The sequence below is a fragment of the Sphaerisporangium rufum genome (assembly GCF_016863395.1).
Taxonomy (GTDB): Bacteria; Actinomycetota; Actinomycetes; order Streptosporangiales; family Streptosporangiaceae; genus Sphaerisporangium; species Sphaerisporangium rufum.
Genome location: NZ_BOOU01000014.1, coordinates 1 through 55,464, shown reverse-complemented (window position 1 = coordinate 55,464; position 55,464 = coordinate 1). Strand labels below are relative to the sequence as shown.

Here is a 55,464-nt window from a genome sequence, read left to right as displayed (position 1 = left end):
TTTCAGCTCTCCAGCGACCACCCGGTAGGTGAGCCGGGTGATGTCGGTCGAGTAGAGGTCATCGGAGTCGTAGTCGAAGCCGAGGTAGTACGTCACCGGACTGCACCGCACCGACACCCCGGCCCCGCTGAACTCGATCGCCGGACCGGCGAGTGACAGGTATCCCATCCACAGGAACAGCCCGCCCGCCGCCACCCTTGAGATGACCTTGGTTACCGCCATGCGCGGCATGCTAGACGTTTCTCTGCGATCCGTGACTAATGCCGATCAACGTGGGCGGAAGCCGTCGAACATTATGGCCAGGGCGCGGGTGCGCAGGGACTCGTCCCACTGGTTGCGTTCGGCGGCCAGGCAGGCGGCGGCGAGCAGGGCCAGCAGCTCCGGCATGGCCAGGTCACCCCGGACCGCACCGGCCCGCCGGGCCCGGTCCAGCAGCGTCTCGATGGCGTCGACCATGGCGCGCTGGAGGTCGCCCATCCGCGCCTTGACGTCCACCCCGGCGTCGGCGAGCGCGTCGACCAGCACCTTCTTGTGGGTGGCGTCGGCCACGATGCTGGTGAAGAACCCGAAGAAGGCCGCGCCGGCGTCCTCGGCGGCCGACAGCGCGGCGGCCTGGTCGACCAGCCGGCGCACCCGGCCGATCACGATCTCCTCGTACAGCGCCTCCTTGGTGGGGAACTGCCGGTAGATCGTGGCCAGCCCGACGCCGGCCTGACGGGCGATCTCGCGCAGCGACGCCGACATGCCGTCCCGGGCCAGCACTACCTCCGCCGCCGCCAGCACCCGTTCCCGGTTGCGCCGGGCATCGGCGCGCAGCGGGCGAGAGGGATCGGGCATGCGGCCTCCTTGCTAACCGGAACAGTTGATCCGTATAGTCTTCCAGGTAACCGGATCGCCTGATCCGGTTAGTTTAGAGGAGCACGCATGGACTACGCGACGATGGGCCGTTCCGGGCTGCGGGTCTCCCGGGCCTGCCTGGGCGCGATGAACTTCGGCACCGGTCACGCGTTCGCCGGCTGCGACGAGGCCGAAGCGACCCGGATCATCGGCGCCTTCCTGGACGCGGGGCACAACTTCATCGACACCGCCGACGCCTACACCGGCGGCCAGTCCGAGGAGATCGTGGGCCGGGCGGTGCGGGGCAGGCGCGAATCGGTGGTGCTGGCCACCAAGGCGTTCATGCCGCAGGGCGACGGCCCGAACCACCGAGGGCTGTCCCGGCTGCACCTGACCCGGGCGCTGGAGGCCAGCCTGCGCCGGCTGGGCACCGACCACCTCGACCTCTACCAGTGCCACGGCTGGGACGACGGCACCCCGATCGAGGAGACCATGGCCACCCTGGACGGGTTCGTCCGGTCCGGCAAGGTCCGCTACCTGGGCTGCTCCAACTTCACCGCCGCCCAGATCGTCGAAGCGCAATGGGCGGCCGACCGGATCGGCGGCACACCATTCGTGAGCCTCCAACCGCAGTACTCACTGGTGGCCCGCAGCATCGAGGCGGAGATCCTGCCCGCCTGCCGCCGGCACGGCCTCGGCACCGCCGTGTGGTCCCCGCTCGGCGGCGGCGTGCTGACCGGCCGCTACCGCCGGGACGAGGCCCCAGAACCGGAGAGCCGGCTGCGGAGGCTGCTGGACTCCCCACTACCGGCCGCCCGCACCTGGGCCGGCACCCTGCTCAACGACCGGAACCTGGACATCGCCGACGAGGTGCGCAAGGTCGCCGCCGGCCTCGGCGCCACCCCGGCCGCGGTGGCCCTCGCCTGGGTGGCCGGCCGTCCCGGTGTGACCTCCGTCATCATCGGCCCGCGCACCCTCGACCAACTGCACGCCAACCTGACCGGCCTCACCCTCGACCTCCCCGCCGACGCCGCCGACCACCTGGACCAGATCTCCCGCTCCACGACCATCACCCCGGTCAACGGCATGACCGCCCCCCGCGCCGCATGACCGCCCGCTAGATGGCCAGGCCACCCGGCGCCAGCGAGGTCGACACTCCAAAAGCGCCCACCCCGGCCGCCACGACATCCGTCATGGCCGGCTCGCACCCGGTACGGGCGCCGGGCTATGCGGAGTGGGTGGGGAGGGGGCGGGCGGGGTGGGTTATGCGGCCGGTCTCGTCGAAGCCGTCGTTGTAGACGAACGAGGTCGGTAGCCGGTCATGGAACTGGTAGTCGGCCTGGATGCGCCCGTAGGCGTCCAGCACGACGATGTCCTGGCCGGCCATCTCCATCTCGCCGGTCGCGGCGATGACCATCACCCAGTTGAGCCGGATGATGTTGTGGTGGCCGACCGCGTTGTGCGCCGAGCGGAAGGCGTAGCCCATCGGGGCGTACAGCTCCTTGGTGTAGGTCATCTGCGCCAGGATGGCCTCCCGGCCGACCACGGGGTCGCGGCGGTAGAAGACGTAGCAGGCGTCCGGCGCGTACAACTCCTCCACGCCGCGGCGGCGCTCGTCGGGGTCCTCCTCGTTCCACAGCTTGACGTAGCGGTCGGCGAACTCATTGGGCTTGGGCAGCATGCGTCCTCCTGGGTGGGTCACCGCGCCGCGTGCCGGCGCAGCAGCGAGACGAGGTCGGCCGTGACGGCTTGGCCGTGGTCGTGCAGGAAGAAGTGGCCGCCGGGGAAGATCCGGGTGCCGAGCGGGCGGCCGGTGCGCGCCGCCCACTCCCGAAGGGCCCCGGCGGGGACCAGCGGGTCGTCCCGGCCGCCGTAGACGACGATCGGGCAGCCGAGCCGGGCACCGTCGTCGCGGTGGCTCTCGCACACCGCCAGGTCGGCCCGCATCGTCCGGACCGCGGCGGCCAGCGCGTCGGGGTCGGCGTCCACCTCGCGGGGCAGCGCGCCGAGCGCGCGCATCCAGCCGGCCACCTCGGCGTCGGTCATCGCGGCGGCCGGCGGGCGGTCCGGGGCGCCGGCCGGGGCCCAGCCGGACACCGCGAGCAGCGCCGGGCCGGGCCGGCCGGCGCGTTCCAGGGCCACGGCGGTCCGGTAGGCGAGCAGCGCGCCCATGGAGTGGCCGAAGAACGCGTACGGGCGGCCGTCCGGCTCGGCGGCCAGCAGCGCGGTGAGCGCCGCGACCAGCGGGTCGAGCCGGTCGTAGGGCGCCTCGCGGCGGCGTTCCTGGCGGCCGGGCAGCTGGACGCGCTGGACGGCCAGGTCGCTGGGCAGCAGTCCCGGCCACTCCCGGTACGCCGACGCGCCGCCGCCGGCGTGGTGGAACAGCAGCAGCCGCGCGGCGGCGGCCGGGTCGGCGGCGGCCGGCAGCAGCCAGTCGCGGGCGGCCGGCAGGCTACCCACCGGTGCTCACCGGTGCCGCCGGAGCGGCCGGAGCGGGGGCGTGCTGGTCGCGCAGGACGCGGCGCAGGAGCTTTCCGGTGGGGTTGCGGGGCAGCCGGTCCACGAACAGGTAGCCGGTAGGGATCTTGAAGCCGGCCAGCCGGCCCTGGAGGAACTTCATCAGCTCGCGCGGGGTGGCCCGCCGCCCGGGGTGCAGCACCACCGCGGCGCGCACCGCCTCGCCCCAGCGCGGGTCCGGGACGCCGAACACCGCGACCTCGGCCACCGCCGGGTGGTCGCGGACCGCGTTCTCCACCTCGACCGGGTAGATGTTCTGCCCGGCCACGATGATGGTGTCGTTGATCCGGTCCAGCAGGTACAGGTACCCGTCACGGTCCAGGTAACCGGTGTCGCCCATGTGCAGCCAGCCGTCCTTCAGCACGGCGGTGGTCTCCTCCGGGCGGCGCCAGTAGCCGAGGAAGCGGCCGGGGCTGCGCACCGCGACCCGGCCGATCTCGCCGGGCGGCAGCGGCGAGCCGTCCTCGTCCATAATCTTGATTTCGTTGCCCGGGCAGATCCGGCCGGCCGAGCCGAGCACCGTGCTGTCGGGGGTGTGGTCGGACGGCGCCAGGCAGGTGACGAAGCTGCCCGCCTCGGCCGAGGAGTAGCCCTGCGCGAGGTCGCAGCCGAGCATGTCGATGCAGGTCAGCAGCAGCTCCCGGTCGATGGGCGAGCCGCTGTAGACCACCTTGCGCAGGGTGCGGAACGTCTCCCGGGTGACGCCCCGCTCGGTCAGCAGCATGCGCAGCATCGCCGGGGCCGCCCACATGGTGGTGATGGCGTGCCGCTCGATCAGCCGGGCCGCCTCGTCCGGGACGAACGACCGCATCATGACGGTGGTCGCCCCGGCGTTGAACGAGTGCATGAACCACCCGAAACCGGCGGTGTGCAGGCCGGGGAAGCAGCAGAGGCCGCGGTCGTCCGGCCGCCAGTCGATCCAGTCCACGCCCTCGCGCCGGGTGTCGGCGATGAAGGTGAAGAAGGTGCGGTGCGGCAGCACCACGCCCTTGGGCAGGCCGGTGGTGCCGCTGGTGTAGAGCTGGGCCACCGGATCGCCGGGACGCGCGGTGATCGGCAGGTCGGTGTCCGGCAGGCCGGCCTTCCAGGCCAGGAAACCCTCGGCCAGGTGCCCGGGGCCGTCCATCCGGACCACGTGCCGCAGGCCGGGCAGGTCGCCGCGCAGCGCCGCGACCTTGTCCAGGTACTCCCCCTCGGCGAACAGCAGCTCGGCGCCGGAGTCGCGCAGCACGTGGTCCACCTCGGGCGCGGTGAGCCGCCAGTTCACCGGCACCAGCACGGTGCCGGCCTTGGCGCAGCCGAGCGCCAGATCGTAGTAGTACTCCGACTCGCGGCCGAGATAGCCGACCCGGGCGCCGGGGCGCAGGCCGGCGGCGAGCAGCGCGCGGGCGGTCCGGTTGCTCTCCCGGTGCAGCCGCGCGTAGGTCAGCGCGCGGTCCTCGCAGACCACCGCGACGTGGTCGGGCCGGGTACGGGCGTGCCAGGCCGCCCGGGCGGGCAGGGTCCACTCCTCGTCCGGCGCACCGGGCCCGGCGGGGGCGGCGTGCTCGACGCGGGTGTTCGCGGCCGGCCGGGGGTGCTCTCCCGCCGAAGTACCGGGCCAGGCGCTCGTGGTCTGCCGGGCCGCGTCCGGGCCGGTGGATGCGGTGCGTGTGGCGTGGTCGGTGCGGTCGTCCATTGCCGTCCCCTGATCGGCGTACCGGCGCCTGCCGGTCCGCTACCTGGTGGTCGCCTCGGCCGGTTCGGGGGTGAGCCGCCGGTCGAGGTGGTCGGTGAGCTCGTCCACCGACGGGTGGTCGAACACGATGGACGAGGAGAGCGGCAGCCCGAGCGCGGTCTCCAGCTCGTCCTTGAGCCTGATGGCCACCAGCGAGTCCACGCCCAGCTCCAGGAACGTGGCGGTGGTCTCGACGCTTTCGGCGTCGTCGATGTGCAACAGCCCGGCGACGGCGCCCCGGACCAGGGCGCGCACCGCGGTGCGACGGGCCGGGCCGGGGGCGCCGCGCAGTGCCACCGGGTCAGCGGCGGCGGGTGCCGGGCGGGTACGGCCGCCGGGCCGCGCCGCCCCGCGCGGCGCGGCCGGCGGGCGGCGGGCCAGCCGGGTGAAGGCCATGCCGGTCAGCTCGGCGACCGGTTCGCCCTCCTCGGCCAGCACCGCGTCCAGGGTGAACGCCACCCGCGGGTCGTCGCTCGCCGGGACGAGCCGCAGGACGGTGTCCAGCACGGCGGCCCGCGGCTTGCGGAACGCGCGCACCTCGCCGATGGCGATCGCGATGTAGTCGTGGCCGTCGTCGGCCAGCGCGGCCAGGCCGTGGGTGGCGCCGTCCAGCAGCGGCGGCGGCAGGTGCTCGGCGGGGTCGGCGCCGTCACCGCGCAGCCGGCCGGTGACCAGGTCGCCGCCGTGCCGTGCGAGCGTGAGCACCCGGCTGAACCGCGGGCCGTAGTCCAGCCCGGCCCGGGCGTAGGCGGCGTACACCTCGGGGGCGTCCAGCACGCGCTCCGGCGGCCCGGCGGCGGCCGCCCGGTCCAGCAGCTCGCGCGCGGTACCGGGCGTCCGGCTGATAGCGGTCGGCCCTGGCCCGGTCGGCCCGTCACCTGCCGGTCCGGCGCCCGCCGAGCCGGTGCCCGGCGAACTGGTGATCACCGGGTCGACGCCCGCCGGACCGGTGGTCGCGGGGGCGATGGTGGCGGTGACGTGGCGGCGTTCCTCGCCGGTCGGGGTGACGCTGACGATCTCGGCGTCCGCCCGGCCGCCGGGGCCGGGGCGGACCCGGGTGCGCAGCTCCACCGGGCGGTCATCCAGGAACAGCGCCTCGTTCAGGCGGATGTCCCGGACCGGCCGCCGGGCGTCGCCGTAGACCGCGTCGGCGGCCTGCAGCAGCATCTCGACGTAGGCGGCGGCCGGCATGAACGCCCGGCCCCGCGAGGTGTGGTCGGCCAGGTAGGGCGGGGTGCCGGTGCCGATACGGGTACGGAACTCGCGAACGCCGCTCGGGGCGGCCTCCCGGGTGCCGTTCCGGACGACGACCTTCCGGGTGCCATGCGGGGCCGTCGCTTCCCGGATGCCGTCCGGGACGGCCACCTCCCTGGCGCCGTTCGGGGCCGTGGCCTCTTGCGTGCCGTTCGGGCCGGCGGCTTTTCGGGTGCCGTTCGGGCCGGCGGCTTCCCGGGTGCCGTTCGAAGCCGTGGCCTCCCGGGTGCCGTTGGCGGGGGTGTGTTCGCGGCCGAGCAGGCCGCCGGCCGGGCCCGCCGGGGGTCGGGCGGCGGGGAGGCGATAGGCGGCACGGTCGAAGGCGTAGGCCGGCAGTGCGATCCGGCGCCCCGGCCCGCCTTCGTGCACCGCCGGCCAGTCCAGGTCCAGCCCGGCGCCGTACAGCCCGGCGAGCGCGTGCTGGAGTCTCGTTCCCTCGGGGTCGCGGCGGTCCAGGCTGCTCAGCCAGCGGTGGCCGCCGCCGGGCAGGCAGCGCCGGCCCAGCGAGGCGAGCGCGCCGGACGGGCCGACCTCCAGGAAGGCGTGCGGCCCGCGGTCGCCGGCGGCCTGGACGGCGCCGGTGTAGTTCACCGTCTCGTTGAGGTGGCGCACCCAGTACTCGGCCGAGGCCATCTCGCCGGGCGCGGCGGGGGCGCCGGTGAGGGTGGAGACGATGGTGTACTCGGGCTCGCCGAACCGGACGCCGGCCAGCGCGGCGCGCAGCCGGTCCGACAGCGGCGCCATCAGCGGCGAGTGGAACGCGGCGGCGACCGGCAGCGAGGTGACGGCCAGGCCGCGCCCGGCCAGTTCCTTGGTGGCGGCGGCGAGCGAGGCGGCGCCGCCGGAGATGACGCACTGGCCGGGCGAGTTGTCGGCGGCGACGCCCAGGTCGGGCCAGGCTTCGATGAGCGGGCGGATCTCGGCGGGCGGGGCGTCCACCGCGGCCATGCCGCCCGGCTCGGTGACCGACTCGATCAGCGCGGCCCGGGCGGCCAGGAAGGCGGCCCCGTCCGGCAGGGTGAACAGCCCGGCGACGGTCGCGGCGGCGATCTCGCCGACGCTGTGCCCGATGAGCAGCGCCGGCCGGACGCCGAACGACAGCCACAGCCGGGCCAGGGCGTACTCCAGGGTGAACAGCGCGGCGTGGGTGAACCGGGTGCCGGCCAGCACCTGGCCGGCGTCGGCGTCCCGGCCGAACATGACGCCGGTGATCGACCGGCCCAGGTGCGCGGCGAACAGCTCGTCACAGGCGTCGACGTCGGCGCGGAACCGCGGGTACCGCCGGTACAGCGCGGCGCCCATGCCCGGGTACTGCGCGCCGGACCCGGTGAACAGCAGCGCCACCCGGGTGGCGGCCTCCGCCGGGTCGCCGGGGTCCACCGGGGCGGCCAGCAGCCGGTCCAGCTCGGCGCGGTCGCGGACCACGCCGGCCAGCCGGTGCCGGAAGTGGGTGCGGCCGGTGTTACGGGTGCGGCACACGTCGGCGACCGACACCTCCGGATGCGCGGCCAGGTGCGCGCGCAGCGCCTCGGCCTGCCGGGCCAGCGCCGGACGGCTCCGGGCCGAGAGGGTCACCACGTGCGCCTCCCGCTCCGAACCGGTACCCGCGGGGGCCGTGGGGGTGGGGGGTGGTTGTTCCAGGACGGCGACGCCGATGGCGCCGGCGACGCCGAAGCCGTTGACGGTGGCCCGGCGGACCGGGGCCGTCCACGGCCGGCACTCGCGCGGCACGGTCACCGGGTAGGCGTCCCAGGGGATGCGGCCGCTCGGGGTGTCCATCAGGTGCGGGAAGAAGGCGCCCTCGCGCATCTGCAGCAGCACCTTGATGATCCCGCCCATCCCGGCGGCCGGTTCCATGTGGCCGAGGTTCGACTTCAGCGAGCCCACGGTCAGCGGCGCGGCCGGGTCGCGGCCGGGGCCGAACACCCCGTCGATGGAGCCCATCTCGATGGGGTCACCGAGCGGGGTGCCGGTGCCGTGCGCCTCGACGTACTGGATGTCGGCGGGGGTGAGCCGGGCGTCGGCGAGGGCGGCGCGCATGACGGCCTCCTGGGCGGTGCCGTTCGGCGCGGTGAGGCCGGCGCTCTCGCCGTCCTGGCCGATGGCGGTGCCGCGGACCAGGGCGAGGATGGTGTCGCCGTCGCGCCGGGCGTCGGTGAACCGCTTGAGCACCAGCACGCCGCAGCCCTCGGCGCGGGCGTAGCCGTCGGCGGCCTCGTCGAAGGTCTTGCAGTGTCCGTCCGGGGCGAGCATCTTCCCGGCGGTCAGGATGGCGAAGGTGCGCGGGTGCTGCAGCACGTTGACCGCGCCGCACAGCGCTACGTCGGTCTCCCGGCGGCGCAGCCCGGCGACGGCCAGGTGCAGCGCGGTGAGCGAGGCGGCGCAGGCGGTGTCGGTGGTCAGGCTCGGCCCGCGCCAGCCGAGGAAGTACGACAGCCGGCCGGACAGCGAGTAGGCGCCCATGCCGGTGGCCAGGTCGCCGGCCAGGTCGGCGTCGGCCAGCCCGGCCAGCTCCAGCGTGAAGTCCACCGGGGAGGCGCCGACGTAGACGCCGCCGTTGCCGTGCCGCAGCCGCGCCGCGTCCAGGCCGGCGCTCTCCAGCGCCTCCCAGGCGGTCTCCAGCAGCAGCCGCTGCTGCGGGTCGATGGAGGGGGCCTGGCGTGGCGAGATGTTGAAGAAGCGGGCGTCGAACTCGTCGACCCGGTCCAGGAAGCCGCCGCCGGTCGCGATGATGCCGCCCGGTTCGGCCGGGTCGTCCGGCGGGGTCGCGGCGGGGTCCCAGCGGTCGCGGGGCAGCGGGCCGATGCCGGAGCGGCCGGCGCGCAGGAACGCGGCGAACCCGTCCAGGGTGTCGTTGCCGCCGGGGAACCGCAGGCCGGCCCCGATGATCGCGATGGGTTCGTGCTTTTCCAGCAGGAACCGGCCGAGCGCCTCGCGCTGGCCGCGGATGGTCTCCCGCGCCGCGCGCAGCTCTTCCTCGCCGGTCCGGGCGGCAGGGTCGGCCATGGCCGCGCCTCCTTGTCGTCGTCTGGGTGCCGGTGCCGCGGCCGGTGTCGCCGGCCGCGCGGTCACGTCCGGTAGAGCGAGCCGAGCACGTCGTCCCACAGCTCGTCGCCGGCCGGGGCGGCCGGGGCCGGGACGCCGGACGTCTCGGGCCGCGGTTCGTGGAAGAGCGCGGCCAGCACCTCGCCGGTGAGATACGCCATCAGCCGTTCGACGGTGGGGCTGTTGAACATGACGGTGCTGCTTATCCCGTGGCCGATCAGCGTCTCCAGGCGCTGTTTCACGTCGGCCAGTCCGAGCGAGGTCAATCCCAGGTCGAAATAGCTCGCCGCCGTCGGGAGTTCCTCGTCGGGGGTCATGAGAAGCGCGGCCCTGAACTGTTCCGTCACGACGGATTCCAGCGCGGCCCGCCGTTCCGACCTGGGCAGCGATTCCAGACGTTCGATCATCGACGCCATTTTGTCATTCCCTCCCGATGCCGGGCTCAGTACATCACCGCGCGCGTGACGACCGGCTGACGAGAAACTGACGTCCGGCCGTTTTCCGATGCCGGCCGCCGGCCCGGTCATTTATCGGCGGACCCGCCGTCAGTTAGATATCAGCGCGGCCGTGCCATTGTCGGGTCGAGCGTTCATGGAAAATGCCGGTGACCTGTCAGGAGGATGGCGATGCCAGTCCGCGACGACCTGCGCGCCCAGGGCTATTCGCTGCTGCGCGAGCACGAGCTGAAGATCGACCCGGCGATGCGCCGGCACGCGGCGGCGCTGGCCGGCGAGTGGGACCATCTGGAGACCGACCGGTACCTGAAGGACGGGGCGACCTTCCGGGAGCGCCGCTACGACCGGTTCTACTACCTGCCGGCCACCGGGACGATCCGGCTGCGCCCGCACCGGCCGTACTTCCAGTCGATGTCGGCCAACGAGTACGCCGGCGGCATCGACCGCGACGTGGCCGGGCTGACCCCGTCCACGCTGGCCAACCCGCTGCTGGCCGAGCTGCTGGAGTTCGACTTCGCGCAGTTCCCGGTGTCGGACCGGGAGCGCCACCTGCCGTGGGACGTGCAGTGCCACCAGTTCCGGATCATCACCACCCCGAACGAGCTCGGCGACCCGACGCCGGAGGGCCCGCACCGTGACGAGGTGGATTTCGGGGCCATCCACCTGATGTCGCGCACCAACGCCGACGGCGGGCACTCCCAGGTGTACGACGCGGGCAAGGAGCTGGTCACCGAGTTCTGCCTGGAGAACCGGATGGACACCATGTTCTGGGCGGACCGCCAGGTGCTGCACGCGGTCACCCCGGTCACCGCGCGGGACGCCTCCCGGCCGGCGGTGCGGGACGTGCTGATCCTGGGCTACAAGTGCTCCCCCGGCCTGCGCGCGGGCGAATGAACCCGGCCGGCGCCCGCTGATCGCGTTTCCGCTCCCGTCTCCCGCACGCAGGAGGCGGGACGGGAGCGGCGAGGCGGCGCGTCATCGTGACCGGCGGCCGGCACCCGGAGAGTCGGGTGCCGGCCGCTTCGGCGCGCGCGCCCGCCGCATGGGCCCGCGGCTTCGGCGGCCGCCGGGTGGCCGGCCCGGCGGCCGTGCTCTTCATCGACCGGGTGCCGGCGGGTCCCGTCCGGACCGGCCGGCATCCGCTCAGGTGGCGGTGTGCAGGCCGCACTCGGTCTTGTCGAACATGGCCCACCGGCCGCCGCGCGGGTCCTCGCCCGGCGCGGTGGGCCGGGTGCACGGGCGGCAGCCCACCGAGGCGTAGCCCCGGCCGATCAGCGGATTGACCGGCACGCCGTGCCGTTCGATGTAGGCGGCGACGTCGGCGGCGGTCCACCGGGCCAGCGGGTTGACCTTGACCTTGCCCCGCGCCTGCTCGAAGTGCACGACCGGGGTGCCCGCCCGGCTCGGCGACTCCTCGCGTCGCAGGCCGGCCGCCCAGGCGTCGTACCCGGCCAGCGCCTGCTCCAGCGGCTCGACCTTGCGCAGGTGGCAGCACAGGTCGGGTTCGCGGGCGTACAGCCGCGGCCCGTGGTCGCGGTCCTGCTCGGCGAGCGTCCGCGCGGGCCGGACCGACCGCACCCGCACCGGCAGCGTGGCACGCACCTGGTCGCGGACGGCGAGCGTCTCGGGGAAGTGCAGCCCGGTGTCGAGGAACACCACGTCCACGCCCGGGGCGACCCGGGAGGCCAGGTGCGCCAGCACCGCGTCGGCGAACGAGCTGGTCACGCAGAACCGCGCGCCGAACTCGCCGGCCGCCCAGGCCACGATCTCCTCGGCCGGGGCGTCCTCCAGCTCCCGGCCGGCGGCGGCGGCCAGCGCCGCCAGGTTGGCCCCGTCCCGGGTGGCGCCCGTGGTCACCGTCATCTCAGCTCCTCCTCGTCGGCCCGGGCGACCCACCGGGCGAAGGTCTCCGCCGGGCCGGTGCGGCCGGCGTGGTAGCGCCGTGCCAGGCGCTCGACATAGTCCGGCAGGTCGGCGGCGGTGGTCTTCAGGCCGCGCAGCTTGCGGCCGAACCCGCCCTCCTGCCCGGCGGCCATGGTGAGCCCGCCGCCCAGGTGCACCTGGAAGCCCTCGACCCGCCGCCCGCTCTCGTCCACGACCAGCTGGCCCTTCAGGCCGATGTCGGCGACCTGGGTGCGGGCGCAGGCGTTGGGGCAGCCGTTGAGGTTGACGCTGATCTCGACCGGCAGGCCGGCCAGCCGCCGCTCCAGCTCGGCGACCAGGGTGACCGCCCGCCCCTTGGTCTCGACGATGGCGAGCTTGCAGTACTCGATGCCGGTGCAGGCCATCGTGGCGCGGCGGAACGGCGACGGCTCGGCCTCCAGCCCGATGCCGCGCAGGTCGGCGACCAGCGGCGCGGGGTCGGCGACGTCCAGCACCAGCAGTTTCTGGTACGGGGTGAGCCGGATCCGGCCCGACCCGTGCCGCTCGGCGATCGTGGCCAGCTCGGCCAGCGCCGTGCCGGACACCCGGCCGACCACCGGCGCGGCGCCGACGTAGTACCGGCCGTCCCGCTGCCGGTGCACGCCGATGTGGTCGATCGGCGCGGGCGGCAGCTCGGGGGCCGGGCCGTCGGCCAGCGGGCGGCCGAGGTACTCCTCCTCCAGCACCCGGCGGAACCGCTCGGACCCCCAGTCGGCGACCAGGAACTTCAGCCGGGCCCGGTGCCGCAGCCGCCGGTAGCCGTAGTCGCGGAACAGCCGGATGACGCCGAGCCACACGTCCGGCACGTCGGCGAGCGGCACGAACGTGCCGAGCCGCTGCGCCAGCATGGGCGAGGTGGACAGGCCGCCGCCGACGCGCAGGTCGAACCCCGGGCCGTGCTCGGGGTGCACGACGCCGACGAAGGCGATGTCGTTGGCCTCGTAGGGGACGTCGGCCAGCCAGGAGATGGTCGACTTGAACTTGCGCGGCAGGTTGGACAGCGAGGGGTCGCCGATCCAGCGGGCGGTGATCTCCTCGATCGCCGGGGTGGCGTCCAGTACCTCGGCGGCGCTCACCCCGGCCACCGGGCTGCCGAGGACGACCCGCGGGCAGTCGCCGCACGCCTCGGTGGTGGACAGGCCGGCCGCCTCCAGGATGCGCCAGATATCCGGCATGTCCTCCACGCGGATCCAGTGGAACTGGATGTTCTGCCGGTCGGTGATGTCGGCGGTGTCGCGGGCGTACCGGGTGGACACCTCGGCGATCGCGCGCAGCTGGGCCAGGTCGAGCCGGCCGCCGTCCACCCGGACGCGGAGCATGAAGTACTCGTCGTCCAGCTCCTCGGGCGGCAGCACCGCGGTGCCGCCGCCGTCGATCCCGGGGCGGCGCTGGGTGTACAGGCCCCACCAGCGGAACCGGTTGCGCAGGTCGTCGGGGTCGATGCCGGCGAAGCCGGTGCGCACGTACACGCGTTCGATCCGCTCGCGGACCAGCAGCGGATCCTCGACGTGCTTGACGCGCTCGTTGGCGTTGAGCGGCTCGCGGGAGCCGAGCGCCCACTGGCCTTCGTCGCGCGCGGCCGGCGCGGGGGCGGTTGTCGCTGTTCTCGCCATCTGCGGCGACCTTTCCGGGACGGGACGGAGACGTGGGGGGGACGGTGACGGGGGACGGCGCCGGGGCGGACGGCGGCTCAGCCGGCGGTGACCGCGGCGAGCGCGTCCTTGACGACCTCGAGGGAGCGGTCCACGTCCTGCTCGGTGGTCCGCCAGTTGACCAGCGAGATCCGCATGGCGGCCCGGCCGTACCAGGTGGTGCCGCCGAACCAGCACACCCCGCTGCGCTGGATGCGGGCGATCACCTCGCGGGTGACCGCGTCGTCGTCGCCGAACCGGACCATGAGCTGGTTCAGCACGACGTCGTTGAGCAGCTCGACGCCGGGGACGCCGGCCAGGCCGTCGCGGAAGCGGCGCACCAAGGCGCAGCAGCGGTCGACCAGCTCGGCCACGCCGGACCGGCCGAGCGTGCGCAGCGCCGCGTAGACCGGCAGGCTGCGGGCGCGGCGCGAGAAGTCCGGCACCCATTCGATGGCGTCCCGCTCGCCGTCGGCCGGGGCGGGCAGGTAGCCGGCCCGCTCGTTCAGCATCGCCGCGCGGTGCGCCTCGGGGTGGGCGACCATGACGATGCCGCAGTCGTAGGGCACGTTGAGCCACTTGTGCGCGTCGCTGGCCCAGGAGTCGGCCTTCTCCACCCCGGCGACCAGCGGGCGCAGCGCCGGGCTGGCCTTGGCCCACAGCCCGAACGCGCCGTCCACGTGCACCCAGGCGTCGTCCCGGCGGTGCACGATGTCGCAGATCTCGCCCACCGGGTCGATGGCCCCGGAGTTCACGTCGCCCACCTGGGTGCAGACGATCACCGGGCCGTCGCAGCCGGCCAGGGTCTCGGCCAGCGCGTCCGGGCGCATCCGGCCGGCCCCGTCCACCGGGACCACCTTGACGTTCCCGGAGCCGAAGCCGAGGTAGCGCAGCGCCATGTCGATGGTCATGTGGCGCTGGGCGCCGCCCACCAGGTGCACCTCCGGCGCGCCGCGCAGCCCGTCGTTCTCCACGTCCCAGCCGAGCCGGCCGAGCAGGTGGTGCCGGGCGGCGGCCAGCGCGGTCATGTGCGCCATGGTGCAGCCCGTGGGGAAGCCCACCGAGGTGCCGGCCGGCAGGTCGAACAGCTCCACCACCCACCGGGCGGCGACGTGCTCGGCGACCGCGATGGCCGGCGACAGGTTGTACAGGCTGGCGGTCTGGTCCCAGGCCGCGACCAGCCAGTCGGCGGCGACCGCGACCGGCAGGGTGCCGCCGGTGACATAGCCGAAGAACCGCGGCCCGGACGCGGCGGGGATGCCGCCCTCGGCGGCGGCCCGGCCGAGCAGCTCGACGGTGTCCTCCGCCGGGACCGGCCCGGGCGGCAGCGGGCCGCCGAACAGCTTCAGCAGGTGACCGAGGTCGGCCGTGGCGCCCGCCGGACGGTTTCCGATACCGGCCAGATAATCGACCGCCTGGCGATAGGCAAGGTCCAGAGGAGCACTATCGAGGTGAGTCATGGATAAAACGGTAAGGTCCGGGCGCTGACATTCCGCTGACCGTATTCCGTCCGTGGAATTCCCGGGATTGCGCGTGGTGCGCCGGTAATTCTAGGGTGGGTTCAGCGGATACGCCGTAGGGTGTTCCCCGGCTCTCCGCCCGGCCGGCGGCGGCTCGTCCCGGCCCGGTGTGTTGTTCCCCTCTCGTTCTATGGAAAGGTGGCGGACCTGTCATGTCCGAAGAAAAGACGCTGGCCGTGATCAACCAATTCAACGACGCCTTCCTGAAGCACGACCCGGCGTTGCTGGACGGGCTGATCGCCGACGACTGCGTGCTGGAGAACTCCGGGCCGGCGCCGGACGGCTCGCGGCACGTGGGCGGGGCCGCCTGCCGGGAGTTCTGGTCGGGCATCGCGGCCGGCGCGGGCAGCTTCGAGCCCGAGGAGATCTGGGTGGCCGGCGAGCGGGCCGTCATCCGCTGGCGGCTGCGCTGGGGCCCGACCGACGCCGACTCGGTGCGCGGGGTGAACCTGATGCGGCTGCGCGACGGGCAGATCGTCGAGGGCATGGGCTACGTCAAGGGCTGACCCGCGGCGTACCCGGCGCCCCGGCCGACCACCGGCCGGGGCGCCTTTCGCCTGTCCACCCCGCCGGGGCGCCGGTCCAGGACCGGCGCCCCGGCGGCGGGACGGAGTCCGATGCGCCGGGTCAGCGGTCGTCCAGCGGACCGCTGACCGGGATGATCATGCCGTTGGGCAGCCAGCCGCCGGTCCCGTGATGCGCCGTCGCGTTCCCGGCCGTCGCGTTCCCGGCCGCCGCTCTTCCGGCGGCCGTGTTCCCGGCCGCCGTGTTCCCGGCCGCCGTGTTCCTGGGTGCCGCGTTCCCCGCCGCCGCGTTCTGGGCCGCCGCTCCCCCGGCCGCGCCGGCGCCGGGTACCGCCAGGCCACCCGAGCCCGGAACGTACAGGCGGGCGGCGGCATACAGCGTGGCCGGGCCGGTGCGCACCTCGCCGCGGGCGCGCCGCCAGGCGGCGTACCCGGAGGAGGTGGCCGGCTCGCCGGGCCGCAGCTCGGCCAGCGCGGCGAGGTAGGCGGCCGGGCCGGCGTCGCCGGGAGCGTACCGGAGCGGGATGAGCTGCCCGGCGCTCGGGGCGAGCAGCGGCGCGGCCAGCAGCCAGGGCGCCAGGTAGGTGCCCTGCGCGACCAGCCGGCCGGCGGCGACCGCGCGGACCGCCTCGCCGGCGGCGGTCCAGCCGCCCACCACGATCAGCGGCCGCCGGACCGCACCGGACGCGGTACCAGGCGCGGCGCCGGACGCGGAGCCAGGTACGGCGCCGGCGGTGGAGCCGGACGCGGTACCAGGCGGGGCGCCGGCGGTGGAGCCAGGTGCGGTGACGGATGCGGAGCCAGGTGCCGCGCCGGCCGCGGTACCAGGTGCGGTATCAGGCGCGGTGACGGTGATCCGGGCGCGGGCGGCGGCGGCGCGGACCTCGGCGGCGGCCGCGGCGCCGCGCGGGGAGCCGTCGGCGGCCAGTGCCACCGCCCGCTCGCCGCGGCCGGCCAGGAACCGCACGATGGACCGCAGCGCGGCGGCGTCCGGCGCGGCCAGCCGGTCGGCCGGGCAGCCGGCCGGCGCCCGCCCGCCGGCGGCCAGCGCGCCGAGTTCGGCGCTGGCGCACTCGGCGGCGTCGGCGCCGCCGCGGCGCCCGGTGGCCGGGGCGGGGCCACCGGGCGTCGCGGCCGTGGCCGGGACGACCAGGAAGGGGACGGCCAGCGCGACGGCGCACAGCCACGCCGCGTGCCTGCGGGGCAACAGGCCACGGCGGGCCAGCAGCCGTCCGGCCGCGACGCCGGCCAGGGCGGCGGCCCCGGCCAGCAGCAGCGGCCCGGTCATCCCGGGCGGGGCCAGGCGCCCGTGGCCGTGGCCGCCGGCCACGTCCGCGAGCGCCTGGAGTGCGGGTGCGGCGTTCATCGCAGCACGCCGTCGCTCACCGCGAACAGCACGCCGTGCGGCTGGCTGTCGCCGTAGTCGCCGTGCGGCCAGGACGCCCGGTCGAAGGCGACGCACGGCCGCCCGGTGTTCTCGTCGCGGAAGGTGGTGTCCAGCGACACCCGGCCGGCCGGGGTCAGGTCGAACATGCAGACCCGGTGGTCGCCGCCGCCGCCGAACGAGCCGGCCACGAAGTAGTTCGCCACCGCGAGCCGGCGTACCTGGTCGGTCTCCCGGTAGACGCCGCCCGGGCCGCGCCGGAAGGTGTCCATGGTGCCCCAGTGCGGCCCGCCCGCGGTGGTGTCGCGGATCGGCACCACGCCGGCCAGTTCCGGGCAGTCCCGCTCGTCGCCGCCGGCGTACACCTCGGCGAGGCGGTCCACCGAGCAGCGCGCCTTGCCGCCGGCGGCCAGCAGCTTGCGGATGTCCAGCACGTAGACCATGCCGGTCGTCCGGTCCATCGGGGTGCCGTAGGGCACCGACTGGCCCATGACCGCGTGGAACAGGAAGCGGTCGTCCGGGCTGACCGCGAGCCAGCTGGAGTTGTCGCCGCCGCCGCGCACCGACCCGTCGGGGTGGAAGCGCCGGTAGGCGGCGGTGTCGTCCATCACCTCGCGCCACTTCGGCTCGGCCGCGGTGATGTCGGGGGTGTAGAAGATCGCGCCACCGGCCATCGAGGAGACGAACGCGCCCCGGTGCTCGCGCCGGTTGGTGGTGGCGACCTCCATGACCACCCGGGACTCGCGGAAGAAGGCGTGCTGCTCCAGCGGCCCGCGCGGCCCGTCGCTCACCTTGGTGACCGACTTCAGCTTCGGGTCGTTCCGGTCGGCTATGTCGAAGACGCGCACCGTCTGCCGGGCCAGGTTCTCCTGCAGCGGCGAGTCGGGGGTCATGAAGTTGCGCGCCTCGGCGAAGTCGCTGACCACCATCACGCCGAGGTCCTCGCGCACGGCCAGGCCGTGCGGGTTGGCGCAGGTGGCCGCGGGCAGCGCCGGGATGTTCCCGCACTGCTCGGGGTCCTCGCCCTCGGCGGTGGCCGCCGGGATCTCGGCCAGCGTGCGGCCGTCCGGGCCGATCCGCACGATCTCGCCGGGCGAGCCGGCCGCACCGTTGCCGACGCGCGTCTCGCCGTTGGTGTAGGTGCACGGCCCGGTGACGTCCGGCCCGCCCATGTAGGTGCCGTAGGCGGTGCCGTCGCTGAGCACGTGGAAGGCGTCCGGCAGGGTGCCGCACGGCGTGTCGGCCGGGCTGTTCACCCCGACCAGGCGCAGCGCCGGCAGCTCCTTGGCGTCGAAGACCAGGGTGGTGTCGGAGATGATGCCGCCCGCGTAGAGCCGGTCGCCCTTGTGCCAGACGTACTGCAGGTGGTGCGGCTCGTTCCCGGTCTTCGGGCCGATGGTGACGGTGTTGACCACCTTGCCGTACGACGGGGAGCCGGGGGTGGCGTCGATGACGGCCAGGAAGTCGGGGGCGGGCTGGACGGCCGGGCCGGCCCAGGCCAGCAGCCACTGCCGGCCCGGGCCGGCGGCCGCCGCGGTGAGGTGGTTGGTCGCGGTGTAGGTGACGCCGTCGGTGCCGGTGACGCCGGTGGACCAGACGGAGGTGGCGCCGGCCGGCGGGCCGGCGGCGGTCAGGAGGCCCGTGGCCAGGGCGGCCGCCGAGACGAAGGCGGCCGCCCTGCGGGCGAGCGTGGTGGGTCGCATGCCGGTGACCTTCCGGGGTTACGCTGCGGGCGCCGGTCAGTCCAGCTGGGAGACGACCATGACGCAGTCCGCGAGGGCCCGCGTCGAGTGGCCGGGCCCGGAGGTGTCCTCGACCAGCATGGTGTTGCCCGGGCTGAACCGCCGGGTCTCGCCGTCGCTCACCGTCGACTCCAGCGAGCCGCTGATCAGCGTCATGATCTGCCGGCGCGGCGCGGGGTGGAAGTCCCCGGTGTACCCGGCGGGCAGGAACAGGTAGACCACCTGCTTGGCCGGCACGCCGTCCGACACGTAGATGGGCGGCGCGGGCGGCGCGAAGTTCATCGCGGTGACCTCCATGGTCTCGTCGATGAAATGCGACTCGCCCGACTCGTCGTTGTAGAGACGCTGCACGTCAATCTTGGTGGATTCTCCGGCCATTTTCCCGTTCCTTCCGCCGACCCCGCGATAAGCAACCGTCACGGGATTTCGAATATCACTCACCTGACTATGGCAGAGCGCTCTGACTTTGTGCTGATACCGGCCTTACCGGCCGCTGACACCGGGCGGCGGGCCCGGCCGGGCCGTATTACCCCGATCCGGTCAGCGGCCGGTCAGCCGGGTATGCGCCGCCCCTGTTACGCTGCCAATGCCCCGGTCGAGCCACCGGCAGGCGATAGCCGCCGGCGCGACCGCGAGAATGCGTTTCAATAATCGAGATGGCAGGTGAGCCGATTGGACGCCGACACATTACCGGGGACCGGGATTTCCCATCTGGACGCGCTGGAGGCCGAAGGCGTCTTTCTGATGCGCGAGGTGGCGGCCGAGTTCGAGCGCCCGGTGCTCCTGTTCTCGGCCGGTAAGGATTCCATCGTGATGCTGCGGCTGGCCGAGAAGGCGTTCGCGCCGGCCCGCATCCCCTTTCCCGTCATGCACGTCGACACCGGTCACAACTTCCCCGAGGTCATCGAATTCCGGGACCACCGGGTCGCCGAGCTCGGCGTGGGGCTGGTGGTGGCGAGCGTGCCCGAGGCGCTGGCGTCCGGGCTGGTGCGCGAGCCGGCCGACGGGTCGCGCAACCGCATCCAGACCCCGGTGCTGCTCGCCGCCGCGCAGCGGCACCGGTTCGACGCGTTGTTCGGCGGCGCGCGGCGCGACGAGGAGAAGGCGCGGGCCAAGGAGCGGGTCTTCAGCTTCCGCGACGAGTTCGGCCAGTGGGACCCGCGCAGCCAGCGGCCGGAGATCTGGTCGCTGTACAACGCGCGGGTGCATCCGGGGCAGTCCATCCGGGTCTTCCCGCTGTCGAACTGGACCGAGCTCGACATCTGGCAGTACATCGCCCGGGAGCGGCTGGAGATCCCGGCCATCTACTACGCGCACGAGCGCGAGGTGGTGGCGCGGGACGGGCTGCTGTTCGGCGTCGGCGAGCATCTGCGGCCGCGCCCGGGCGAGCGCCCGTTCGTCGCCCGGGTCCGCTACCGGACGGTCGGCGACGCCTCCTGCACCGCGGCGGTGCGCTCGGCGGCGGCCAGCGTGCAGCAGGTGATCGAGGAGGTCGCGGCCACCCGGATCACCGAGCGGGGCGCCACCCGGGCCGACGACCGGGTCAGCGAGACCGCCATGGAGGACCGCAAGCGAGAGGGGTACTTCTGATGTCCAGCGGAGTCCTGGAACCGGTGGCCGCGCCCGCCCCGCCCACCGCGCCGGTAGCGCCGGCGCCGGCGGTCAGTCGGCTGCGCTTCGCCACCGCGGGCAGCGTCGACGACGGGAAGTCCACCCTGCTCGGCCGGCTGCTGTACGACACCAAGGCGCTGTTCGAGGACCAGCTCGCCGCGGTGGAGGCGGTCAGCGCCGCCCGCGGCCACGCCTACCCCGACCTGGCGCTGGTCACCGACGGGCTGCGCGCCGAGCGCGAGCAGGGCATCACCATCGACGTGGCCTACCGCTACTTCGCCACCCCGCGCCGCCGGTTCATCATCGCCGACACCCCCGGGCACGTGCAGTACACCCGCAACATGGTGACCGGCGCCTCCACCGCGGACGTGGCGCTGATCCTGGTGGACGCGCGCAAGGGCCTGGTGGAGCAGTCCCGGCGGCACGCCTCGCTGTGCGCGCTGCTGCGGGTGCCGCACCTGGTGCTGTGCGTCAACAAGATGGACCTGGTCGGCTGGTCGGCCGAGGTGTTCCACCGGATCCGCGCGGAGTTCGCCGCGTTCGCCGGCGGGCTGGGGGTGGCCGAACCGGCCGCCATCCCGATCTCGGCGCTGCTCGGCGACAACATCACCGCGCGCTCGGCGAGCATGCCGTGGTACCAGGGCCCGCCGCTGCTGCACCACCTGGAGCGGGTGCCGGCCGCCGCCGGGCCCGAGGCGGCCGCGGCCCGGTTCCCGGTGCAGTACGTGATCCGGCCGCGCTCGGCGCGCCACCCCGACTACCGCGGCTACGCCGGGCAGCTGGTCTCGGGCGTGCTGCGCCCGGGGGACGAGGTGACGGTGCTGCCGTCCGGGGTGACCAGCGTGATCGCCGCGATCGAGACGGCCGACGGCCCGGTCACCGAGGCGCGCCCGCCGATGTCGGTGACCGTCCGGCTGGCCGGCGAGGTGGACGTGTCGCGCGGCGACATGATCTGCCTGACCCGCCGGCCGGCCACGGTGACCCGGAACCTCACCGCGACGGTGTGCTGGATGGACGAGACCCGGCCGCTGGTCCCCGGCGGCCGGTACCTCGTCAAGCACACCACCCGCACCGCGCGGGCGCTGGTGGACGGGCTGTCCTACCGGCTGGACGTCAACACCCTGGCCCGGGACGCCACGGCCGGGTCGCTGGCCCTCAACGAGATCGGCGAGGTGCGGCTGCGCACCACGACGCCGCTGGCGTGCGACACCTACCAGGCCGACCGGAGCACCGGCGGGCTGATCCTGATCGACGAGGCCAGCAACGCGACGGTGGCGGCCGGCATGATCACCTCCACCGGCTGACCCGGGTGCCGGCGGCCCGCCCCGCCGCCGGCACCACCCGCACGGCGGACGGCCGCCCGCCCCCGATCGGGGCGGGCGGCCGTCTCGTGCCGCTCGTCTCGCACCGGCCCGCCGGCCGGGTCCGCCGGCGGGATCCGCCGCTCAGCCGGCCGCCGCGGCCCGCGGGTCCGGCTGGGCGACCAGCATGGCCTCCAGCACGCGCAGCGCCTCGTCGGCCGCCGCGGCGGCGCCGAGGTCGTCCGGCGCCGCCGCGCAGGCCTCGAACATCGCCACCACGTGGCGACCCTGCTCCGTCACCCGGTCCTGCACGATGACCACCCCTTCCGTCCCCGACCCGTCCGGGCCGTGCGTGTGTGCCCTGGCATGCCGGCGCGGGCCCGTCCGGGCCCGCCGGTCACCGCCCGCCGCCGGCCCGGCGGCCCGGTGGCGGGAAGTGGAACGGCCCGGCCGGCGGCGTCCGGCCGGGCCGCGTCGAAGGGTCCTCCACGCGCTAGATGGCGTTGCAGGCGCGGAAGACGTGCACCAGCGCGGGCAGGCTCGCCGGCCCGCGGAAGGCGATGTACTCGGGCAGCACCAGGGTGGGCGCCCACTTCTCCTTGTAGGCGAGCTGGGTGCGCGCCGGGTAGATGTGCGCGCCGTTCTCCCACAGGTAGGTCATGAACCAGTGGAACGCCCGGCTGTACCCCGGCAGGTGCGGGCCGTGCAGCGAGGTGAACGGGGTGAACCCGAAGTGCAGCCACGGCACCTGCTCGGCGCGGAACACGTCGATGGCGGCCTTGTTGATCGCCTCCATCACGCCCGGCGGCGAGTCGGGGACCCGGCGGCTCAGGTCGTGCATCCACCCCGGGCGCGAGCCGAAGACCGGCGAGTAGGACACGTACCCGATCAGCCGGCCGTCGCGTTCGGCGACGAACAGCCGCCGCAGGTTCTGGTGGCGCCCGCCGAGCTGGCCGACCAGGAACTCCAGCGCCTTGACGTCCTCGCCCTTGGTGCGCAGCCACGCCGCGTCCAGCTCCTCGATGGCCGGGCGCCACTCGTCGTAGGAGGCCTCGCGGATGCGCAGCCCGGTCCGCAGCGCCCGGGAGATCTTGTTGCGCAGCTGCATGAACTTCGTGCCGCGCAGCGTGAAGTCCTCAAGGTCCACCGCGTAGGAGGCGCCCATCTGGTTCACGGTGAAGCCCTGCTCCAGGTACGGCGGCGCGTCGGCCCCCTGCAGCTGCACCGCCACGATGTCGCGGTGCTGCGCGGCGGCGAAGTCGACGAAGGCGCGCAGCAGCCGCGACCGGTTGTGCCGCGGCGCGAACGGCCCGCCGAACTGCACCAGATAACGCCCGGCCGGGCGGAACACCACCACGCCGGCCTCGCCCGGCAGCCGGAAATAACTGTTGCCCTCGCTGAACGCGAAATAGGCGCTCGGATTCCCGGCGTCCGGATATCTCTGGATCGCGTCGAGCGCGATTTCGGACTCCACCATCATGCTGGTCAAGGTCGCCACCCCTCTCCTTCGCCCCGACGGGCCTGCCCCACGAGTTATCCACGGCCGGCGCGTGGCCGCAAGACCCAGAAAAGCGCCGGTCAGATGCCGGTCAGCCGACCGTCAGCCCGGCCGGCTCCAGGGCCGGTAACCGTCAGAACAGTGTCAGGTGAAAGTCAGGCGGCGCCGCCCATACTGAATTCGAATACGCGGGGAACGCCGGACACCAAAAAATTCGCGGCCGCCCCGCCCTGTCTGCGAGGAGAACCGCGATGCGTTCGCTGAAAGCCGCGCGCGAGGTCTGCGAGAAATTCCATCCCGGGCTGCTGGCGGAACTCGAAGCACTGCCCCGCGCCGAACGGGAGGCCGCGGGCAGCCCGGTGGTGGAGATCTACCGCCGGCACGGCGGCCCCGGGCTGCTGGTCCCCGCCGAACACGGCGGCCACGCGGCCGGGCCGCTGGCGGCGGTGCGGGTGCAGCGCGCGCTCGGCGCGGCCTCGCCGTCGCTCGGCGTCGCCACCGTGATGCACCACTTCACCGTCGCCATGCTGTTCAGCCTGGCCGGCACCGCCGAGCGGCTCACCCCGGCCCAGCGCAAGGTGCTGGGCGCGGTGGCCGGCGACGGCCTGCTGCTGGCGTCCGGCTGGGCGGAGGGCCGCACCGAGCAGAACATCCTGGCGCCGGCGGTGGTGGCCGAGCGCGTCCCGGGCGGCTACCGGGTGAACGGCACCAAGAAGCCGTGCAGCCTGTCCCGGTCGATGGACGTGCTGACCGCCAGCGTGGCCGTCACCGATCCCGACGGCCGGACCTCGCTGGCGCTGCTGCTGATCCCGGCCGGCTCTCCCGGCATCAGCGTCGAGCCGTTCTGGCGGGCGCCGGTGCTGGCCGCCGCGCAGAGCGAGACCGTGCGCCTGGCGGACGTGGACGTCCCGGAGGACCTGGTCATCCGCAGCACCCCCGAGGACCACGACCGGCTGGACGACCTGCAGACCGCCGGGTTCACCTGGTTCGAGCTGCTCACCACCGCCTGCTACACCGGGGCCGCCTCGGCGCTGGTGGAGCGGGTGCTGACGGCCGGCCGCGGCACCGCCGCCGAGCGGGCCGAGCTGGCCGTCCGGGCCGAGGCCGCGGTCGCCCTGGTGGAGGGCGCCGCCCGCGCGATCGCCGGCGGCGTGTCGGGGGACGAGGCGGTGGCGGCGGTGCTCGTCGCCCGCTACCAGGTCCAGGACCTGCTCGGCCGGGCCGTGGACCAGGCGGTGGAGATGCTCGGCGGCATCGCCTTCATCGGCTCCCCCGACGTGGTCCAGCTCGCCGCCTCGGTGCGCGCGCTGGCCTTCCACCCCCCGTCCCGATCCAGCGCCGCCGCCGGGCTGGCCGGCTACTTCGCCGGCGAGCCGCTGCGGCTGTCCTGACTCGCACCGACGAACCGACGAACCGAGCAAGGAGTCCGGCATGGACATCATGAACCCCTACGAGACCCCCGCCACCTTCAAGCTGCACCGGGCGGAGTACCTGGTGGGCTTCGCCATCACGATCGTGCTGATCTTGACGCACCTGGGCGAGATCCGGTGGATCCCGGCGCTGGCGCTGTTCGCCTACATCGACCTGTTCGGCTACATCCCGGGGGCCATCGCCTACCGGCGCAGCCGCGACGGCCGCATCCCGCGGTTCTACTACGTGCTCTACAACACCATGCACAGCCTGATCACCTGCACCGTGGTGGTGGCGCTGTGGCTGTGGCTGGTCGGGCCGGAGTGGGCGCTGCTCGCGGTGCCGTTCCACGTCTTCGGCGACCGCGGCGTGTTCGGCAACTTCCTCAAGCCGTTCGGCCTGCCGTTCGAGCCGGTCGCCAGCCCGCTGTACGACCAGCTGGCCGCCGCGCTGCGCCGCCGCTCGGCCGGGCCCGGGCCGGTGCCGACCCCGGTGGACGACCTGGCCGTCGCCTCCCCCGAAGCGGCCCGGTGACCGGGGTCGCCGCGGGCCCGGCGGCGGCGGACATCACCCGCCGGGCGCTGCGCCAGGTGACGGGAGGCGTGTCGGTGCTCACCGTCGACCGGGACGGGCTGCGGCACGGCACCACGGTGAGCGCGCTGGTCACCATCTCCCGGCAGCCGCTGATCCTGGGCGCCTGCCTGCGCCCGTCGTCCAAGTTCGCCGCGCTGGTGCCGGCCGGCGGGCTGTTCTCGGTGAACGTGCTGGCCACCGGCCAGGAGGTGCTGGCCAGGAGGTTCGCCGACCCCGCCCGGCGGGTGGGCGACGAGCAGTTCGCCGGCCTGTCCTGGACCGCCGACGAGACCACCGGGGCGCCGCTGATCGGCGGCTGCCTGGCCCATCTGGCCTGCCGGGTGACCGAGCGGCAGCGGATCGGCGACCACGAGCTGCTGCTCGCCGAGGTGGTCGGCGGCACGCCGGGCACCGGCCTGCCGCTGGTCAGCTTCGCCGGCCGCCTGCACCACGGCGTCCCGCACCACAACGATCCGACCCTGAGCGAGGTGTCATGAGCACGAGCATCGAGGTGCCGCTGGAGGCGGACTGGGACCGCGCGCCCAACCTGCTGGACGGCGCGCAGGAGCTGGTCCTGACCGCCGAGCGGTGCGACCTTTCGTACTGGTTGTCGGCGGTGGCCCAGGGCACGCTGCGCGGCCGGGCCGAGCGCGGGCACGCCGCCGTCACCCCCGAGCACATGCGCCGGCCCGGGCCGCTGCGCGAGGCGCTGGTCCTGGAGCTCGGCAACCGGGCGATCGCCGAGGCGCGGGCGGTCCGGGTGCTGTCGCACTACGTGGTGGCCGCGCCGGGCATCCCGGAGCTGGAGTTCTTCACCACCCAGGTGGTGGACGAGGCCCGGCACGCCATGATCTTCCGCAACCACCTGGTGGAGCTGGGCGTGCCGGCCGAGGGGCTGCTTGGGTTCATCGACGCGCAGGGCGCCGACTACACCGAGCGGGTGCTGAATCCGATCGCCGAGTTCGCCACCCGGGTCGTCGCCGAGGAGGGCGACTTCATCGGCGCGGTGGCGGTGTTCACCATCGTCATCGAGGGGGTGCTGGCGCCGGCCGCCGAGCTGAGCGAGCGCAAGTGGACGCTGCTCGACCCGGCCGCCGCCGAGATCGCCCGCGGCGCGTCGATCGACGAGATCCGGCACCTGGCGGTGGGCAGCTCCATCGTCCGCGAGCACCTGGCCGCCCATCCGGAGTACCGGCCGCGGCTGATCGAGCTGATCCGGCGCGGCCGGGCGCTGTGGGACGAACTGCCGGTGGAGGAGTTCGTGCTGCACCGCGAGGAGCTGTTCCAGGAGGGCATGTTCGAGCACGCCGGGCTGCTGCGGGACTACGAGGTCTTCCCCGGCCGCCGGCTGCTGGAGACCACGCCCAAGGAGCGGTACGACCTGGCCGAGCGGTGGACCGACGACATGGCCGAGGTGCGGCTGCCGTACATGGGCATCCCCGAGGCGGTCGACCTGATCCGCACCTTCCCCCGGTGATCGGGCCGTGGACCCGACACCCGCGCCGGGCGGGGCGCCGCTGCGGCGCACGCTGACCACCGGCAAGATCGTGTTCCTGGTCGTCGCGGCGGCGGCGCCGATGTCCGGCATGGTGGGGTCGGTGCCGCTGGCCTTCGCGCTGGGCAACGGCGCCGGGGTCCCGGCGGCGTTCGTGCTGGCCGGGCTGACCCTGCTGTGCTTCTCGGTGGGCTACGCGGCGATGAGCCGCCGGATCGTCAGCACCGGCGGCTTCTACGCCTACATCGCGCACGGCCTGGGCCGCCCGGCCGCGGTCGGCGCCGGGCTGGTCGCGGTGATCGCCTACAACGCGGCGGTCGTCGGGGTGGCCGGCGCGTTCGGCTACTTCGCCGAGCTGGTGGCCTCCTCCTACGGGCTGCGGCTGCCCTGGACGGTGTGGGCGGCACTCGGCGTCGCGCTCATGGGGTTCATGGGCTACCGGCGGATCGACCTCAGCGCCCGGCTGCTGGCGGTGCTGATGATCGCCGAGGTGGCGGTGCTGGTGCTGCTGGCCGCCGCGGTGGTCTGGCGGCACGGCGCCGCCGCCTTCCCGGCGGCCGCCGCCGAGCCCGGCGTGGTGTTCGCGCCGGGGCTGGGCGTGGCGCTGATGTTCTCGCTCATCTCCTACGTCGGGTTCGAGGCGGCCGCGCTGTACGGCGAGGAGACGCCGAACCCGCGGCGCAGCGTGCCGCTGGCGACCTACCTGTCGGTCGTGCTGATCACGGTGTTCTTCGCCGCGGTGAGCTGGGCCGCGGTCGGCGCCGTCGGCGTGGACCGGCTGACGAAGGTGGCCGGCGCCCGGCTGGGCGACCTGTTCTTCGACCTGGCCAAGGGCTACGTGGGCGGGTGGATGACCGGCGCCATGCAGGTGCTGCTGTGCACCAGCCTGTTCGGCGCGATGCTCGGCCTGCACAACGCGGCCAACCGCTACCTGTACGTGCTCGGCCGCGAGCGGGTGCTGCCCGCCCGGCTGGGCGCGGTGCACCCCCGGCACGGCTCGCCGCACCTGGCCGGGCTGGTGCAGACGGCGGTCACCGCCGTGGTGTGCGCCGCGTTCGCGCTGGCCGGGCTGCACCCGTACGTCAACCTGGCGACCAGCATGCTCGGCCTGGGCACGGTCGGCATCGTCGTGCTGCAGGGCGCGGTCACCGTGTCGGTGGCCGCCTTCTTCCGCCGCCGGCCGGACCGGCACTGGTGGCGGTCGGCGGTGGCGCCGCTGCTGGCGCTGATCGGGCTTTCGGCGGCGCTGGTGCTGCTGCTCGGCAACTTCCCCATCGTCACCGGCACCACCTCGCCGCTGGTGAACCTGCTGCCCTGGCTGCTGGTCCCGGCCGCGGCGGCCGGCGCCGGCCAGGCGCTGTGGCTGCGCGCCCGCCGGCCCGCCCGGTACGCGGCGCTGGCCCGCAACGCGGAGACCGCGGGCCAGGTCCGGCCCGCCGTCCCCGAGCCCGCCACCGAACCCGTCCCCGAGCCCGTCGCCGAGCCCGACACCCGGCCCATCACCGGGCCCATCACCGGGCCCATCACCGGGCCCGTCCCCGAGCCCGTCCACGAGTCCGTCCACGCCGTCGAGGCGTGACCCGTCCGCCGGCCGTGCCCGGCACGGCCGGCCCGCTTCGCAGGAGCTTCTCGTGCACGATCCACGGCCCCTTCTCGAACCCGCCGCCACGGCGGCACTGGCCCGGCGCGGGCACGCGCTGGACGTCCCGCGGCTGCGCGCCCTGCACGACCTGCGCACCGGACTCGTCCGGGAGCGGGACACGCTGCGCGGCGAGCAGCGCCGGCTGGGCCGCCGCGACGGCCCGGGCGGCGACGACCCGCGCGAGGCGGCGCGCGAGCTCCGCGACCGGCTGCGCAAGCTGGAGGACGAGCTGCGCCGGGTCGAGGGCGACCTGCGCGACGCGCTGCTCGCCGTCCCCAACCTGCCCGCGCCGGAGGCGCCGGACGGCGGCCCGGCGGACCCGCCGGTGGTGCGCCGGGTGTGGGGCCAGCCGCCGGAACTCGGCTTCCCGGCCCGCGACCACGTTGACGTCGGCACCTCGCTCGGCCTGCTGGACCCGGTGCGGGCCGCCAAGCTGTCGGGGTCGCGCTTCGCGGTGACCCGGGGCGCGATCGCCCGGCTGGAGCGGGCGCTGGCGTCCTTCCTGCTGGACCTGCACACCGGCGAGCACGGCTACGTCGAGCACGGCGTGCCGCACCTGGTCACCCCCGAGGTGATGACCGGTACCGGCCAGCTGCCGAAGTTCGCCGAGGACCTGTTCCGCACCCGGGTGGCCGACCGCGACCTGCTGCTGGTCCCGACGGCCGAGGTCCCGCTGGTCAACCTGTACCGCGAGGAGGTGCTGCTCGCCGACGCGCTGCCGCTGGCGCTGGTGGCGCGCACGCCGTGCTACCGGGCCGAGGCCGGCTCCTACGGCCGCGACACCCGCGGCCTGGTGCGGCTGCACCAGTTCGAGAAGGTTGAGCTGGTGCGGCTGTGCCACCCGGATCGGGCGGCCGCCGAGCTGGAGCTGCTGGTCGGGCACGCCGAGGAGTGCCTGCGCCGGCTGGGCCTGCACCACCGCGTGGTGGAGCTGCGCGCCGGGGACCTCGGCTTCGCCGCCCGCCGCACCTTCGACATCGAGGTGTGGCTGCCCGGCCAGAACGCCTACCGGGAGATCTCCTCCTGCTCGGACTGCGGCGACTTCCAGGCCCGGCGGGCGGGCATCCGGGTGCGGCAGCGCGACGGCCGCAAGGTGCCCGCGGCGACGCTGAACGGGTCGGGCCTGCCGATCGGGCGGACCCTGGTGGCGATCCTGGAGCAGTACCAGCGGGCCGACGGGTCCGTGACGGTCCCGCCGGCCCTGGTGCCCTACGCCGGTTTCGCGATGATCGACCCCACCGGCGCCCCGGCCGGCTGAGCCGCCCGGGCCGGCGCCGGCCAGCGGGTCAGCGCCACGACCAGCACCTCCTCGCTGCCCGGGCCGGCCGGTCCGGGCAGCGGGTCGTCCTGCTCGCAGACGACCAGCCGCCGGTCGACGACCAGCATCCGGCCCTCGGCCAGCACGCCGGTCCAGCAGGGCTCCGGCTCGCCGATCCGGCGCAGCCGCAGCGGGCCGGGGAGCAGTCCCCGGCGGCGCAGCACGGCGGTCAGCTCGTACTCCGGCCCGCCGTCCGGCGGCGCCGTGACCGCCGGACGTGGCCGGCGGGCGGGCCGCGGGGCCGGACCGGCGCCGAAGGTGCGGCGCAGCCGCCGCACCTCCAGCAGCCAGTCGGTGGACACGTCCAGCCACATCCCGGCCAGCCCCCGGCGGACCAGCGGGGCCAGGTCGGTCTCCGGCGGCGTGGGGCCGCCGGGCGGCGGCCCGCCGGGGCGGGCCGCCGCCGCGGGGGCCAGATACCAGTCGTCGTCGGCCGTCCAGGACATCCGGTAGCGGGCGGGCCGTCCGGCCCGCGCCGGCCCGCCGGGATGCCCGGCGGGCCGGCGGTCCCGGTGGGGGTCCGGGACCGCCGGCCGGACCGGCGGCAGGTCGGCGAAGGCGAATCCCCGGCCGGGGCGCGTCATGGCCGTCCTCCCGTCGCCGGCGCCGTCAGGCGGTGCGGCCGGTGGCCGCCCAGGTGTTGGCCAGGCGCTCGTCCAGGTGCCGCGCCGAGGAGTTGACCCGCCACAGCGCGCCCCGGGCGATGCCGCGCCGCATCCGGTCGGAGGTGGCGGCCGGCAGCACCACGTTATGGAACCACCCGGCGGCGTGCTGGGAGTCGATGGTGATGTGCAGGCGATGGTAGGTGATACCCGCGTCCGGCAGGCCGAGCCGCTCCCAGGCCCGCACGACGTTGCGGAACCGGTCGGGCACCAGCCACTCGGTCATGCCGAGGAAGCCGACCGCCTCGGGGTAGGTGTGGCGGTACCGGCACAGCAGCACGGCGAGGTTGCCCGACAGCAGGTCGCTGGCGGTCATCGCGCTCTCCAGGTCCTGCGGGCGGATGTCGAACACGTCGTAGATCATGTTGAACAGGTGGGTGTGCACCTCGCCGGGGTCGCCGTTGCCCATCTCGTCCCAGAAGTTGCCGGCGATCTCCATCTTGCTGGCACCCGACGTGCCGATCTGCATCATGGCCAGGAAGTCGTCGAAGCGGCCGTCGACCACCGACTCCTGGATCACGTAGGTGCGCAGGTCCTCCGGCCGGGCGTCCCGGTTGATGAACTCGGTGTAGTACGGGTGCTTGAAGGCCCGGTGCCGGCGCACCAGGTCCTTCAGCCAGGACAGGTACCGCTTGGGGTCGGCGGGCGCGCCCTCCAGCGTGCCGGGCTCGATCCACCGGTCCTCGGCGGCGGTGGTGGCCGTCTCCAGCATCCGGGTGACCTCGTGCACCAGCACCGAGCCCTCCGCGGTCGGCGTCTCGGGGATCTGCATGATGGTCTGGTAGATGCGCGAGAGGAGCAGCTGCTGCTGGTAGAAGGCCTCGCCGTCCCCGGCGAGCGCCGCCTCGTTGAGGTCACCGATGGCGGCGGTGACGCGCTCCCGCTCGGGCAGGAACGCGCGGTCGACCTCGTCGGCGGGCAGGGCGAGCCAGGACGACACCTCTTCCACGACGGCGGCCGCCGGGCCGGCAACGGACATGGTGGGCCTGTCGATGATGGACACGGTTTCTCCAATTCCTTTTGTGAATTGGCACCGCGCTCGCGCGCGCGGGAGGCGGCACCGTTTCTCAAACATCCACACGCGGCCGGCCGGACACCATTTCCGCCGTTCTGGTGGACCTCGTACGCCGCAGCACTGGACCTGTCAGTTGTTTACTATCGCAGAGAACGCTGACATCGCCCTGATCGGGAACTTACCGGCCGCCGGAGCGCCCGCCACGATAAGCCCGCGCAGGAGAATCGGGCCGCGGTGACATACGCATGAGGGGGTGCGTCATCGATGACCCGGACGCGAGGCCGGGCACCGGTTTACAAGAAATGCGGATGCTCGGGACGGTCTGACCCGTTCACCGCGGCGGGCCGTGCCGGCCCGGCCGGAAGGCCGCGTCCACCAGCGGCCCGAAGCGGAGACGCCGGAAACACCGGAAACACCGGAAACGCGGTATGGGCACCCGGCCGCATCGGGTGCCCATACCGCGTTTTCCGGCAGGTGCGGAGAGGGCAGGATTCGAACCTGCGCGGGCATCGCCCGACCGGTGGAACCGGTCCCCGTTAGGCCGCTTCGGGAACCTCTCCTGGATTCTCGTGGTGCGGTGTCTCCTGCTTTTCTTCGTTTCCTGCGGTCCGTTCTGATTACAAGTATGCCCACCGCCGCTGATCTCGCCCTGATATCACGCTGAGCGCCGCCGCCCGGCGGATCGGCCGGGCGATACGGCCGCACCCGGCCCGGGATGGGCGTGGTGAGCGGTGGGGCGTCAGCCGGTCCAGCCGGCGACCCGCCAGCCGTCCGGGACGGCCTCCGGCTCGCATCGGGGCCGGCCGGGGCGCATCCGGCCGATCCAGGCGGGCAGCCGGGCGTCGGACTCCGGCGCGGCCTCGGCGGCCGGGGCGGCGGAGGCGGCGCGGGCGTTCAGCACCATGATGAGCGCGGCCAGCTCCTCGGGAGTGGGCCGGCCGCGGACCACCCGCAGGAAAGGCTCTTCCGGCATGGCGCACCTCCCGGTCGCGAACGCCTTCGCCTCCGAGCATCGCCGCGCCGGGCGGCCGCCGCCAACTTCCAGAATGCGCACCGGCCACGGCGTCGATCGGACGACCGAAACCCGTTTTCTTTTAGGGGGGTCATTCCGAAACCCGGCGGACAACCGGGAAAAGGCGGCCCGGGCCTGGTACCGGCATTTCTGTCAAGCCGGGCCGATGGCAGGAAGCGGCTCCGCTCCGGCAGTTTGCTGGCCGCCATCGCGCTTCCCGGCGAACGCGCCGACCGGCACATTTGTCGGTGTGGCCGGGAAACCGGCGACGAGCGGTCGGGAAACGAGCGGAGGACGGAAATGACGAACGCAACGCTGACGCGGGACCGGGTCGACGCCGTGACGCTGGAGGTCGCCGGGGAGACCGGTGGCGCCACCTGCGGGCTGGACTGGCCGCTGCGCCCGCCGGCGGTGGACGTCGGCGAGGAGCGGACCTGCGGCCCGCACATCGCGCTGGACTCCGGCGAGCCGGGCATCCGCGGGCTCTTCCGGTTCCGGCCGGAGACCGCGCAGCCGCTGAACGCGCTGTCGGAGGTACTGCTGTGCGGAAAGAGCACGATGTCCCGCGGCGAGCGCGAGTTGATCGCGGCGTACGTGTCGGCGCTGAACGAGTGCCGGTTCTGCTTCTTCACCCACGCCGCCTTCGCCGCGGTGCGGGCTCCGGAGGGGATGGGCCTGGTCGAGCAGGTGTGCGCCGACCTGGATGCCGCCCCGGTCTCCGGCAAGATGCGCGCGCTGCTGCGCATCGCCGGCGCGGTGCAGCAGGGCGGCAAGCGGGTGACCGCCGAGCAGGTGGCGGCGGCCCGGACGGCCGGCGCGACCGAGGTGGAGATCCACGACACCGTGCTGATCGCCGCCGCGTTCTGCATGTACAACCGGTACGTCGACGGGCTGGCCACGCTCGCGCCCGCCGACCCCTCGGTGTACGCCGACCGGGCGAAGATGACCGGCGGTTACCTCGCGACCGACTACCGGCGGCCGGCGTGACCGGCCGCGCCGGGACGGGCTCCCCCGGCGCGGCCCGGCGGGCGTCAGGAGAAGAAGTCGTCGATGACGTAGGAGTCGTAGGGATAGCTCCAGCGCTCGGCGATCCGGCCGTCCACCAGGCGGAAGACGTGCACGCCGCGCTCGTCGAGCACCTCGCCGTCCCGGTCGCCGCGGATGCGGATCATCGCCGCGACGTGCTGGTCGTTGACCAGGAAGGTCTCCGGCTCGTACCGCAGGGAGTTCCCGGTCGTCTCGGCGAGCCGTTCGACGTAGCGCAGCACCGCGTCCTTGCCGCGGTGGTCGCCGGCCAGCGAGCCCCGGCCGGGCACGTGGAAGACGACGTCATCGGTGAGCAGGGTGTCCCGGAGGAGTTCCAGGTCGCCCTTGGCGATGGCGTCGTAGCTTTCCCGGGCGGGGTTGACATTAGGGTGGTCGGACATTACGGCCTCCTCATTGACGGTGCGGATCTTTTGGGGGGGCGCCGACGGTGACGCTACGCCCGACATTCCGGACAAACAAGGGAGTGAGAAGAGACTTACCGAATGGCCACCCACCGGTCACGGGCCGAGTCAAAAACCCGCTCACCTGCGCCGACCCCAGTATCCGCGGCCCGCCGTTGACAGGCCGCCGTCCCATGACAAAACATGTGCATTTGTCAGCTGGACCCGGCCGGCCCGGCGACAAACCCGCCCGATATCCCGATTTCCGTACGCCCGTATCACCATGCCCAGGAGCGCCCATGCCCCACATCACCCTCGACTCCGCCGAGCCGGGGATCCGCGGCCTGTTCCGGTTCCGGCCGGAGACCGCGGGCCCGCTGAACGCGCTGGCCGAGGTGCTCCTGCGCGGGGACAGCACGCTGTCCCGCGGCGAGCGTGAACTGATCGCCGCGTACGTCTCCTCGCTGAACCGCTGCACGTTCTGCTACTCCTCGCACGCCGCGTTCGCCGCCGCCCAGCTCACCGAGGGCATGGACCTGGTCGAGCAGGTGCGCGACGACCTGGACGCCGCCCCGGTGTCCGAAAAGACGCGCGCCCTGCTGCGCATCGCCGGCGCGGTGCAGCGCGGCGGCCGGGAGGTCGGCGCCGCCGACGTGGCCGCGGCCCGGGAGGCCGGCGCGACCGACGTGGAGATCCACGACACCGTGCTGATCGCCGCCGCGTTCTGCATGTACAACCGGTACGTGGACGGGCTGGCGACCCTGGCCCCGGACGACCCGGCGGCCTACGCCGAGCACGCCAAGTTCATCGTCGAGCACGGCTACGCGGCGCCGCGGCCCTGATGTCCCCGATCCACCACCGCTACCTGATCATCGGCGCCGGGCCCGGCGGCCTCCAGCTCGGCTACTTCCTGCACCGCGCCAGTGCCGACTACCTCGTCCTGGAGCGCGAACCCGCCCCCGGCGGGTTCTTCCGCCGCTACCCCCGGCACCGCCGGCTGATCTCGCTGAACAAGGTGAACACCGGGGAGAAGGACCCGGAGATCAACCTGCGCTGGGACTGGAACTCCCTGCTCAACGACTCGCTGCTGTTCCCGCGCTACTCGCGGCAGTACTTCCCGCGCGCCGAGGACCTGGTCCGCTACCTGGCCGACTTCCAGCGCGAGCACGGGCTGAACGTCCGGCACTCCACCGAGGTGCACCGGGTGGACAAGGACGGCGACCACTTCACCGTGCACGCCGGCGACCAGGTGTACCGCGCCGAGTGCGTGATCGTGGCGGCCGGCTGGGGCGGGCCGTACGTCCCCGACATCCCCGGCATCGAGCACGCCATGGGGTATGAGGACGTGCCCATCGCCGGCGAGGAGTTCACCGGCAAGCGGGTGCTCATCATCGGCAAGGGCAACTCCGCGTTCGAGACCGCGCACGCCATGCTGGACCACGCCGCGGTGATCCACCTGGCCAGCCCGAGCCCGGTGCGGCTGGCCTGGAACAGCAAGCATCCCGGCCACGTGCGAGGGCAGTACGGCGCGCTGCTGGACAGCTACTGGTTCAAGACGCTGCACGCCGTGCTGGAGTGCGACATCGACCGCATCCGGCGGGAGGGCGACCGCTACCTGGTGGACATCACCTACACCCTGGCCGACGGCGAGCGGGCCGAGCTGGAGTACGACGCGGTGGTGCGCTGCACCGGCTTCACCATGGACACCGGCGTCTTCGGCGACTCCTGCCGGCCCGAGCTCACCCCGAACGGCCGGCTGCCCGCCATCCGCGCCGACTTCCGGTCCGCCAACGTCGACGGCCTGTACTTCGCCGGCACGCTGATGCAGGCGCGCGACTTCAAGCGGGCCTCCTCGGCGTTCATCGACGGGTTCCGCTACAACCTGCGCACGCTGGCCGCGCTGCTCGCCGAGCGGTACGACGGCGTCCCGCTCGCCGCCCGGCCGGTGCCGGCCGACCCCGGACGGCTGGCCGACACCATGCTGGAGCGGCTGAACCACAGCTCCGCGCTGTGGACCCAGTTCGAGTACCTGTGCGACGCGTTCGTGCTGGACGAGGCGACCGGCGAGTTCTGCCACCACACCGACCTGCCGGAGGACTACGCGGTCCAGCGGTTCGCCGGCCACCCGCTGTGCCTGACCGCCACGCTGCGCTGGGGCCCGCGCGACCGGCCGGACGTGTTCGCCATCCAGCGGCACCCGACGCCGGAGCGGGCCGAGGAGTGCGCGTTCCTGCACCCGGTGGTGCGCGCGCACCGCCACGGCGAGCAGGTGGCCGAACAGCACCTGCTGGAGGACCTGCTCGCCCGGTGGCAGGACCCGGTCCGCCACGTCCGCCCGCTGCGCGACTTCCTGGCCACCCTTCTCGACCGGTGACGGGCGGTCAGCCGGCGTCCGGCGGGCCGAAGGGCGCGGTGAAGGCGGCGATCAGATGGTCGACCACCCCGGCCGGGCCGCCGCGCGCGAAGGCGGCCCGCTGGCGGGCCGCGCCGGTACCGTGCTCGCGCAGCAGGGCGAGCCCCCGGGTCACCAGGTCGAGGTCGCCGGTGCCCGCCAGCGCCGGGCGGACGTGCTCGGCCAGCTCGGCGGCCAGCTCCACCGCCGGGCGCAGCGCCCCGGTCACCGGGTGCACGCCGTGCCCGGCCAGCCCGTCGCGGGCGGCCCGCCAGTAGGCGGCCCGCAGCAGCGCCTCCGGCGGGCGCGGCCCGGGGTCGCCGCCGCCGACCCGGTCCAGCGACACCACGACCAGCGCCCGGACCAGCGCGGCCAGCAGCGCCGACTCCCCCGCCGTGGCGGGCACGTCGGTCACCCGCACCTCCAGGGTGGGCAGCCGCGCCGACGGGCGGACGTCCCAGAAGATGGTGCCCGGATCCACCAGGGCGCCCGTCCCGGTGAGCGCCGCGACCAGTTGCTCGTGCTCGGCGAGGGAGGCGAAGTACGGCGGCGGGCCGGCCACCGGCCACTTGCCCCAGGACAGCGTCCGCCAGCCGGCGTACCCGGTGTCCCGGCCCAGCCAGTACGGGGAGTTGGCCGTCAGCGAGATGAGCACCGGCAGCCACGGCCGCAGGTGGTTGCCCACCAGCACCGCCTGCTCGCGGTCGGGCAGGTGCACGTGGACGTGCCCGGCACAGATGCTCTGCTCGTCGTGCAGCGCACCGTAGGTGGCGATGCCCGCCTCGTACCGCGGGCCGTCGTGGATCGGCGGCGGCACCGCCTCGCCCAGCACCGGCGTGCCGGTGGCCACCACGGCCAGCCCTTCCTCCCGCGCGGCTTCGGCCACCCCGGCGCGCAGCCGGGCCAGTTGCCCGGCCAGCTCGGCCGGCCCGCCGCACGGGTCGGTCCTGGTCTCGACCTGGAACCTGGTTATCTCGGTGCCGACCAGCGGGCCGAGCCCGGCCGCGGCGCGCCGCGCCACGTCGGCGCCGCGCGGCGCCACCTCCCGGGTCGCCGGGTCCACGACGAGGTACTCCTCCTCGACGCCGATCAACGGGCACGCCGGGTCGAAGGGTAACTGCTGCGGGGCGTCCGCGGTCGCCGTCATCTGCTGCTCCTGGTGATCGTTCCGGGCGCTGACCCGGCAACGGTACCCAGCCGGCCCCCGTCGGGACGGGCCGCGCGCCGGATCGCGGCAACTCGGCACGTTGGAAGAAAGCCCACCATGACCGGCGAGCAGCCCGTCCCCGATGGCGGGTGGTGCTCACGCCACGTGGGGCCTTACAAGGCGACCCTGCCTTGTAAAGTGCGTTTGCCTCGTAGGACAACTGCCGATGTGGAGGCGCCCGTGGCGATCAGTGACTCGGACATCTTGGCTACGGTCTCCGCCTACCTCGAACGCTACGCAGACGACACGCTGCTGCTATCTGAGCCGCTCGGGCTGCTGTCGCAAGGGAAGGGGTTCGCGTCGCGGCGGAACTTCGTGATGCATGTGACCGCCAGTGCGCTGCTGGTACGCAACGGCGAGATCCTGCTCATCGACCACCTCGCGTACGGGATCCCGCTGCAGCCTGGAGGGCACCTGGAGCCTGCCGATGCCACGCTGATCGACGCGGCGCTGCGCGAGTTGACCGAAGAGACCGGGGTCGACCCCCGGCAGGTGTTCCCAGCCTCACCGATCCCGGTCTACGTCGAGTACGGCTTGGTTCCGCCCCGGCCGGAGAAGAACGAGCCGGCTCACCACCACCTCGACATCGGGTACGCCTTCATGACGAACGCCGATGTGGGGCGTATCCAGGAGTCCGAAGTGGGAGGTGCGGCCTGGTACCCGCTGGCCGCGGCCGAACGGCTCGTCGGAACCCGCATCGCGCGCGCGGTGAGCGTACCGGTCCGGACCGGTTGATCGAGTCGGATGGGGGGTGCGTTCAACAGGGAAGTCACGGGGCCCTTTCGGTGCGGCCGTCGGATCCGCCACACCGGGCCGGACAGGTGCGGCGGCGCTATTGGTGACCGTTTTCCAGCGGTCGGCCGTACTGCAGGTAGACGGTGCGGCCCGTCTCGACGGCGTGCATGCAGGCGTCGATGCGGCGGGCCATATGCGGGGCCAACCGGGCGGTCCACTCTGAGCGGGTGGACCAGGCGACGGCGGACAGTTCCTCGTCGCAGGGGCGGACGGCAGCGGCCTCGGCCGGGCTGAGGACGCCGCCGTCGAACAGGAAGTTGATCAGCGGGAGTCGTCCGTCGTCTTGGGTGGGGACGATGTCGATGGCCAGCAACCGGCCTGGGGGAAGGTTCAGGCCGAGTTCCTCCTTCACTTCGCGGACAGCGGCTTGCCAGGGGTATTCGCCGTGTTCCAGGGCACCGCCGGGGATCTCCCAGGTGTCGGAGCGGTAGGCGGGCCGTACCAGCAGCACGCGGCCGTCGCTGTCGCGGAGCACCGCGCCTGCGCCGACCACATGGTGTGGCAGGCCGGCGTAGTACTCGGCACCAGGTAGAGGTTGCTTGGCCATGGGGCGACGCTAGCCGCCCGGCCGGGACACTCTCCTGCGATTGCGGCCAAGCACCATGGTCCAAGCCAGTCGCCGAGGGCCTCCAGCCGTTCGGCGAGCGCGGCACATCCGCGGTCTCGGCGTCCGGCGCCGGCCGGCACGTCCCCGCGGTGTCCCATCCAAGGTGGGCGTACATGGCGCGCGCCGGCGGCCGGGGGCGACCCGGGTCAGTCGCGGCCGGTGCGCAGGGTGAGCATGCCGTCCGGCCCGCCGTCCACCCGGGTGCCGAACTCGCGGCCGACCCGGTTCAGCAGGCCGCGCAACCAGGCCACGTCCTCGTCCGGGGCGAGCCGGTTGCGCATTTGCCGGCTGCGGAAGGGCACCATCCGCAGGCCGGCCAGCCGCCCGTCCGGCTCCAGCGACACCAGGTACAGCAGCCGCAGGTCGTCCCGGTACTCCTCGTAGCCGGAGATGCCCTCGTAGTCGTCGATGAAGTCGCCGCAGCCGTACATCACCAGCCGGTCCCGGTACACCTCGACCGGCCGGGGGTGGTGCGAGGAGTGCCCGAACACCACGTCCACTCCGCCGTCCACCAGGGCGTGCGCCATCGCCACCCGCTCCCCCGGCACCTCGTAGCCCCAGTTGGAGCCCCAGTGCACCGAGGCGACCACGATGTCGCCCGGGCGGGCCGCGGCGCGCATCCGGGCCGCCGCCGCGGCCGCCGCGTCCGGCCGTTCCGGCATCAGGTACACGCCGGGGCGGTCCGGGCCGGCCGCCCAGGCCGGCGGGATGCCGCTGGAGGTGGTGCCGAAGGCGAACACCAGCAGCCGGCCGCCGGGGATCGGTACCTCGGCCGGGCGTTCGGCGGCCGCCTCGTCCGGGCCGGCGCCCGCCGTCCGCAGCCCCGCGCCGGCCAGCGTGTCCAGCGTCTCGGCGAGCCCGTCCCGGCCGAAGTCGAGCACGTGGTTGTTGGCCACCACGACGGCGTCCGGGCGGGCGGCGGTCAGGCACGGCACGTTGGCGGGGTTCATCCGGTAGTGCACGACCTTGTCGGGCGCGAAGTCGGCGCAGCGGGTGACGGCGGTCTCCAGGTTCATCACCCGGGCGTCGGGCGCGGTGGCCGCCAGCACGTCGAGCACGTCGCCCCACGGCCAGTCGAAGTCCACCGGCCGGCGGATCGGGCCGCTCTCCAGCTCGGCCAGCCGGACGTAGCCGCCGGCGTCCTTGATGTAGGACTCGCGCAGCACGGGATCACCGGGGTGCGGCAGGATCTGGTCCACACCGCGTCCGGTCATGACGTCGCCGAAGAACGCCAGCGTGATGGACCCGGTCGCCATCCCACCACCATAACCGCAGGTCAACCGGCTGAACCGCACGCCACGGCGGCGCAGGACCGGCGAAACGGGCGCTCGGCGGCGCGCGGCGCGGGCTAGGGTGCGGGTGTGCAAGATCTTATCCACGTGTCGCTCCGCCGGCACCTCCCCGGCCGGGAGATCGGCACGCCGACCCTGCTGGGCGAGGGGTCCGACCACCTCGCCTACGAGATCGACGGCGAAATCATCGTCCGGGTGAGCAAGTCCGCCGACCCCGGCGAGCGGCAGGAGGCCGTCCGGCGGGAGGCCGGGCTGCTCGCCCTGGTCGCCCGGCTGTCCACCCTGCCGGTGCCCGAGCCGGTCTTCGCCGACGAGGAGGCCGGGGTGCTCGCCTACGCCAAGCTGCCCGGCGTGCCGCTGAACGAGCATCCGGTCGCCGAGCCGGGCCGGCTGGCCGAGCCGCTGGGCCGGTTCGCCGGCCGGCTGCACGACGCCCCGCTGGACCAGGTCGAACACCTGGTGCCCCGGGACGTCTACCCGCCGCCGGCCTGGCTCGCCGACGCCGAGCGCGACTACCGGGCCGTCGCCGGGCACCTGCCGCCGGACGGCCGCCGCCGGGTGGAGGCCTTCCTGGGCCGCACGCCGCCGCCGGAGCCGAAGGCGGTGGCCTTCTGCCACAACGACCTGGGCGCCGAGCACCTGCTGGTGGACCCGGCCTCGGGCGCGCTGACCGGGGTCATCGACTGGAGCGACGCGGCGATCACCGACCCGGTGCGCGACCTGGCGCTGATCTACCGTGACCTGGGCCCGGAGGTCTTCGACCGGGCCCTGGACCACTACGGCCGCCGGTGCGACGCCGCCGACCGGGAGCGGGCCGCCTTCTACGCCCGCTGCTCGCTGCTGGAGGACATCGCCTACGGCGTGGAGACCGGCGCCCGCCGCTACGCCGACAACGGCCTGGCCAACCTCGACCGCACCTTCTCCGGATGACCTCGCCGCCCGGCGCCGGCGGCCCGCCGCCGCCGGGTGGCCCGCCGGCCCCGCCGTCCCGCCCCGATGGCCCGCGCCCCCGCCCGGACCGACGGCCGTCCGGTGGAGCCGTGCCGGTACCGAGGTCCGGCGCCCGGCTCCCGGCCGCCGCTCGCCGCCCGGCGCCCGGTGCCGGCCGGCGGCGGGTGCTCGCGCTGTCGGCCGCGCTCGGCACGGTGGCCGCCGCCCTGGTACTGCGCGCGGTGGTGGCGGGCCCGGTGGCCAAATACGGCGGTGACGCGCTGTACACCGTGCTGCTGTACACGCTGGCCGTGACCGCCGCGCCGCGGATCCGGCCGGCGACGGCCGCGGCGCTGTCCCTTCTGGCGAGCTGGGCGGTGGAGTTCGCCCAGCTCACCGGGGTGCCCGCCCAGCTGTCGGCGCAGAGCCCGCTCGCCCGGCTGGTGCTCGGCAGCACGTTCAACCCGCCCGACCTTGCCTGGTACGCCGCCGGCGCCGCCCTCGCCTGGGCCGTCCACACCGCCGCCACCCGCCCCCGCCCGGGCGGCCACGAATCCATCCGGCCCACGCACGCGCGGACCAGGCCCGGCCACGACGACGCGCGGCCCGCCCACGACCCTGATAACGCGTGGACCACGCGCGGCCACGGCGGCGCCCGGACCGCGGCCGGCCGGGACGGCGCCCGGCCGGACGGCTGACCGCCTGATGGACGACCGGCGGCCCGCGAGGCTCCGGCCACTGGTGGACGGCGGCGCGGCGGCCGGCGTCGTGGCGGCGTTCTGGACCTGGCCGGCGATCGCCGCCGGGCCGTGGCAGCAGACCGTCACCGGGGCGGTGCTGGCCGGGGTGACCGCCGGGGCGATGCCGCTGCGGTGGCGCGCGCCGGCCGCCGCGACGCTGTCGGCCGCGGCCGGCACCGTGCTCGGCACCCTGCTCGGGATCTGCCAGGACCCCATGCTGGCCGCCGCCTGGTGCCTGTACCCGCTGGCGATCGAGCAGGCCCGGCGCACCCGGATCGTCGCCGGGGTGCTGGCCGGGACGTTCACCGGCCTGGCGATGGTCACCGCGGTGCCGGCCGGGGCCCAGCCCGGCCCGGCACGGCAGGTGGTGGTCGCGGTGGCCGCGCTGGGCGTGGCCTGGCTGCTCGGCACCGCCACCGGCCGGCAGATCGCCACGGCGCGGGAGGCCGAGCGGATGCGGGTGCGGCTGGCGGTGGCCCGGGACGTGCACGATGCCGTCGGCCACGCGCTCGGGGTGGTCCTGGCGCAGTCGGCCGTCACCCTCAGCCTGCCCGGCACCCGCGAGGAGGAGCTGCGCGACACGCTGTCGCAGGTGGAGGCACACGCGCGTACCGCGCTGGAGGAGGTGCAGGGGCTGGTGCGCGCGCTGCGCGCCCCGGACGGCGGGCCCGGACCCGGGCTGGACGCGCTGGCGGCGGCCGTCCGGGCGACCCGGGCCGCCGGCGTCGAGGTGGACGTCCAGCTCGACGCCGGCGGCCCGATCGGCGACCGGACGGCCGCGGCGGCGTTCCGCGTCGCGCAGGAGGCGCTGGCCAACGTAGTGCGACACGCGCCCGGCGCGCGGTGTTCGGTGCGGATCGGCCGGGAGGGCGGCCTGCTGGTACTGCGGGTCGAGGACGGCGGGGCCCGGACGCCGGGCGGCCCGCCGCCGCCCGCCGGCTCCGGGACGGGACTGCGGGGCATGCGGGAGCGGCTCCGCCCGCTGGGCGGCACGGTGGAGTGGGGTCCCCGGCCGGCGGGCGGTTTCCAGGTCACGGCCCGGCTGCCGGCCGGCGACGTCCGGTGACCGCGGCCGCCCGCCCGTGAGATCGTGATCGCCCGCCGGCCGGAGACCGCGCTCGCCGGGGAAGGCCCCCGGCCCGTGCGGGATCGTGGCAGCATCGGGTGGCCGAGCCGAGCCCGCGGAGGTGCCTGATGACCGACCTGGAGCGGATCTCCGTCTTCCTCGCCGATGACGACGCGGGGTGGCGCGGCGCGTACCGCAGGCTGTTCGAACGCACCCCGGGCTTCCGGTTCGCCGGGGAGGCGGCCGACGGCGCGACGGCCGCCCGGCTGGTGGCGGCGCTGCGGCCGGCGGTCGCGCTGTTGGACGTGCAGATGCCCGGGACCGGCGGGCTGGCCGCCGCCCGGCGCATCCTGGCCGAGACCGGCACCCGGGTCGTGATGCTCACCACGTTCGACCTGGACGAGTACGTGCACGAGGCGCTCACCCTGGGGGCGTCCGGCTTCCTGCTGAAGAACGCGTCCCCGGCGGAGGTGCTGCACGCGGTCCGAGCGGTGCACGCGGGGAACGCGATGCTCGCCCCGGAGGTTACCGTGCGACTGCTGGACCGGTTCCGCCCGCGCCGCCCGGACGAGCGGCACGCGTTCACCCGGCGGGTGCTGTCGCCTCGCGAGCTGGAGGTCATCCGGCTGGTCGCCCGCGGCCGGTCGAACCAGGAGATCGCCGACGAGCTGCGGCTGAGCCTGGAGACCGTGCGCACCTACCTGCGCCGGATCTTCGCCAAGCTGGACGTCCGGGACCGCACCCACCTGGCCGTCCTCGCCTACCAGGCCGGCCTCCTGCACGAGCCGCGCCGGACGTCCACTTCCGGGTGACGCGCCCGCCCGCCGAAGGCATAGGAAAGAGAAGCCGCCTCGGCGGAAGGTTCCCGCCTGTTCCCGCACTTGCGGCGATCGCCGTAAGCTATCGCCATGATTCGAGCCGTGGTGTTTGACGTCGGTGAATGCCTGGTAGACGAGAGCCGCGAATACGGGACATGGGCGGACTGGCTCGGCGTACCACGTCACACCTTTTCCGCAGTTTTCGGCGCCGTCATCGCACAGGGCTTGGACTATCGTGAGACGTTTCAGGTCTTCCGGCCGGGGTTCGACCTGACGGAGGAACGGGTGAGACGCATCGAGGCGGGCCAAGGTGAATGGTTCGGAGAATCAGACCTCTACCCGGACGTGAGGCCTGCGCTCAGCGAGCTTCGCGCTGCTGGATTCTGGGTCGGCATAGCCGGAAATCAGACTGCAAGGGCAGGCGAAATACTGCGGGAAATGAAGCTGCCATCGGACATGGTCGCCACATCGGACGACTGGGGGGTCGCGAAACCTGATCCCAAGTTCTTCAGGCGCTTGACGGACGTCGCTCCATGCCGGCACGACGAGATTCTGTACGTTGGCGACCGATTGGACAACGATATACGCCCGGCCGCCTCCGTAGGCCTCTACACGGCCTTGATCCGACGAGGCCCGTGGGGTCTGATTCAGCAGAGCGACCCGGAAGCCGAAAAAATCGCGACCATGCGGATAGATTCACTGAGAGAGCTTCCTGATCGGATCAGCATTCTCAATGCTGCAATGCACTAAGAGTTGTTCTCCACTCGTACAGGCGATCGTCAAGTTGCTGCACGAACTTCTCATGGGCCCACGGCTGTAGGGCGCGACGGACGTCTCTGATGCGATCCATTCCCACCGCATACCAGGTCAGCGCCAACTGATCGAGCGCCTCTTCGAGGCGTTCGCATGCGTCTCTGGGCTTGCTCTCGGCAGCGTCAACGGCCGCGAGATCACCTAGGACGACTGTACGTTGCTTGCTGTCGGTGGCGGACAGCTCACGCAGTACGTGCAACAAGGTCTCCCTTGCCTGCGGCAGATGACCTGCCTTCAGTTGGACGTTGCCTTTGAAGGCCGAAAGCCGTGTGGGAGAGAACCAGTTGAACCAGTCAGGCGAATGAGCGGCGGCTGGAGACTGCAGCGTCACCTCCGCACGGGCGATGACGGCCAGCGCTTCCCTGGTATGGCCACAGCGCGTTTCACATTCGGCCTCGACCGCATCGAGCCAGGCGAGGAACTCGTTCGAAACCATGGCACGCCGAGCGTAAGTCCGTGCGGCCCTCATGCGCTCAGCCGACTCCTCGCGTTTCCCATTCCAGCCGGGCACGAAAGCAGCATGCGCCAATATGGCCGACCCGAGCAGTGGATCGTTGGCCTCACCTGCGGCTTGGAGAGCGCGAACGAATGTCGCATCGGCTTCTTGCGGTTGTCGCATATCAAAGAACTCGATACGGCCAACCAGCATGAGCGCTTCTGCCAGTGACGCGGCAAGTTGGCGACGCGCCAGACCTGTCGTCTCCGCGAGGAGTTGCGTTCCGAGCCGACCATGCTCAAGGACCGCCGAATGAAGCTGGGCGGACTGAACCGTCCAATAGAGGCGACGATAAGCCGTGGTTATGGCCGCGAAATCGACGCTGATCGTGTCCGGCTGCACGGAATCGTTTCCCTTGGGCAGGGGAAAGGCTGAATTCGCATTGTGGTTGCCGGCGCGCGCGGACGGGTGCGGACCGCGGGTCGGCGTGGCAGCAGCGGTCTCCCACGGCGGCGTGAATCCCAACTGATCTATGGGTGATTGCAGTACGTGCGTTAGAAGACGCTGGTGGTCGGCGTGGGGCCACGGTGGGCGCTCCGACTCCCAGCGACGCACTTGGCGAACGCTGATGGCCATGTGTCCAAGTCCGAGCCCGGGGGCCGCACGGTTCAAGGCGTCGGCGAGAGCCTGCTGGGATGCATAACCGGCATATTGGCGCGCCGCTTTGAGCTGGGCGTTACCAACCGAACGAGGCAAGATCTCTCCTCCTGCTAGCGATGGACACTCAGCGCCAGAGTACCTCGCAGATGGGCGGAAGAGGCCTCAAGCTGCACAGGAGCGACTCTGTGTGGCCCTCGAAGGTCCTCTAGAAGTCCTTTCAACGGCCTTGAATAGGACGTCACACGTCGTCACTCTAGAGTGCACCGTTTGATACGGACCGTACATGCGGTGGAACCAGCGGGACCCGCAGGCGAGGTCAGCGCCATACGGGTCCCTTGACCGCACAGTGGAGGTGCGATCTGTGGCAGAGCCTAGGACTAGCCCGCCGGAGAGGGAAAATAGGACGAGAGGGAACTTACTCGGCGTTGTGGACTTCGCCGGCCATCCCGAAGCAGCCGGCAAGGCGCGACAGTACGTGCGGGACAAGCTGGGACCGGATCACCCGGCTCTGGATGATCTGACACTGCTGGTTTCGGAAGTCGTCACGAATGCCCTGGTGCACTCGGTATCTCGTCAAGGGGGCCGGGTGACCCTCGCGCTGGCGGACTGCTGGGAGAGTGTGCACGTCGATGTCGTTGATGACGGCGGCGAGACGGTTCCCCATGTTCAGGGTGATGTCTTCAGCGAGAGCGGGCGCGGCCTGCTACTGGTGGAAACGATCGCTGACCGGTGGGGCGTGTATCAAGACGAGGCCGGACGTACGGTCTGGTTCGAAGTCGCGTACCGCCGTACCCGCAAGGGGTCGCGCGCGCCGTGTCCGCCGCAGCGTACGTCCGATGAGCCACCAAGGCCGCAAGACAGCGCGATGCGCGCGGCGGCCGAGCGGGCTGCCCGGACGGTGTCCGACGGTCTCCGCCGGGATCAGGGGCGTGAGCCGGCGGGACGGTGGCGACTCGTCCCCGACGGGTTGAAGCAGGCCGCCGAAAGACTCGGCGTGGATCCCTGGCAGGACTAGGGATACGTCGTGAGGCGGGGCGGCGGTGCGGTGCAACGTCTCCGGAACAGGCCGGATGGCGGACTTCCCCACACGTGCCGCCGCCCTCGCCGAGCGGTGGGTGGAGCGACCAGCGTGCGCCGGCCTGCCAGACAGGGCTGCTGCACCAGCCGCGCCGGACGTCCACTTCCGGGTGACGCGCCCGGCCGCCACCTCGCTCGATGCTGGGTCTCCCGAGACGAGACACGAGGTGAGGGATGATCGAGGTGACTGGGCTCACCAAGCGGTACGGCCGCAAGACCGCGGTGGACGACGTCGGTTTCACCGTCCGGCCCGGACTGGTGACCGGCTTCCTGGGGCCGAACGGCGCGGGGAAGTCCACCACGCTGCGCGTGCTGCTCGGCCTGGACCGCCCGGACGGCGGCACCGCGCTGATCGACGGACGGCGCTACCGCGACCTTCGCCACCCGCTGCGCACGGTGGGGGCGCTGCTGGACGGGGCCGGGCCGGTGCCCGAGCGCCGCGGCGTCGACCATCTCACCTGGATGGCGCGGAGCAACCGGATACCGCGCCGCCGGGTGCGCGAGGTGCTGGAACTGGTCGGCTTGGCCGACGCGGCCGGCGGGCGGGTGAAGGGCTACTCGCTCGGCATGCGGCAGCGGCTCGGGCTGGCCGCGGCGCTGCTCGGCGATCCGGAGATCCTGGTGCTGGACGAGCCGGTGAACGGGCTGGACCCGGACGGCATCCGCCGGGTGCGGCAGCTGCTGCGCGACCACGCCGCCGCCGGCCGTACCGTGCTGCTGTCCAGCCACCTGATGGCGGAGATGGCCGGCACCGCCGACCACGCGATCGTGATCACCGGTGGCCGGATCGTCGCGGACGCCCCACTGGACGACATCAGCGCCGGGCATCCGTCGCTGGAGGCGGCGTTCTTCGCGCTCACCGGGGACCCGGCGGCCACGGACCAGGAGGGCGAGGGACGATGGTGAGGGACACGCTCGCCGCGGCCCGCGCCGAGCTGACGAAGATCGTCACGCTGCGCGCGGTGTGGTTCGGCACCGGCGCGATCGTCGCCCTGCACGTGCTCGTGCTGGCCCAGAACGTGGCCGCCGACACCGCGGCGGTGCACGCGATCACCCCGGACGGCATGATCGAGCGGTTCCCAGGTGACGTGCGGCCGGCTCGCGAGGCGCTGGTGGAGTACCTGGCGGCCGCGTCGTTCCAGATGGACCTGTTCCTGCCGCTGGTCGCCGCGGTCGCCGCCGGCCAGGAGTTCCGCGCCGGGCAGCTCGGCACCTCGCTGCTCGCGGTGCCACGGTGCGGGCGGCTGGTCTGCGCCAAGACGCTCGCCACCGGCGGGTTCCTACTGGCGCTCGCGGTTGCCGTCGCGGCGATCAGCACGGCTTTCATGTACGTGACCGTCAAGGACTGGGACCCCGGCCTGCCGGTAAGCGCGGCCGCCTTGGCCGCGCAGGGCCGGTTCGTCGCCCACGCGGTGCTCTCCGGGCTCACCACCTACGCCATCACCATGATCACCCGAAGCACGCTCGCCGGGATCCTGGTGACGGTGGGCCTGGCCGCGCTGACCATGACCCAGGTGCTGGCCTCGATCGCCCCGGCACTGGACGCGCTGGTCCCGCTCAGCGCGGGCCGGAACCTGATCCTGAGCCCCGGCGACGGGATCACGCTGTCCGCCGGCCCGGGGCATGCCATGGCGGTGCTGATCACTTGGGCGACGGTGACCACCACCGTGGCCGCGCTCGCCCTGACCCGGCGGGACGCCCGATGACCACCACTGCGACCGCGCCCACCCTGATCCGGCGGAATGCGATGACCACCACCACGGCCGCGCTCCCCCGCGCCTCGCGGGTCGCGGCGACCGCTGCCACCCTTGTCCCGCGAGGCGCGCGATGAAGGCCGCTCCACTCGGCCGGCCGCCGGCGGACATCCGGCCGGCCGACCTGGTCGGTGCCGAGGTCACCAAGATGGTCACCCTGCCCGCGACGTGGGCGGCACTGGCCGTCGCCCTGGCGGCCGGCCTGCTGCTCGGCCTGGCGGCCGGCACCGACGCCGTCCGGGTCGCCACCGCCGGCGGGCCGACCCCGATCGCCCGGCTGGGCATCGTGCTGCTCGCCCCCGGCTACGCCTTCGCGGCGGTGCCGGTGCTGGCGGCGGGCGGCGAGTACCGGGGCGGGCAGCTGCGGGCGAGCCTGCTGGCGGTGCCGGACCGCCACCGGTTCTTCCTGGCCAAGCTGCTGGCGAGCCTGGCGGTACCGGCCGTCGCGGCGCTCCCCGTCGTGCTGCCGGGCCACGCCGTCCAATACGCGCTCGGCGACGCGCCCCTGGGGCAGGCGCTGGCCGGGACGGCGGCCGACGCGGCGGTCCACCTGCTGCTCGGCCTGGCGGGATTCGGGTTCGCCCTGCTGACCAGGACGGCCGTCACCCCGCTCGCCGTACTGGTGGCGCTGCCAGTGCTGGTGTCCCCGCTGCTCGGCGGCCTGGCTCCCGGCGTGGTGCGCCTGCTGCCGCACGAGGCGGCCCTGAGCTTCCTCGGCGCCTCCGGCAGCCCGGAGCTCGCCCTGCCCCGGCCGGTGGGACTGCTGGTGCTGCTGGCCTGGGCCCTGGCCGCCGTCCTCGGAGCCTGGGCGGCCACCGCCCGCCGGGACTGCTGAGACCGGGCCGGGTGAGCGGGCGGCGTGGTAGGAAAAACAGGGACGAAGGAGAGCGCCGATGCTGCCGTGGAAGAGCGACCTGGCCGGACGCCTGGACGAGCACGAGTTCGACAGCGGGCTGCTGCGCGGCAACCCGCTGGACGACCCGCACCGCCGCCCGCTGTGGGTGTACGTGCCGCCCGGCTACGACGACGATCCAGGCCGGCGCTACCCGTCGGTCTACGTCATCCAGGGGTACACCGGTCACCTGGCCATGTGGCGCAACCGCACGCCGTTCCGCGTGCCGTTCCCGGAGGCGGCCGACCAGGTCTTCGCCCGCGGCGAGGCGCCCCCGGTCATCGTCGTCTACGTGGACGCCTGGACGGCGTACGGCGGCAGCCAGTTCGTCGACTCCGCCGGCACCGGGCCGTACCACTCCTACCTGTGCGACGAGGTGGTCCCCTGGGTGGACGCCCGCTACCGGACGCTCGCGGATCGCGACCACCGGGCGATCAGCGGCAAGTCCAGCGGCGGCTTCGGCGCCATGATCACCCCGATGCTGCGCCCGGACCTGTTCGGCGCGCTGGCCACCCACGCGGGCGACACCCTCTACGAGTATTGCTACCTGCCGGACTTCGCCCGGGCCGTCCGGCACCTGCGCGACTTCGACGGCGACATCCACAAATGGTGGGCCGACTTCCGTTCGCGCACCTCCTTCACCCACCCCGCCGACGACACGTTGCTCGGCGTGCTCGGCTGCTCGGCCGCCTTCTCCGCCCGGCCGGACGGCACCCCGGAGCTGCCGTTCGACCCGCGCACCGGGGTGCTGCGCGAGGAGGTGTGGCGGCGCTGGCTGGACTGGGACCCGGTCCGGATGGTCCCCCGGTACGCCGAGGCCCTGCGCTCGCTGCGCGCCATCTGGATCGACGCCGGCACCCGGGACGAATACCAGCTCGACCTCGGCGCCCAGGCGTTCCGCGACGCGCTGCTCGCGCACGGCGTCACCGAGGACGTGATCCGCTTCGAGCTGTTCGACGCCGGCCACGGCGCCATCGAATACCGCTACCCGCAGGCCCTCACCTGGCTCGCCCACCACCTCCACCCCACGTCCTGAACGGCGGGAGGAGAAGCGGAGAACGTGGACACCGGAACATGGCGGACCTCCCGGGTCAGAGTTCCCCCATGTTCCACAGCAATTGAACGGCGGAGGACGCCGACGACACGATGACTGCGAAACCCCAGTACGGTCGCCGCGACACCGATGAGAAACGAACGACCACGAGGTTCGCCGCCGCCATTATCGCGGCGTAGACGGTCAGCGCGGCGAACCCGAGGACCAGCGCCCCCAGATAGCCGTCTCTGAACGGTATTCCCCAAGACCCGATCCCCAGGTTCGCCAGTACGTCACGCGCCACGTAATAAAAATAGAAGAACGCGAACTGCCCGAGGAACCCCAGCGCCGAGTTCAGGACGAAGGCCAGCGGATAACAGAGGTGCGGCGGTAACCGGCGGGCGTCCGCCCGTCCTGCTGGTCGCCGGAGCATGAAAGCCCTCCAAAGGCCGTGGACGCCGGACATCGCGCGGCCCATTCTCACATATCCGGCCGTCCACCACCCCACGTTTCAGCGTCTCGACATTCCTGTCCCGACACGCTCATGGGGCGATCGTCCGCGCGAACCGGAGCCGATCCATCCAGTCGCCCTCGCCGAGCGCAGACGTTATTCATCACGGCGAATTTCGCCCTGCTTCTTTCACTCCTGTCCCGGCTCTCGGCTTGGACGTCCGTACCCGGTTCCGGCCGGACCGGCTCGCAGGAGCTGCGAACTTCAGCAGGATCTCCGGCATCTCATGATCTATGGGATCCAGAACGACTCTCGCGGCGCTTCTCCTGGGCGCCGTGCCGCTGATCGGTCCACCGTCGATGACCGCCCCGGCGCCGACCGCTGAACCGCCGGTGACCGCCGGCACCTCGGCGACCGCCGGTTCGGCGGTCACCCATGCCACCGCGACCCACGTCACCGCGAGAAAGATCGCGTATGCGAAGCGCGCGCGGCGCTGGCAGCTGGTGCTGGACGACGGAGAGGTGCGGGACGTGCCGGAGGCGCTGGTCAAGGCACCTGCCGACGCGGCCAACGCCGGTGATCCGGTCCCTTTCCAGCTCAGCGGCGATGGGCGGCACTTCTTCTATTACCGGAGATCGGACGGCCGGTTCGTCGAGCGCACCCTCGACAGCGCGGAACGGGTGGTGGACTCGTCCCTTACGGTGGGCGGCCTGAACGAGCAGTGGACGACCGTGTCCGCCGACGGCGCATACGTGGTCATCGAGACGTCAGGGCCGGGCATCTGGATGGTGGATCTGCGGACGGGCAAGGAGCTGCGACCCACCGACGAAGCGGACGGCTACCTCGTGGGCTTCAGCCCGGACCAGCAGCGGCTGCTGCTCGCCTCGTACGCGAGGGACCAGGTGACGGTGTACGACCGAAGGTTGCGTACCTGGACACGACTGAAGACGCGCGTGACGCCGCACGCGCTGGCCGGCGACTACGTGACGGCGGTGGTACTGGTGTACCGGAAGGGCCGATACCGCGAGCTCCAACTTCTCGACCTGCGGACCGGCCGGACGACCGCCCCGGTGACCGTGCGATTGCCGCACGGCCGATACGTCAAGGACGTCGACTTCGACGGCGCGGGGCACCTGATCGTCCGATCGGACACTCCGGCGGAGATCACCTATTACCAGGTATCGGCGGTCACCGGTGAGGCGAAGAGGCTTCGGACGATCGGCAGGCCGAGGAAGGACCGGGTACTGCCCGGAGACAACGGCCGATGACGGCCGTGAAGTCTCCCCCGGGCCTGCCCCCGCGAGCCGGAAGAAGCACAATGCCCGACCGGTCGCCACCGACCCGAGGCGTCCTCGGCAGGCCCCCGGTCCGGGACGGCCGAAATCCGGCCGGCGGCGCGATGCTGCTCGATCGGGCCGCTTGAGGGCTGTTCGGACCCGTGATCAAGGCGGGCGCCGACCGCTGAGCCAGGCGGTCAGCGGGTGGGGGCGGCGTCGTGGACGAGGAGGGCTATCTGGACCCGGTTGTTCAGGCCCAGCCTGGTCAGCAGCTGGGAGACGTGCGCCTTCACGGTGGGGACGGTCATGCCCAGCTCGGCGGCGATCTCCGCGTTCGAGCCGCCGCGGCCGACCGCCGTGGCGACCTGGCGCTGCCGGTCGGTGAGCCGGTCCAGCCGGGCGCGGGCGTGCGCGCGGCGCCGGGCGGCCTCCGGGTCGGCGACGTGCTCGATCAGCCGCCGGGTGACCGCCGGCGACAGCATCGGCTCGCCGGCCGCCACCGCGCGGATCGCCCGGACGATCTCGCGCGGCGGGGTGTCCTTGAGGAGGAACCCGCTCGCGCCGGCCCGCAGAGCGCGCAGCACGTAATCGTCGGCGTTGAAGGTCGTCAAAACGATCACCTGCGGCGGGCTCGCCCGCGAGCGCAGCCGCTCGGTGGCGGCCAGGCCGTCCACCTTGCGCATCCGGATGTCCATGAGGACGACGTCCGGCCAGTGCCGGTCCACCAGGGCGTCGGCCTCGGCGCCGTCCGCGCCCTCGGCGACCACCTGGATGTCCGGCTGCCCGGCCAGCAGCATGGAAAGGCCCGCCCGGACCAGCGGGTCGTCGTCCACGATGGCCAGCCGGATCGGCCGCGCCCCGCCGTCTCCGGCCGTCATCGGCGCGCCCCCGCCCGGCCGGGCGGGCGGTGGCTCAGGCGGGCCACGGCAGCCGCGCCTCCAGGCGGAACCCGGCGGGGCCGGCGCCGTGGTCCAGCCGGCCGCCGGCCAGCGCGACCCGCTCGCCGAGCCCGACCAGGCCGAGGCCCGCACCGGGCGGTCCGTGGCGCGGGTCGCGCGGCGGCAGCGGGTTGGTCACCAGCACGCGCAGCCCGTCGCCGGGAGCGCCGCTGAGCAGCACCCGGACGGCCATGCCTGGGGCGTGCTTGCGGGCGTTGGTCAGCGCCTCCTGCACGATCCGGTACGCGGTCCGCTCCACGGCGGGCGCCGGGCCGGCCGCCGCGCCCGCCCCGCATTCGTAGTGGACCTCGGCGCCGGCCCCCCGGGCGGCCTGGACCAGCTCCGGGACGTCGGCCAGGCCGGGTTGCGGCGGCTCGGGAGGGCCCGCCGCCTCCGAGGTGCCCGCGCGCAGCACCCCGATGACGGCGCGCAGCTCCTCCAGGGCCTGGTGCGCGTTCGCCCGGATGACCCCCGCCGCGGTCGCCACCTCCGCGGGGCGGGCGTCCGCGCGCATCTCCAGCGCGCCCGCGTGCAGGCTGACCAGGGACAGCCGGTGCGCCAGCACGTCGTGCATCTCCCGGGCGATCCGGGTGCGCTCGGTCAGCCGCGCCTGGTCGACGCGCATCTGTTGCTCGGTCTCCAGGCGCGCGGCGCGCTCGCGCAGCGAGGCGACCAGCCGGCGCTGCGCGCGGGCGAACATCCCCCAGCCCACCGCGGCGGCCAGGAACGCCCCCCGCAGCGTGAAGTCCACCCAGATCGGGAACGCCGGGTCGTCCTGCAGCAGGAAGTAGACGCCGATGGTGGCGACGTTCGCGGCGGCGACGGCCAGGGCGACCCGGGCCCGGTGGTGCACCGCGACGGCGAACGTCGCGACGGTCAGCGCGGCGGTGGCCATCCCCGAGACCGCGCCGGCGGCCGTCAGCGCCACGGCCACCCCCAGCGGCCACCGGTTCCGCCACCACAGGCCCAGGCAGCACAGCGTGCCGACCGCCGCGTCGGCCTGCCACGACCCGGTGGCCGGCCCGGCCGCGCCGGCGTTCCCGGTCCGCAGCAACAACGCCCCGAAGGCCAGGGCGAGGACCACACAGCTCACGTCCACCCACCGGCTCCACCCGCCCCGCCGCGCCCCGGTCGCAGCGCCCGGGACCGGTCCGGCGCCCGGATCCAGGGGCGAGCCGGCGCCCGGCACCGCGGCGGCGACCGGGCCCTGGGGCGCGCCGGCTCCCGGGACCAGAGGCGCCCCCTGGCCCGGGACCGAGGGCACACCGGAACCCAGGGGCGAGGCGGAGCCGAAGCCTGGGATCGAGACCGCGCCCGAGTCCGGAATCGGGCCCATGCCGGAACCCGAGGGCGGGGTCGAGTCCGGCACCAGGGTCGCCTCGGAGTCCGGGACCGAGGAAGCACCAGGTGGGCCGGCGGCGGGAACGGCCGGCGCGCGCGGGACGGCGAGGGGCGCCTGCGGGGACATGGCCTCAGGGTACGGCGCGCCCCCGGCGGCGGGCAGTACCGAAGGTCGCGCCGGCCACCGACCAAAGTAGGGGGTGGCCGGCCCGCGGTCCGCGCCCTTGGGCCCGGCGGGCGCGTCGGCGGGCCGATGACCGGCGAGCGGTCCGGGCCGCAGCCTGAGGACATGATCGAACTCAACCACCTCACCAAGCGCTACGGCGGCCGGGCCGCCGTGGACGGCGTGTCGTTCCGCTGCGAGCCCGGCACCATCACCGGGTTCCTCGGACCGAACGGCGCCGGGAAGTCCACCGCGATGCGGATGATCTGCGGGCTGGCGGTGCCCACGTCCGGCACCGCCCTGGTCTGCGGCCGGCCGTACCGGTCGCTGGGCATGCCCGGCCGCCGGGTCGGGGTCCTGCTGGACGCCGCCGCCCAGCACCCGGGACGGACCGGCCGCGAGGTGCTCGCCCTGTCTGCCCGGGTGCTCGGGGTCACGCGGAGCCGGGTGGAGGAGCTGCTCGGCGTCGTCGGGCTGGCCGGGCCGGCCGCCGGCCGGCGGGTCCGCGGGTACTCGCTCGGCATGCGGCAGCGGCTCGGCATCGCGCACGCGCTGCTCGGCGACCCGGAGGTCCTGATCCTGGACGAGCCGGCCAACGGCCTGGACCCGATGGGCATCCGGTGGATGCGGGTGCTGCTGCGCGGGCACGCCGACCGGGGCGGCACGGTGCTGCTGTCCTCGCACCTGCTGGCCGAAGTCGAGCGGACCGCGGACCGGCTGGTGATGATCGCCGGTGGGCGGATCGTGGCCCAGGGCGGCCGGGACGAGCTGGTCGCGGCCGGCGGTGACCTGGAGGAGGAGTTCCTGCGGCTGACCGGGCAGGGCCGCCGGGACGAGGAGGCCGCCCGATGAGCGCGATCACGGCCGGCTGGTCCACGGACCTGGCCGGCGGCGGCCGCCGGCCGTCGATCAGGCTGCTGACCCTGGTGGAGCTGCGCAAGGCGGCCGACACCCGGGCCGGCCGCTGGCTGCTGGTCGCCGTCCTGGCCCTCGCGCTCGCCGCGGCCGGTGCCGCGGTGCTCTCCGGGGCGGGCGGTGCGCGCACGTTCGGGTCGGTCACCGGCACCGCGCAGCTGCCGGTCTCCATCCTGCTGCCGGTGCTCGGCGTGCTGTCGGTGACCGGCGAGTGGTCCCAGCGGACGGCGCTGACCACGTTCTGCCTGGTACCGGCGCGGGGGCGGGTGGTCACCGCGAAGATCCTCGCCGCGAGCCTGCTGGCCGTCGCGGCGACGGCGGCCGGGGTGGCGGCCGGTGCCGCGATGTTCGCCA

General features: G+C 73.8%; 53 protein-coding genes, 1 tRNA gene and 2 pseudogenes (1 of these 56 only partly in view). 28 read left to right on the top strand and 28 right to left on the bottom strand.

Annotated elements, in window-relative coordinates; genetic code table 11:
• Both Sru01_RS05860 and Sru01_RS05855 read right to left on the bottom strand, forming a co-directional pair.
• Positions 1-222 carry the 5' portion of a hypothetical protein gene (locus Sru01_RS05860; RefSeq protein WP_203982830.1) on the bottom strand. 177 nt of this gene lie to the left of the window's left edge, so the window shows 222 of its 399 coding nt (coding positions 1-222); the start codon lies at positions 220-222; the stop codon falls past the left edge of the window.
• A 45-nt stretch (positions 223-267) separates the two neighbouring features.
• Entirely contained in the window at positions 268-837 is a 570-nt protein-coding gene (locus tag Sru01_RS05855) for a TetR/AcrR family transcriptional regulator (RefSeq protein ID WP_203982829.1), read from the bottom strand.
• Positions 838-924: 87 nt separating this feature from the next.
• On the opposite strand from Sru01_RS05855, the gene Sru01_RS05850 reads away from it, so the two are divergent.
• Positions 925-1,947 carry an aldo/keto reductase gene (locus Sru01_RS05850; RefSeq protein WP_203982828.1) on the top strand — a complete coding sequence of 341 codons (1,023 nt, stop codon included), beginning with the start codon at positions 925-927 and terminating at the stop codon, positions 1,945-1,947.
• Positions 1,948-2,062: 115 nt separating this feature from the next.
• Here Sru01_RS05850 and Sru01_RS05845 read toward each other — a convergent pair whose 3' ends face one another.
• From Sru01_RS05845 to Sru01_RS05825, 5 genes are all read right to left on the bottom strand, one after another.
• Positions 2,063-2,518: a Cif family virulence factor gene (locus tag Sru01_RS05845; protein WP_203982827.1), complete on the bottom strand. Its 456-nt coding sequence runs from the start codon at positions 2,516-2,518 to the stop codon at positions 2,063-2,065.
• A 17-nt stretch (positions 2,519-2,535) separates the two neighbouring features.
• Positions 2,536-3,297 (bottom strand): thioesterase II family protein, encoded by a 762-nt coding sequence (locus Sru01_RS05840; RefSeq protein WP_203982826.1) that lies wholly within the window; start codon positions 3,295-3,297, stop codon positions 2,536-2,538.
• On the bottom strand, positions 3,290-5,032 hold the full coding sequence (locus Sru01_RS05835; RefSeq protein ID WP_203982825.1) for a long-chain-fatty-acid--CoA ligase: 1,743 nt from the start codon (positions 5,030-5,032) through the stop codon (positions 3,290-3,292). Before Sru01_RS05835 ends, Sru01_RS05840 begins: the two co-directional genes overlap by 8 nt.
• A 39-nt stretch (positions 5,033-5,071) precedes the next feature.
• Positions 5,072-9,331, bottom strand: coding sequence for a type I polyketide synthase (locus tag Sru01_RS36130; protein ID WP_203982824.1), 4,260 nt, complete (start codon positions 9,329-9,331; stop codon positions 5,072-5,074).
• Between the two features lie 62 nt (positions 9,332-9,393).
• Positions 9,394-9,777 carry an acyl carrier protein gene (locus Sru01_RS05825; protein WP_203982823.1) on the bottom strand — a complete coding sequence of 128 codons (384 nt, stop codon included), beginning with the start codon at positions 9,775-9,777 and terminating at the stop codon, positions 9,394-9,396.
• 219 nt (positions 9,778-9,996) lie between these two features.
• Here Sru01_RS05825 and Sru01_RS05820 point away from each other — a divergent pair, with 219 nt between their 5' ends.
• Positions 9,997-10,719: a 2OG-Fe dioxygenase family protein gene (locus Sru01_RS05820; protein ID WP_203982822.1), complete on the top strand. Its 723-nt coding sequence runs from the start codon at positions 9,997-9,999 to the stop codon at positions 10,717-10,719.
• Positions 10,720-10,968: 249 nt separating this feature from the next.
• On the opposite strand, the gene Sru01_RS05815 is transcribed toward Sru01_RS05820, so the two are convergent.
• The 3 genes from Sru01_RS05815 to Sru01_RS05805 all read right to left on the bottom strand — a co-directional run bounded on the left by Sru01_RS05815 (position 10,969) and on the right by Sru01_RS05805 (position 14,839).
• A complete protein-coding gene (locus Sru01_RS05815; RefSeq protein ID WP_203982821.1) occupies positions 10,969-11,688 on the bottom strand; it encodes a phosphoadenylyl-sulfate reductase in 720 nt (239 codons plus the stop codon).
• Complete coding sequence (locus Sru01_RS05810) at positions 11,685-13,361, bottom strand: nitrite/sulfite reductase (protein WP_203982820.1); 1,677 nt, start codon at positions 13,359-13,361, stop codon at positions 11,685-11,687. Before Sru01_RS05810 ends, Sru01_RS05815 begins: the two co-directional genes overlap by 4 nt.
• A gap of 77 nt (positions 13,362-13,438) precedes the next feature.
• Complete coding sequence (locus Sru01_RS05805; RefSeq protein ID WP_203982819.1) at positions 13,439-14,839, bottom strand: pyridoxal phosphate-dependent decarboxylase family protein; 1,401 nt, start codon at positions 14,837-14,839, stop codon at positions 13,439-13,441.
• A 212-nt stretch (positions 14,840-15,051) separates the two neighbouring features.
• On the opposite strand from Sru01_RS05805, the gene Sru01_RS05800 reads away from it, so the two are divergent.
• Positions 15,052-15,405, top strand: coding sequence for a nuclear transport factor 2 family protein (locus Sru01_RS05800; RefSeq protein ID WP_203982818.1), 354 nt, complete (start codon positions 15,052-15,054; stop codon positions 15,403-15,405).
• A 121-nt stretch (positions 15,406-15,526) separates the two neighbouring features.
• On the opposite strand, the gene Sru01_RS05795 is transcribed toward Sru01_RS05800, so the two are convergent.
• From Sru01_RS05795 to Sru01_RS05785, 3 genes are read right to left on the bottom strand one after another with little or no spacing between them, the layout of a single operon-like run.
• Entirely contained in the window at positions 15,527-16,789 is a 1,263-nt protein-coding gene (locus Sru01_RS05795) for a hypothetical protein (protein WP_203982817.1), read from the bottom strand.
• The gene (locus tag Sru01_RS05790) at positions 16,786-18,510 is read right to left on the bottom strand and encodes a selenium-binding protein SBP56-related protein (protein ID WP_203982816.1); all 1,725 of its coding nucleotides are present in this window, start codon (positions 18,508-18,510) and stop codon (positions 16,786-16,788) included. Before Sru01_RS05790 ends, Sru01_RS05795 begins: the two co-directional genes overlap by 4 nt.
• Before the next feature lie 36 nt (positions 18,511-18,546).
• Positions 18,547-18,927, bottom strand: coding sequence for a cupin domain-containing protein (locus Sru01_RS05785; RefSeq protein ID WP_203982815.1), 381 nt, complete (start codon positions 18,925-18,927; stop codon positions 18,547-18,549).
• A 285-nt stretch (positions 18,928-19,212) separates the two neighbouring features.
• Between Sru01_RS05785 and cysD the strand changes: the two genes are divergently transcribed.
• Positions 19,213-20,139 (top strand): sulfate adenylyltransferase subunit CysD, encoded by a 927-nt coding sequence (cysD, locus tag Sru01_RS05780; protein ID WP_203982814.1) that lies wholly within the window; start codon positions 19,213-19,215, stop codon positions 20,137-20,139.
• Positions 20,139-21,464, top strand: a complete 1,326-nt coding sequence (locus Sru01_RS05775) for a sulfate adenylyltransferase subunit 1 (RefSeq protein WP_203982813.1) — start codon at positions 20,139-20,141, stop codon at positions 21,462-21,464. Before cysD ends, Sru01_RS05775 begins: the two co-directional genes overlap by 1 nt.
• Before the next feature lie 141 nt (positions 21,465-21,605).
• On the opposite strand, the gene Sru01_RS05770 is transcribed toward Sru01_RS05775, so the two are convergent.
• Together Sru01_RS05770 and Sru01_RS05765 are read right to left on the bottom strand one after the other, a co-directional pair.
• Complete coding sequence (locus Sru01_RS05770) at positions 21,606-21,782, bottom strand: hypothetical protein (protein WP_203982812.1); 177 nt, start codon at positions 21,780-21,782, stop codon at positions 21,606-21,608.
• A gap of 172 nt (positions 21,783-21,954) precedes the next feature.
• Positions 21,955-22,959 (bottom strand): bifunctional lysylphosphatidylglycerol flippase/synthetase MprF, encoded by a 1,005-nt coding sequence (locus tag Sru01_RS05765; RefSeq protein WP_203982811.1) that lies wholly within the window; start codon positions 22,957-22,959, stop codon positions 21,955-21,957.
• A 251-nt stretch (positions 22,960-23,210) separates the two neighbouring features.
• Between Sru01_RS05765 and Sru01_RS05760 the strand changes: the two genes are divergently transcribed.
• From Sru01_RS05760 to serS, 6 genes are read left to right on the top strand one after another with little or no spacing between them, the layout of a single operon-like run.
• Positions 23,211-24,350 carry an acyl-CoA dehydrogenase family protein gene (locus tag Sru01_RS05760; protein WP_203982810.1) on the top strand — a complete coding sequence of 380 codons (1,140 nt, stop codon included), beginning with the start codon at positions 23,211-23,213 and terminating at the stop codon, positions 24,348-24,350.
• Between the two features lie 40 nt (positions 24,351-24,390).
• Positions 24,391-24,903: a hypothetical protein gene (locus tag Sru01_RS05755; protein ID WP_203982809.1), complete on the top strand. Its 513-nt coding sequence runs from the start codon at positions 24,391-24,393 to the stop codon at positions 24,901-24,903.
• Positions 24,900-25,439: a flavin reductase family protein gene (locus Sru01_RS05750; RefSeq protein WP_203982808.1), complete on the top strand. Its 540-nt coding sequence runs from the start codon at positions 24,900-24,902 to the stop codon at positions 25,437-25,439. Before Sru01_RS05755 ends, Sru01_RS05750 begins: the two co-directional genes overlap by 4 nt.
• Positions 25,436-26,419 (top strand): ferritin family protein, encoded by a 984-nt coding sequence (locus Sru01_RS05745; RefSeq protein WP_203982807.1) that lies wholly within the window; start codon positions 25,436-25,438, stop codon positions 26,417-26,419. The genes Sru01_RS05750 and Sru01_RS05745 overlap by 4 nt, the downstream gene beginning before the upstream one ends.
• Positions 26,420-26,426: 7 nt before the next feature.
• Positions 26,427-28,016, top strand: a complete 1,590-nt coding sequence (locus Sru01_RS05740) for an amino acid permease (protein WP_203982806.1) — start codon at positions 26,427-26,429, stop codon at positions 28,014-28,016.
• A gap of 52 nt (positions 28,017-28,068) precedes the next feature.
• Positions 28,069-29,337 (top strand): serine--tRNA ligase, encoded by a 1,269-nt coding sequence (gene serS / locus Sru01_RS05735; RefSeq protein WP_203982805.1) that lies wholly within the window; start codon positions 28,069-28,071, stop codon positions 29,335-29,337.
• Here serS and Sru01_RS05730 read toward each other — a convergent pair.
• From Sru01_RS05730 to Sru01_RS05715, 4 genes are all read right to left on the bottom strand, one after another.
• The gene (locus tag Sru01_RS05730; protein ID WP_203982804.1) at positions 29,289-29,981 is read right to left on the bottom strand and encodes a hypothetical protein; all 693 of its coding nucleotides are present in this window, start codon (positions 29,979-29,981) and stop codon (positions 29,289-29,291) included. The two genes, serS and Sru01_RS05730, sit on opposite strands and share 49 nt — an antisense overlap.
• Positions 29,982-30,006: 25 nt before the next feature.
• Positions 30,007-31,062, bottom strand: a complete 1,056-nt coding sequence (locus tag Sru01_RS05725; protein WP_203982803.1) for an iron-containing redox enzyme family protein — start codon at positions 31,060-31,062, stop codon at positions 30,007-30,009.
• Positions 31,063-31,551: 489 nt separating this feature from the next.
• Positions 31,552-31,634 (bottom strand) — tRNA-Gly (locus Sru01_RS05720).
• A gap of 179 nt (positions 31,635-31,813) precedes the next feature.
• Entirely contained in the window at positions 31,814-32,047 is a 234-nt protein-coding gene (locus Sru01_RS05715; protein ID WP_203982802.1) for an acyl-CoA carboxylase subunit epsilon, read from the bottom strand.
• 339 nt (positions 32,048-32,386) lie between these two features.
• Between Sru01_RS05715 and Sru01_RS05710 the strand changes: the two genes are divergently transcribed.
• Positions 32,387-33,073, top strand: coding sequence for a carboxymuconolactone decarboxylase family protein (locus Sru01_RS05710; RefSeq protein WP_239136980.1), 687 nt, complete (start codon positions 32,387-32,389; stop codon positions 33,071-33,073).
• A gap of 44 nt (positions 33,074-33,117) precedes the next feature.
• Here the strand turns inward: Sru01_RS05710 and Sru01_RS05705 are convergent, their stop codons facing one another.
• Positions 33,118-33,513: a nuclear transport factor 2 family protein gene (locus tag Sru01_RS05705; RefSeq protein ID WP_203982801.1), complete on the bottom strand. Its 396-nt coding sequence runs from the start codon at positions 33,511-33,513 to the stop codon at positions 33,118-33,120.
• Positions 33,514-33,812: 299 nt separating this feature from the next.
• Between Sru01_RS05705 and Sru01_RS05700 the strand changes: the two genes are divergently transcribed.
• Both Sru01_RS05700 and Sru01_RS05695 read left to right on the top strand, forming a co-directional pair.
• Positions 33,813-34,355, top strand: a complete 543-nt coding sequence (locus tag Sru01_RS05700) for a carboxymuconolactone decarboxylase family protein (RefSeq protein WP_203982800.1) — start codon at positions 33,813-33,815, stop codon at positions 34,353-34,355.
• Complete coding sequence (locus Sru01_RS05695) at positions 34,355-35,887, top strand: NAD(P)-binding domain-containing protein (RefSeq protein WP_203982799.1); 1,533 nt, start codon at positions 34,355-34,357, stop codon at positions 35,885-35,887. The genes Sru01_RS05700 and Sru01_RS05695 overlap by 1 nt, the downstream gene beginning before the upstream one ends.
• Positions 35,888-35,894: 7 nt before the next feature.
• On the opposite strand, the gene Sru01_RS05690 is transcribed toward Sru01_RS05695, so the two are convergent.
• Positions 35,895-37,052 (bottom strand): carboxylate-amine ligase, encoded by a 1,158-nt coding sequence (locus Sru01_RS05690; RefSeq protein ID WP_203982798.1) that lies wholly within the window; start codon positions 37,050-37,052, stop codon positions 35,895-35,897.
• Between the two features lie 240 nt (positions 37,053-37,292).
• Here Sru01_RS05690 and Sru01_RS05685 point away from each other — a divergent pair, with 240 nt between their 5' ends.
• A complete protein-coding gene (locus Sru01_RS05685) occupies positions 37,293-37,847 on the top strand; it encodes an NUDIX hydrolase (RefSeq protein WP_203982797.1) in 555 nt (184 codons plus the stop codon).
• Between the two features lie 97 nt (positions 37,848-37,944).
• Here the strand turns inward: Sru01_RS05685 and Sru01_RS05680 are convergent, their stop codons facing one another.
• On the bottom strand, positions 37,945-38,454 hold the full coding sequence (locus tag Sru01_RS05680) for an NUDIX domain-containing protein (protein WP_203982796.1): 510 nt from the start codon (positions 38,452-38,454) through the stop codon (positions 37,945-37,947).
• A gap of 206 nt (positions 38,455-38,660) precedes the next feature.
• Positions 38,661-39,770 (bottom strand): CapA family protein, encoded by a 1,110-nt coding sequence (locus Sru01_RS05675; RefSeq protein ID WP_203982795.1) that lies wholly within the window; start codon positions 39,768-39,770, stop codon positions 38,661-38,663.
• Positions 39,771-39,875: 105 nt separating this feature from the next.
• On the opposite strand from Sru01_RS05675, the gene Sru01_RS05670 reads away from it, so the two are divergent.
• The 5 genes from Sru01_RS05670 (at position 39,876) to Sru01_RS05650 (ending at position 44,110) form a co-directional block, all read left to right on the top strand.
• Entirely contained in the window at positions 39,876-40,736 is an 861-nt protein-coding gene (locus tag Sru01_RS05670) for a phosphotransferase family protein (RefSeq protein ID WP_203982794.1), read from the top strand.
• Between the two features lie 110 nt (positions 40,737-40,846).
• Positions 40,847-41,434 (top strand): ribosomal maturation YjgA family protein, encoded by a 588-nt coding sequence (locus Sru01_RS05665; RefSeq protein WP_203982793.1) that lies wholly within the window; start codon positions 40,847-40,849, stop codon positions 41,432-41,434.
• Between the two features lie 7 nt (positions 41,435-41,441).
• The gene (locus Sru01_RS05660; protein WP_203982792.1) at positions 41,442-42,542 is read left to right on the top strand and encodes a sensor histidine kinase; all 1,101 of its coding nucleotides are present in this window, start codon (positions 41,442-41,444) and stop codon (positions 42,540-42,542) included.
• A gap of 128 nt (positions 42,543-42,670) precedes the next feature.
• Positions 42,671-43,354 carry a response regulator gene (locus tag Sru01_RS05655; RefSeq protein WP_203982791.1) on the top strand — a complete coding sequence of 228 codons (684 nt, stop codon included), beginning with the start codon at positions 42,671-42,673 and terminating at the stop codon, positions 43,352-43,354.
• A 108-nt stretch (positions 43,355-43,462) separates the two neighbouring features.
• The gene (locus Sru01_RS05650) at positions 43,463-44,110 is read left to right on the top strand and encodes an HAD family hydrolase (RefSeq protein ID WP_239136978.1); all 648 of its coding nucleotides are present in this window, start codon (positions 43,463-43,465) and stop codon (positions 44,108-44,110) included.
• On the opposite strand, the gene Sru01_RS05645 is transcribed toward Sru01_RS05650, so the two are convergent.
• Complete coding sequence (locus Sru01_RS05645) at positions 44,091-45,365, bottom strand: NsdA family TPR-like regulatory protein (RefSeq protein ID WP_239136976.1); 1,275 nt, start codon at positions 45,363-45,365, stop codon at positions 44,091-44,093. The genes Sru01_RS05650 and Sru01_RS05645 overlap by 20 nt on opposite strands.
• A gap of 331 nt (positions 45,366-45,696) precedes the next feature.
• On the opposite strand from Sru01_RS05645, the gene Sru01_RS05640 reads away from it, so the two are divergent.
• The 5 genes from Sru01_RS05640 (at position 45,697) to Sru01_RS05620 (ending at position 50,028) form a co-directional block, all read left to right on the top strand.
• Positions 45,697-46,284: an ATP-binding protein gene (locus Sru01_RS05640; protein WP_203982789.1), complete on the top strand. Its 588-nt coding sequence runs from the start codon at positions 45,697-45,699 to the stop codon at positions 46,282-46,284.
• Between the two features lie 236 nt (positions 46,285-46,520).
• Positions 46,521-47,252 carry an ABC transporter ATP-binding protein gene (locus tag Sru01_RS05635; RefSeq protein ID WP_203982788.1) on the top strand — a complete coding sequence of 244 codons (732 nt, stop codon included), beginning with the start codon at positions 46,521-46,523 and terminating at the stop codon, positions 47,250-47,252.
• On the top strand, positions 47,246-48,052 hold the full coding sequence (locus Sru01_RS05630; protein ID WP_203982787.1) for an ABC transporter permease: 807 nt from the start codon (positions 47,246-47,248) through the stop codon (positions 48,050-48,052). Before Sru01_RS05635 ends, Sru01_RS05630 begins: the two co-directional genes overlap by 7 nt.
• A gap of 121 nt (positions 48,053-48,173) precedes the next feature.
• A complete protein-coding gene (locus Sru01_RS05625) occupies positions 48,174-48,935 on the top strand; it encodes an ABC transporter (protein ID WP_203982786.1) in 762 nt (253 codons plus the stop codon).
• Between the two features lie 58 nt (positions 48,936-48,993).
• Positions 48,994-50,028 carry an alpha/beta hydrolase gene (locus Sru01_RS05620; protein WP_203982785.1) on the top strand — a complete coding sequence of 345 codons (1,035 nt, stop codon included), beginning with the start codon at positions 48,994-48,996 and terminating at the stop codon, positions 50,026-50,028.
• A 55-nt stretch (positions 50,029-50,083) separates the two neighbouring features.
• Here the strand turns inward: Sru01_RS05620 and Sru01_RS05615 are convergent, their stop codons facing one another.
• The gene (locus Sru01_RS05615) at positions 50,084-50,458 is read right to left on the bottom strand and encodes a hypothetical protein (RefSeq protein WP_203982784.1); all 375 of its coding nucleotides are present in this window, start codon (positions 50,456-50,458) and stop codon (positions 50,084-50,086) included.
• 353 nt (positions 50,459-50,811) lie between these two features.
• On the opposite strand from Sru01_RS05615, the gene Sru01_RS05610 reads away from it, so the two are divergent.
• Positions 50,812-51,744, top strand: a complete 933-nt coding sequence (locus Sru01_RS05610; protein WP_203982783.1) for a YncE family protein — start codon at positions 50,812-50,814, stop codon at positions 51,742-51,744.
• Positions 51,745-51,950: 206 nt separating this feature from the next.
• On the opposite strand, the gene Sru01_RS05605 is transcribed toward Sru01_RS05610, so the two are convergent.
• The 3 genes and pseudogenes from Sru01_RS05605 to Sru01_RS36695 form a co-directional block, all read right to left on the bottom strand.
• The gene (locus Sru01_RS05605; protein WP_203982782.1) at positions 51,951-52,631 is read right to left on the bottom strand and encodes a response regulator transcription factor; all 681 of its coding nucleotides are present in this window, start codon (positions 52,629-52,631) and stop codon (positions 51,951-51,953) included.
• Positions 52,632-52,665: 34 nt separating this feature from the next.
• Entirely contained in the window at positions 52,666-53,316 is a 651-nt protein-coding gene (locus Sru01_RS36525; protein WP_373869493.1) for a sensor histidine kinase, read from the bottom strand.
• 60 nt (positions 53,317-53,376) lie between these two features.
• A pseudogene (locus Sru01_RS36695) lies at positions 53,377-54,027 on the bottom strand (hypothetical protein); the annotation flags it as partial.
• Between the two features lie 294 nt (positions 54,028-54,321).
• Between Sru01_RS36695 and Sru01_RS05595 the strand changes: the two are divergent.
• On the top strand, positions 54,322-55,047 hold the full coding sequence (locus tag Sru01_RS05595) for an ABC transporter ATP-binding protein (protein WP_203982781.1): 726 nt from the start codon (positions 54,322-54,324) through the stop codon (positions 55,045-55,047).
• Positions 55,044-55,464 (top strand): annotated as a pseudogene (locus Sru01_RS05590) (hypothetical protein); the annotation flags it as partial. The gene Sru01_RS05595 and the pseudogene Sru01_RS05590, both read left to right, overlap by 4 nt.

Coding starts and splice junctions, on each gene's coding strand:
- Sru01_RS05855 (WP_203982829.1), bottom strand. CDS start 837: ATGCCCGATCCCTCTCGCCCGCTGCGCGCCGATGCCCGGCGCAACCGG.
- Sru01_RS05850 (WP_203982828.1), top strand. CDS start 925: ATGGACTACGCGACGATGGGCCGTTCCGGGCTGCGGGTCTCCCGGGCC.
- Sru01_RS05845 (WP_203982827.1), bottom strand. CDS start 2,518: ATGCTGCCCAAGCCCAATGAGTTCGCCGACCGCTACGTCAAGCTGTGG.
- Sru01_RS05835 (WP_203982825.1), bottom strand. CDS start 5,032: ATGGACGACCGCACCGACCACGCCACACGCACCGCATCCACCGGCCCG.
- Sru01_RS36130 (WP_203982824.1), bottom strand. CDS start 9,331: ATGGCCGACCCTGCCGCCCGGACCGGCGAGGAAGAGCTGCGCGCGGCG.
- Sru01_RS05825 (WP_203982823.1), bottom strand. CDS start 9,777: ATGATCGAACGTCTGGAATCGCTGCCCAGGTCGGAACGGCGGGCCGCG.
- Sru01_RS05820 (WP_203982822.1), top strand. CDS start 9,997: ATGCCAGTCCGCGACGACCTGCGCGCCCAGGGCTATTCGCTGCTGCGC.
- Sru01_RS05815 (WP_203982821.1), bottom strand. CDS start 11,688: ATGACGGTGACCACGGGCGCCACCCGGGACGGGGCCAACCTGGCGGCG.
- Sru01_RS05810 (WP_203982820.1), bottom strand. CDS start 13,361: ATGGCGAGAACAGCGACAACCGCCCCCGCGCCGGCCGCGCGCGACGAA.
- Sru01_RS05805 (WP_203982819.1), bottom strand. CDS start 14,839: ATGACTCACCTCGATAGTGCTCCTCTGGACCTTGCCTATCGCCAGGCG.
- Sru01_RS05800 (WP_203982818.1), top strand. CDS start 15,052: ATGTCCGAAGAAAAGACGCTGGCCGTGATCAACCAATTCAACGACGCC.
- Sru01_RS05795 (WP_203982817.1), bottom strand. CDS start 16,789: ATGAACGCCGCACCCGCACTCCAGGCGCTCGCGGACGTGGCCGGCGGC.
- Sru01_RS05790 (WP_203982816.1), bottom strand. CDS start 18,510: ATGCGACCCACCACGCTCGCCCGCAGGGCGGCCGCCTTCGTCTCGGCG.
- Sru01_RS05785 (WP_203982815.1), bottom strand. CDS start 18,927: ATGGCCGGAGAATCCACCAAGATTGACGTGCAGCGTCTCTACAACGAC.
- Sru01_RS05775 (WP_203982813.1), top strand. CDS start 20,139: ATGTCCAGCGGAGTCCTGGAACCGGTGGCCGCGCCCGCCCCGCCCACC.
- Sru01_RS05760 (WP_203982810.1), top strand. CDS start 23,211: ATGCGTTCGCTGAAAGCCGCGCGCGAGGTCTGCGAGAAATTCCATCCC.
- Sru01_RS05755 (WP_203982809.1), top strand. CDS start 24,391: ATGGACATCATGAACCCCTACGAGACCCCCGCCACCTTCAAGCTGCAC.
- Sru01_RS05745 (WP_203982807.1), top strand. CDS start 25,436: ATGAGCACGAGCATCGAGGTGCCGCTGGAGGCGGACTGGGACCGCGCG.
- Sru01_RS05730 (WP_203982804.1), bottom strand. CDS start 29,981: ATGACGCGCCCCGGCCGGGGATTCGCCTTCGCCGACCTGCCGCCGGTC.
- Sru01_RS05715 (WP_203982802.1), bottom strand. CDS start 32,047: ATGCCGGAAGAGCCTTTCCTGCGGGTGGTCCGCGGCCGGCCCACTCCC.
- Sru01_RS05710 (WP_239136980.1), top strand. CDS start 32,387: ATGACGAACGCAACGCTGACGCGGGACCGGGTCGACGCCGTGACGCTG.
- Sru01_RS05705 (WP_203982801.1), bottom strand. CDS start 33,513: ATGTCCGACCACCCTAATGTCAACCCCGCCCGGGAAAGCTACGACGCC.
- Sru01_RS05700 (WP_203982800.1), top strand. CDS start 33,813: ATGCCCCACATCACCCTCGACTCCGCCGAGCCGGGGATCCGCGGCCTG.
- Sru01_RS05695 (WP_203982799.1), top strand. CDS start 34,355: ATGTCCCCGATCCACCACCGCTACCTGATCATCGGCGCCGGGCCCGGC.
- Sru01_RS05690 (WP_203982798.1), bottom strand. CDS start 37,052: ATGACGGCGACCGCGGACGCCCCGCAGCAGTTACCCTTCGACCCGGCG.
- Sru01_RS05680 (WP_203982796.1), bottom strand. CDS start 38,454: ATGGCCAAGCAACCTCTACCTGGTGCCGAGTACTACGCCGGCCTGCCA.
- Sru01_RS05675 (WP_203982795.1), bottom strand. CDS start 39,770: ATGGCGACCGGGTCCATCACGCTGGCGTTCTTCGGCGACGTCATGACC.
- Sru01_RS05660 (WP_203982792.1), top strand. CDS start 41,442: ATGGACGACCGGCGGCCCGCGAGGCTCCGGCCACTGGTGGACGGCGGC.
- Sru01_RS05655 (WP_203982791.1), top strand. CDS start 42,671: ATGACCGACCTGGAGCGGATCTCCGTCTTCCTCGCCGATGACGACGCG.
- Sru01_RS05635 (WP_203982788.1), top strand. CDS start 46,521: ATGATCGAGGTGACTGGGCTCACCAAGCGGTACGGCCGCAAGACCGCG.
- Sru01_RS05630 (WP_203982787.1), top strand. CDS start 47,246: ATGGTGAGGGACACGCTCGCCGCGGCCCGCGCCGAGCTGACGAAGATC.
- Sru01_RS05625 (WP_203982786.1), top strand. CDS start 48,174: ATGAAGGCCGCTCCACTCGGCCGGCCGCCGGCGGACATCCGGCCGGCC.
- Sru01_RS05620 (WP_203982785.1), top strand. CDS start 48,994: ATGCTGCCGTGGAAGAGCGACCTGGCCGGACGCCTGGACGAGCACGAG.
- Sru01_RS05615 (WP_203982784.1), bottom strand. CDS start 50,458: ATGCTCCGGCGACCAGCAGGACGGGCGGACGCCCGCCGGTTACCGCCG.
- Sru01_RS05605 (WP_203982782.1), bottom strand. CDS start 52,631: ATGACGGCCGGAGACGGCGGGGCGCGGCCGATCCGGCTGGCCATCGTG.
- Sru01_RS36525 (WP_373869493.1), bottom strand. CDS start 53,316: ATGCGCGTCGACCAGGCGCGGCTGACCGAGCGCACCCGGATCGCCCGG.
- Sru01_RS05595 (WP_203982781.1), top strand. CDS start 54,322: ATGATCGAACTCAACCACCTCACCAAGCGCTACGGCGGCCGGGCCGCC.